Raw genomic sequence first — 54,748 nt, forward strand, 5'->3', positions numbered from 1 at the left:
CCGCCTCCGTCAGGTCGGTCGCCTCACCGGGCTCGATCCGGCGCAGGCCGACCATCTCCCCCGACTGGTCGCGGCGCTGGCGGCGTACGACGCAAGCTGACGTTCACCTGACCGTCGTAGCGTGGAAGTCCTCAGCCCTCATCCGGGAGGTGGCATGACGCCGACACCGCTGCTCGGTGCCCGCACGCTCGATCGCCAGACCGCCCGCACGCTGCCGCCCGGCCCGAAGCTGCCGACGCTGGTGCAGACGGTGCTGTTCGCCGGCCATCGCAAGACGTTCTTCCCGCGGATGCGGGCCAAGTACGGCGACGTCTTCACGATCCGGCTCGTGCCGTCGAGTCGCGTCTGCGTCGTACTGAGCCGGCCGGAGGACATCCGGGACATGTTCACCACGCCGCCGACCGTGATGCACGCGGGCGAGGGCAACCAGGTGCTCGCGCCGATCATGGGCGCCCACTCGCTGCTGCTGATCGACGACGAGGACCACGCGCGGATGCGGCGGCAGCTGATGCCGGCGTTCCTCGGCAACGCGCTGCGCGGGTACGCCGGGATGATCGGCGAGCTGGCCCGGGCGGACGTCGAGTCGTGGCCGGTGGGGACGCCGTTCACGCTGCACGACCGGATGCGGGAGCTGACGCTGGAGGTGATCCTGCAGGTCGTGTTCGGGGTCACCGACTCGACGCGGCTGGCCGAGCTGCGGCCGCTGGTGGAGAAGATCGTCGCGGTCCGGCCGATCACGATGCTCGCCGGGTTCTACCCGCGGCTGCTGAAGTACTCGCCGTGGCGGACCTACCTGGAGACGCAGAAGCGCGTCGACGAGATCCTGTACGACGAGATCGCGCGCCGTCGTACGGACAACGCCGGGCGCAACGACGTGCTCAGCCGCTTGCTGGCGGCCGGCGAGTGGTCGGACGTCGAGCTTCGGGACCAGCTGGTGACGTTGCTGCTGGCCGGGCACGAGACGACCGCCACGGCGTTGGCCTGGGCCTTCCACGAGCTGGCGCGGAACCCTTCCCAACTGACCGCCGCCCAGCAGGCCGCCGACGCGGGCGACGACGTGCGCCTGGAGGCGATCACCAAGGAGGCAATGCGGCTGCACCCGGTCGTCTACCAGGTCGGCCGCCGGGTCACCGAGACCGTCGACGTGGCCGGCTACCGGCTTCCCCGCGGTACGACGATCATGGCCGCCATCGGGCTGGTCCACGCCGATCCCGAGAACTACCCGGCCGCCGGCGAGTTCCGCCCAGAGCGCTTCCTGTCCGAGGACCCACCCGCGGCCGGCACCTGGATCCCCTTCGGCGGCGGCGCCCGCCGCTGCATCGGCGCCGGCTTCACGCTCCTGGAAGCCACCGAGATCCTCCGCGCGGTCCTCACCCGGTACGACGTACACCCGGTCGACCCGGCCCCGGAAACAGCAAAACCCCGCAACGTCACCCTGGTCCCGTCGAGGGGTTGCGAGGTAATAGCCACCACCCGCTGACCGCGCCAGAGCTCACGCAAGCCCCAGCAGACGCTGCGAAGCAGTCGTCATCCGGGCGGCCGGGCCCCACCCCCAAACACCGCTGCCCCACGCCGAAGGCGTGGGGCAGCGGTGGAAGTACAGGTGACTGGGCTCAGTCCTCCAGGTCGCCGACGTCGCCCAGGTCCACGTCGCGGACGGAGTCGAGGTCGGACTCGTCGTCGTCGTCGAGCTCGAAGGGCTCGTCGTCGTCGACCACGTGGACGGCGGCTTCTTCCGCGCTCGCCGCGGCGCCGTCGTAACCGACGTCGGAGGCGGTCAGCTCGGACTCCTCGTCGGAGTGGGCGCCCTCGTCGGGCGCGACCAGGCGGCCGGAGCGCTCGCTGCCGACCTCGGGGCCGCCGACGTTCTCACCGTCCTCGGCGTACGGGTCGACGTCGGGCTCCTCCTGCGCGATCCGCTGGTCGAGCGTCTCGCCCTCCAGCGCCTCGTCGGCCGTCGTCCCGAACCCCTCGCCGGCCGACCACTTCTCGGGCGGCGAGTACCCCTCGTCGAGCAGGTCGTCGACGCCGCGGTCGTTCAGCGTGTCCTCCGGCTGCAACTGGTCCTCGTCGTCGACGCTGTAGCTGCCGTAGTCCTCACGGTTGTTCTCGGTCATGGCCCCACCCTGACCGTCCGGCCCGTGCGAATCAAGGCAGAGCGCGGTCGTGTCGGAGATGATGGGCCCATGGACCCGGTCCGACTGACGCTGGATCAGCTGCGCGAGCTCCGCGACGACATCGCCCCGCACGCCGCCCAGCGCTCCCGCGCCTCGGTCCGCCGCCGGATCGAGCGCTGGCAGGACCGCAGCTTCTTCATCGTCCAGTGCGCCCTGGCCGCCGCCGTCGCCTGGACGATCGCCCGGTACGTCGTGGGCCACCAGCAACCGTTCTTCGCTCCGGTCGCCGCGATGGTCTGCCTCGGGTTCAGCTTCGGCCAGCGGCTGCGCCGGGTCGCCGAGGTGATGGTCGGTGTGGCCGTCGGGGTCGGCGTCGGTGACCTGTTCGTCCGCTTCTTCGGCACCGGTGTGGTCCAGATCGTGTTCGTCATCGCGCTCGCGATGAGCGTGGCCGTCCTGCTCGGCGCGGGCACCCTGATGACCACCCAGGCCGGCGTCCAGGCGGCGATCGTCACCACCTTGATGCCCAACGCGGGCGCCGGCTTCAACCGCTGGCTCGACGCCGTGCTCGGCGGCCTGGTCGCCCTGGCCGCGGCCACCGTCGCCCCGGCCGCGGCGATCCGTCGCCCACGGCAACAAGCGGCCGGCGTACTCAACGAACTGGCCGCGATCCTGATCGAGACCGCCGAAGGCCTGCGCGACAGCGACGAGGACGCCGTCACCGACGCGCTCCGCCGCGCCCGGGCGAGCGAGAGCCTGCTCGACGACCTCCGCAGTGCCGCCGCCGAAGGTGTCGCGGTCGTCCGCCTCTCGCCGTTCCGGCGCCGGCACCGCGGCCGCGTGAAGGAGATCGCCGACCTGGTGATCCCGCTCGACCGCGCGATCCGCAACATCCGCGTCCTGGTCCGCCGCTGCGCCGTCTCGGTCTGGCGGGACGAGAAGATGCCGGCCGAGTACCCGATGCTGCTCGAACGCCTCGCCGACGGCACCCGCCTGATCGCCGAGTCGCTGTTCGAGCCGCAGGCCGACGTGGCCGCGCACCGCGTCCTCGGTGAGCTCGGCCGCCGTACGGCGGTGATGCCGATCCCCGGCTCCCTGTCCGGCGTGGTCGTCCTGGGCCAGATCCGCTCCACGGTCGTCGACCTGCTCGAGCTGACCGGTACGACGTACGACGAGGCCCGCGAGCTCGTCCCGCTGCGCGCGGACGGGCTGGACGAGAAGTAGTGCGCTAGGTCACATCCAAAAGATCTGCCGAATCTCCGTCATACCCCGGCGGTCGGTGCGTCTCACAGGCATGACGATCCACCGACTGATGGCAGCCATCGCGACCGAGCAGGTCGAATTGCGCGACGGCGCGCCGAACGAGATCCCCGACGACCGGAGCGACGCCGCCGCTGAGCACCACTAGGCGCGAACCGGACGGACGGAGCCCAGGCGGCGCGCCCGGACGGTCTTCCCCACCGAGGTAGACCGCACGGATGTCGCACACCAACGCAGAGGCGCCCATGCGAGGCGCCGCCGGCTCCGTCGGGTGCACCGCCACAGCGGTGCACGCAGAACCACCCGGCCACTGTCCTGACGCCGCTTGCGCGAGGCTCAGGCCAGCCGGCCGGGTGGTTCTCTGCTGTTCAGGCGACGATGATCTCGGTCGTCACCGAGTTCGCGATGAAGCACTCCTCGTGCGAGAGGTGGTGGATCTTCGCGAGGGTCTCCGCGTCCGGCTGCTCGCCGGCGAACACGATCTTCGGGTGCAGCGTCACCTGGGTGATCGCCAGCTTGCCGCGCTCGTTCTTGGCCATCACGCCGACCGCGTGGTCGTCGTACGCGTCGACGACCAGCCGCTTCTTCGCCGCGATCGACAGGAACGTGAGCATGTGGCACGACGACAGCGCCGCCACGAACGCCTCCTCCGGGTCGACCGGCCCCGGATTGCCCAGGTACGCCGGGTTGGCGGACCCGGGCACGGTCACCCCGCCGTCGAAGCGCCACTCGTGGTCGCGGTTGTAGGTCTGGTAGGTGAACTCGTGCTCACCACGGCTCCAGCTGACATCGACCACGTGCTCCGACACAGAACTCACCTTTCCGAGACGTTCCCCCTGCACCACGCCGGGGAGGACACCGGGTTGCAGCGTACTGCGACCCCACCCGGCAGCTGAGCGACGAAGTCGCTGTCGTACCGCGCCGCCATCCCGGCGACCGGGAAGTCGGTGGTCACCCACTGCGCGCCGCTCTCCAGCGCGATCCCGACCCGGCTGGTCTCGTTGGCCAGGACCGTCGCCATCGGCTCGTCGGACCGGGTCCGGACCAGGTAGCCCTTGCGGACCAGCCGCTGGATCTCGGCCTGGTTCGCGCCGCGCGGGTCGTTCACCATCGTCACCGCGGCGTCCGGCTGCCCCTCGGGACCGCGGGTGAAGACCGCCCGGCCCTCCAGGTTCGGCTTGCCGGTCCGGTAGAGGTCGCGGATCTGGCCCTCGCCGCCGTTGTCGAAGAAGAACATCACCTTGCCGCGGGCCTGCTCCAGCGTCGGCCAGCCCTTCGTCAGCACCGACTGCTCCAGTGTCAGCCCGGGCTTGCGGACGTCGTCCGGCGACAGCAGCTGACGCTCACCGAAGACGGACCGGATCTCGGTGTCGACGCCGTTCAGGTTGGCCAGGTCCCACGGCGGGGACTGGACGCCGCCGGCCGCGACTATCCGCGGGTCGGACTGCTTCAGCTCCAGCTGGATCACGATCGGCGCGTGGTCCGGGTGCTGGTCCGACCAGCCCTTCACCTGCTTCAGGCACACCACGAAGGACCGGCAGGTGGTGTTGTAGTCGAAGTCGGCGATGTGCATGACCTTGTGGCCCGGCTTGGCCAGCTCCGGGTCGGTGAGCGGGCCCTGCCCGGTCAGCTTCCGGATCAGTGGGTACGTGTAGAGGCCGCCGGCCGGGTCCGGGAACAGGTCGAGCTCCAGGGCGCGGATGTTCTGGTTCTGCAGCTGCTGCGGGATCGAGGCGTGCGAGTACCAGATGTTCGCCGCGCCCGGGTCCTGCGCCTGCTGCACCTGCTTCTCGGCCGGGCTGAGCTCGCGGTGGTAGGCGTTGTGCGCGCCGAGGGTCTGGATCTGGTTCATCCTGAGCGCGGACCGGGTCTGCTTGGCGTCGGCCGAGGCCGGTACGTCGTTCGCGCCGCTGCTGCCGAGCGACGCACCCGCGAGTCCGGCGGCCGCGACCGCCGCGGACGCGACGCCGGCGGTGAGTTTGCTGCTGATCCGCATGCTGGAGTTCCCCTCCGTCGATCTGGGCGGTACTGCTGGTGACGATTCTGTCCCGCCACGGGTCACGAGTGGGCAGCCACAAGCTGTCATCGAACTGAACGACGGTGATGGCAACGTTGTCCCCCTTCGCGGGGCACAATGACCTCATGGTCTCCACTACCGCTGGTGAGGAGCCGGGTGCCTATCCGTTGCGGCGGATGCCGACCCAGGACCGGGCCAGCCGTCAGGTCGAACGCATCCTCGACGCGGCCTGCGCCGAGGTGGTCGAGCGCGGGTACGACGCCGCCTCGACCAGCAGCATCGCCAAGCGCGCCGAGATCGCGGTCGGCAGCGTGTACCGGTACTTCCCCGACAAGCGCACGCTGATCCAGGCGATCGAGCGGCGCAACCAGCACCGCTACACCGAGGCGGTGCGCGAGCGGCTCGCCGTGGTCGCGGACTGGCGCGAGGCCGTCGACGTCACGCTGGACACGTTCCGGGAGATGCACCGGACCGACCCGGGCTTCCGCGCCGTCGTACTGAGTGGACTGGGTGATCCGGAGCTGGAGGCGACGCCCGGTGAGTTCGACGACCAGCACTCGGGTGAGTTCGCCGAGCTGCTGACCCAGCGCTTCGGCGCGCGGGACAGCCGCGAGTTCCGGCTCACCGTGACGCTGACCATCACCATGGGCGAGGCGCTGTCGCACCTGTCCGAGCGGCTGGATCCCGAGGACGCGGAGGTCGTGCTGGCGCAGGGGCGTCCGACGCTGCACCGTTTGCTGGAGCCGCACCTGCCGTAGCTCGAGCCCCGGGATGGGCTCGAGCGGAAACTGGAAGACCCCCGCCGGCAGGGCGAGGGTTTACGGCTGTGGGACCGGGTCCGACGATCTCGGTCCGAGCTGCGGCCAGTGGCTGACCCGGCCCTCGATCCGGCCCCGGCGCGGCGTCCGGACGTCGTAGCTCACGATCACCCGGTCCTCCGCGGCGTACAGGTTCCTGCTCCCCATCGGCAGCCGGCGGTGGACCTCGTACGGGCCTTCGCCGCGCCGCGTGTAGTACTCGACGACGACCTCGACGTACTCCGTCGGGACACCGCCCTCGACCTGTCCACGGATCGGTCCGCGGACCCGGACCACCCGGCCGGCGGTCCTCTCCTCACCGAGCTCGCGGCGCTGCTTGCGACCGCCCGCGAACACGTCCGACATGATGCACGCGCTGACCAGCAGCACCAGGCCGAATCCGCCCAACACAATGATCGTCAACATGGCACTCACCCCCGACGGGCCGGTCCCTGCGACCTGTGCAGTTCCGCGACCGTCGTTCTCGTCACTTCCTGCGGCGGCCCTCGCCGCACGTCCGTGAGACGCCGCCACGGGGTGCTTGGTTCCAGGTCCTGACAAACTCGCCGACGGTGAGCGCCGGGTCGCCGTCAGTCGCCGGCCATGCCGAACTCGTACCGCGCCGGGACGGGCCTTGTTGTTCCAAGCAAGGCCTGTGCGCGCTGCCAGTACTCCGCCAGCGGGTTCTCGCCTTCCCGTACGCCGGAAGGCTCGACGCCTTCGTCGAGCAAGGCCTCGGCCTCGGCTGCCGCGCCGATCTCCAGCAGGTACCGCACCCGCAGCAACCGGATCCGCTGATCGTCACCCGGCGCCCTTTCGAGCATCCGTCCCGCCTGCGCCGCATCGACGTCCAGTGCCGCCGTTGCCGCTTCGACCACCAGCGGAACCAGGTCAGGTCGTAGCTCGGTCGCTCGCTCGTACGCCGCCAGGTCGCCGGTCGCCAGGGCCAGATTCCTGAGCGCCCACGGGTTGTCGCCGGACTCGCGCCAAGCCGCGACCGCGCCCGCCTCGTCGCCCGCGAGCCACCGGGCGACGCCGCGGTGGTACCAGGTCAGCCAGCTGTCCTCGGTCTGCTCCAGCAGGTCCTTCCAGGCGACCAACGTCCCATCCACCGCCTCAGGCGCACCTCCTTCGAGTACCGGCAACCAAGCCCGTTCCCGCTCCCCGATCGTGTCCTCGCCGAAGGGCGTCCCCGCCGACACCGTCCACCCCGTCCGCAGCAACTCCAAAGCACCCCACCCGGACCCAACCGCCAACCGCTCCCCCGGCTCCGCATCAGCGATCGCCAGCCAACTCTGCTCGCGCTCCGCCAGGTGCAACCGATCACCAAGTACGCCGTCCGCCGCACGCCACGCGGCCGACCATTCTCCGTGCGCCACCACCGGATCCACCGACACCCGCCCGTACGCCTCCAGCCACGACCAACTGGTTGCGCCAGGCAACTTAAGGTGCTCGAGCTGCGTCCGCGCCAGCCCCGCCTGGATCTCGCAGTACCCCGGCCCTTCGAGCCCCGGCGACAGCCACTCCTGCCAGCGCCTTCCACCGCGACCCTCACCCCACACGAACAGCTTCCGCCCGCGCAGCCGCTCCGTCGACGCCTGCACCAACCCGTTGCCCTCGGCATCCACCGCGGCGATCCACGGCCGCTGCCCCGGCAACGGCTCGAAGAAGAAGTCCACCGCTCTGCGGTGCCGCATCGGGTAGGTCAGATCGATCCCGTCGTACTCCGGCACCCCGACGAGATCGAGATTGTTGCCGTACCCGAACCGCCACGCCTGCTCCGCCGGCACCAGCACCCGCGTCTCAGGCGACTGCTCCACGGCGATGTTCGACCACCAGTACGCCGGGACGACGTCCGGCGACGGGTTCTGGATCCGCGCGCCGACGTACAGGAGGTCCGAGTCCGCCGGCAGCCAGAAGTCGAGCTGGACCACGAGGTTGCGGCTGCGCTCCCACTCCCACAGGCGCAGGACCGGCGTACCGTCCGGCCCTTCGACGCGGGCCGCGTGCATCGGCGAGCAGGTGCCGGTCCAGTGGCCGGTGCTGCCGAGGTTCCACTCGACGCCGCCGGCGAACCAGGCGTTGCGCAGGGCAAGGTTCGCGGGCTGGATCACCGGGTTGCGGTAGAGCAACTCCTGGCCCGAGGGCTTGTGGACGAGCGAGTAGAGCCGGCCGCCGAGGCTCGGGAGGACGGTCGCGCGGAGGTGGTCGTTCTCGAGGACGAGCGTGGGCAGCGGCTGCTCGGTCAGGGTGCGGCCGTAGCCGTCCTGGTCGAGACAGGGCAGGACGCTGCGCAGTCCGCCGTACCGGATGTTCTCGGCGAGCTCCTCCGGGAGGGCGTCGAGGTTCTCGACGCGATGCAGGTCCCGGTGACCGCGCAGCGGCGGCAACGGGTTCTCCTCGCCGAGTGCGGCGACGGGCAGGGTCAGCGTCTGCGCAGAAAGGATCGTCACATCGACAATTCTTGCAAGAGTGCGCAGCTGCGGTCTACAGCCGCCGTTGTCTGGTATCCATGGACGACCGACGCGAGGGGATGGGCCGATGGATGCAGATGTGATCGTCGTGGGAGCGGGGCTGGCCGGGCTGGCGGCGACCGCTGAGCTGGCCGACGCCGGACGCAAGGTGCTGCTGCTCGACCAGGAACCGGAGGCCTCGCTCGGCGGGCAGGCGTACTGGTCCTTCGGCGGTCTGATGTTCGTCGACTCGCCCGAGCAGCGGCGGATGGGCATCAAGGACTCCCACGACCTCGCGCTGCAGGACTGGCTCGGCTCGGCCGGGTTCGACCGGCTCGACGACGAGGACCACTGGGCCAAGCAGTGGGCCGAGGCGTACGTCGACTTCGCGGCCGGCGAGAAGCGGCCGTGGCTGCACGCGCAGGGTGTTCGCTGGTTCCCGGTCGTCGGGTGGGCCGAGCGCGGCGGGTACAACGCCGACGGGCACGGGAACTCGGTGCCGCGCTTCCACATCACGTGGGGAACCGGGCCGGGGCTGGTCGCGCCGTTCGAGCGGCGGGTGCGGGAGGCCGTGGCGAAGGGGTTGGTGGAGTTCCGGTTCCGGCATCGCGTGGACGAACTGACCGTCACCGGCGGCGTCGTCGACGGGGTGTCCGGGAAGGTGCTGGAGCCGAGCACCGTCGATCGCGCGGTGGAGAGCTCGCGGGTCGAGGTCGAGGACTTCGCGCTCACCGCGCAGGCCGTGATCGTCACGTCCGGCGGCATCGGCGGCAACCACGACCTGGTCCGCTCGCAGTGGCCGGCCCGGATGGGCAAGCCGCCGGAGAACATGATCAGCGGCGTACCGGCGCACGTCGACGGCCGGATGCTCGCGATCACCGAGGCGGCCGGCGGCCGGTACGTGAACCGCGACCGGATGTGGCACTACGTCGAGGGCATCCGCAACTGGGACCCGATCTGGCCGATGCACGGCATCCGGATCCTGCCCGGCCCGTCGTCGCTGTGGTTCGACGCGACCGGCAAGCGGCTGCCCGTCCCGCTGTTCCCGGGCTTCGACACGCTGGGAACGCTCGAGCACATCATGACCACCGGGTACGACTACAGCTGGTTCGTGCTGACCCAGAAGATCATCGAGAAGGAGTTCGCGCTGTCCGGCCAGGAGCAGAACCCTGACCTGACCGGCAAGGACATCCGCGGCGTCCTCGGCCGCGCCCGCGGCGGCGCCACCGTCCCCGTCCGCGCCTTCATGGACCAGGGCGCCGACTTCGTCGTCAAGGACAACCTCGCCGACCTCGTCCGCGGCATGAACGCGATCACCGGCACGGACCTGATCAACCTGCCCGACCTGGAACGACAGATCGTCGCCCGCGACCGCGAACTCGACAACACCTTCACCAAGGACCTCCAGATCACCGCGCTCCGCGGCGCCCGCAACTACCGCGGCGACAAACTCATCCGCGTCGCCACCCCGCACCGCATCCTCGACCCCAAAGCCGGCCCCCTCATCGCCGTCAAACTCAACATCCTCACCCGCAAGTCGCTCGGCGGCCTCCAAACAGACCTCTCCTCCCGAGTCCTCCGCGCCGACGGCACCCCCCTCCCCGGCGTTTACGCAGCCGGCGAAGTAGCCGGCTTCGGCGGCGGCGGAGTCCACGGCTACCGCTCTTTGGAGGGCACCTTCCTAGGCGGCTGCCTCTTCTCCGGCCGTACGGCGGGGCGCGCGGCGGCACGGGCAGTCAGCTGATTTCATCCCACGCAGTTCCCTCCGGTCGCTAGCGCTCCCTCCGAGACCTGCTCCCACCCACCCATTTCAACCGCGTGCGGCTAGCGCCGCCAGCCTGCGGGCTGGCGCCCGCCCGTGCGCGTGCTGTCGCCCGCTCCAGCGCGCGGCTGACGCCGCGATGTGCGGCTACCGCCGCCTGCGTGCGGGCTAGCGCCCGCAGTGCGCGTGCTTCGCCCGCAGGTGCGCGCTAGCGCGCTCAAGCGAAGCACCCAGTCGCCACCGGCCCGGCCAGATCCTGCATCTTGCGCGCACCAATGCCCGTCAACCATGCGCCGCGATACCCAGCCGCCGGCTGGACCTGAGCGCCCGCAGTACGGGCACCGCTGACCCCAGCACGAACACCCCGAACAGCGTGATCGGCAGCAAGCCGTACGGGCGAAGCAACCTGGTCGGGTCGTCCTGGAGCTCCGCCCAGTTGGTGATCCAGTTCGCCGTCACGTCCAACGCCATCACCGCGCAGGCCAGCCGGACGCCCCACGGGCGGACGAGTGCCACCAGCACGACGACCAACGGATCGAGCACCACCAAGCAGACGAAGAACACCTGCAGCGGCACCGGAGCGAACGACGCGTAGCCATGGATGCCGCCACGCACCAGGTCCAGGAGGTGAGCGATGGACCCCTCGAGGAAGCCGAGGACGTACACCGCGAGCACCCAGCGCGTCCAACTCGGCAAGGCCCTCCAACGTTCGCTCACCGGAGCAATCCAGTGGGTCCTGAGCGAAGGAACGGGAGACCGATCGGCGTGACGACGCCCCACGGACCCGGCGCCTGATGCGCCAGGTCGTGGCTTGCCCGGGTGTACGGGAGCGGTACGGGCAGCATGACGGCAGGGTCAGTCCTTAGCGTTGCCGAGACTCGACCGGTCGGTCGAAAGCCTGCGAAGAAGGAAAGTGCCATGACCACCAAGCGGAAGCGGCTCGCACGCTTCGTATCCGTTCTCGGTGCTTTGGCTGCCGTCGTGGTCGGTGGTTCCGGACCGGCGATGGCCATACCTCCCGACGTCGCGGTGGTCCGGATCCAGAACTACGCCGAGATCGGGGCCAGTACCGGATTCTACGAAAGCTTCAACACCTATGCGTACCGGCACCCGGCCGTCGTGCGGGTGGTGGGCTACTTCAGGAGCCACACTGCAACAAGGGTGACGCTGACCAAGATCAAGGTGTGCTATTCGAATGCCGTCAACAGGAACGTGCTGATTGCCCCGGCCATCACGAACAGCAGCGGATCGATCGCCAAGGAGTGGATCACCAACAGCTACGTGCCTGGGCAGTGTCGCGAGTACCCCTACACCCGGACGCTGACCAAGCAGTCTGACGGGAACATGATGCAGGTCCTCTTGCGGATCGTCTGCAGGGACAACTCGCGGGCGTCGACGTGGACCGGATTCAACCGCTAGCCCGGCCGGACATGTAGCACCACCCCACTCGATCCGATCGGCTTGTGGTCCCCGACCACCTGCCCTGGCTCCCACCAGGCCTCGTACCTTGGCGCACACCGACTCCCTCAGGAGGGCACATGCGCCGTCTGGCCGTCTCACTCGTCGTCCTGGTACTGGGGGCGCCTTTCCAGACACCAGCAGAAGCCCACGGCTGCAAACCCGTCCGGGTTCAAGGAGCCGAGTACAGCGAGACCACCTGCCTGCGGGACCTCACGACGCTCGGCGGGCGCACCAACCCGGCCGACTACGCCGGCCTCACGCATGCCGCGCTTCCGCAGCCGGAGCCGGTTAGAGGGACACAGGTCGACGGCTACTTCCCCGACACCTCGCACACCAACGCCAACAACGGCTGGAATCACGACGCGCAGTTCGTACTCCGGCTGCCCGACAAGTGGAACGGCGGGCTGGTCGTCGCCGGATCTCCAGGGGTCAGGGCGCAGTACGCGAACGACCGGGCGATCTCGGACGCCGTGCTGGCCAAGGGATACGCGTACGCGGCGACCGACAAGGGGAACACCGGAGCCGAGTTCTACCGGGACGGCGTCAATCCGGGGGACGCGATGGTCGAGTGGAATCGGCGGATGACCGAGCTGACCAGGGCGGCGCGCGCAGCGACGACGCAGTACTACAAGAGGAAGCCCCGTGAAGTCGTCGCGGCGGGGATCTCCAACGGTGGTTACCTCGTCCGCTGGCAGCTCGAGAATCATCCTGAGCTCTACACCCGAGGCGTCGATCTCGAAGGGACGCTCTGGACGGCGAAAGGCCCGAACCTCTTCACGTTCCTCCCGCCGGCGATCAGGGGCTATGAGCAACAAAACCCGGCGATGATCACCGCAGCGGGTTTCGACAGCAGGTCGAGCTTTCTCTGGGACTACCACTACGCCGTCTACTGGAAGCTGACCCAACGCATCTACGCCGCCGAGCTCGACCCGACCTACACAGGCACCGAGGGCGACTACGACTACACGACCAGATCCCAAGCACAGAACGCAGTACGACGGATCGCGCTGACCGGCAACATCCAGCGGCCGCTGACCACGATCCACGGCACCTACGACAGCCTGCTTCCGATCACCCAGGACTCCGACGTCTACGCCGCCATGGTGCGCAAAGCCGGCCAAGGAAGACTCCACAGGTACCAGCGGGTCGAGGCAGGCAATCATGTCGACGGGCTCGTCGACGCCTACCCCGACCGGCTGACACCACTCGTCCCCTTGCTGCGGCGAGCGATCAGCAAGAGCTAGAACACCATCGACAGCAGGTCGGCGAACAGCTCCTGCTCGTCGACCTCCAGTCCGCGGTTGGTGAACCAGGTCGCCATGTTGTGGCAGTCCCGGAGGAGGAACTCCATCCCCTTCGGGTTGCCGACGATGTCGAGGACCTGCGGCAGGTCGATCATCACGATGCGCTCGGGCTGGGCGAGCACGTTGTACGGCGACAGGTCGCCGTGCGCGAGCCCGGCCCGGGCCAGCTCCCGCATCCCGCATCGGATCTGCTCGAAGTACAGCTCGAGCACGTCCTTCGACGGGCGGACCTGGGCGAGCCGTGGCGCGGCGCCGCCTTCGCCGTCGTCGATGAACTCCATCAGCAGCTCGGTGCCGTCGACCTGCACCGGGTACGGGACCGGGACGCCGGCCGTCCACAGCCGGTTGAGGGCGTCCCACTCGGCGTAGGCCCACTGCCCGGCGGCGACGCTGCGGCCGTGCGACGACTTCTTCGCCATCGCGCGGCTGTCCCGGCTGTTGCGGGTCCGGCGGCCTTCGACGTACGCCGTACTGCGGTGGAAGGACCGGTGCTCCTCGGTCCGGTACCGCTTCGCCGCGAGCAGCGACGAGCGGGCCGGGCTGTCGCCGATGGCGTCGACGGCACGTTCGAGCAGGAAGACGTCGGCTTCCTTGCCGGTCTTGAGGATGCCGAACTCGGTGTCGATCGCGGCCTGCTCGGTCACGACCCAGTCGGGACGTGGTTCCGGGCCACGGCAGCCGCGTTCGACGTCGAGCCAGGTGGTCCAGCGCTGGTCAGGCCCCAGGCGTTCGTCGACCTCGGCGAACTGGAAGACGAAGGTCTCGTCCAGGGGCTCGGCGGACCGCTGCTCGGGCAGGTCGGTCCAGGGAAGATCAGAGAGTTCGTGCTCGGTACGGAAAACGTCGGAAGACAACGGATGTGCTCCTGGAGTGAGAAGTGAGGCTGACGCGGGCATGCCGCAGCACAGTGATGGCCATTCGTCAGCCCTCCTCAGGTCCAGGCAGCGTGTCTCGCCGCACAAGCACGATCAGGATGCCGAGCGTTTCCCGGCAGCGCAACTGATTTATCGACGGTGCTGTCTAGGAGAGCTGCGATCGCGAGGTCGGCCGCAGCCGCAGTTCCTGGGCCGGAGCGACGCAGCGACGGTCCAGTTCCGCGCTGAGCCGCTGCCAGCCCGCGGACCCGGCCAACTGCCGGCGAAACATCTCGTACGCCGCGTCGTCGTCGAACCGCGCCAACCACACGAGTACCGTCTCGTCGCGCAACGGCAACGCGGGGAAGTTGTTCTCGGCCGGCAGGGTCTCGAGCACCGCGGCCGGCGGAGGCAGCAAAGGAACAACCTTCGAGGTGAAGAACTCCACGAAGCCGTCGTCGTCCGGGCGCCGGTGGTAGACCGCACCGGCCACCACCGCACTGGATTCACCAGTCCCACGAGCAGCATCGAGAGCCGGCCAATCACGACCGAGAGCGACCGGCCGCAGCAGCAACGCGTTGTCCGAGTCCTGCATCGTCGCGTTCGCCGCCGCCGCGTGGGCCTTCCAGACCGGCCCGTAGTAGAACCCGTTCAGCGCCTCCGCCCGTGCTTCCAGGCTCGCGAACCCCCGCAACCACACGAACCGGTCCTCGTCGTCCAGGTCGCGGAACTGTCCGGCCAGGTGCATCCCGTACGCCTCCTGCCCCTCGACGAACTCCCGGTCGAACAGCTCGATCAGTTCGTCGCGGCGCCCCGGGAACAACGTGTACTGGCGCAGGTCCAGCACGGCACAACACTCCATCAGGTCTCCTTCGGTCGGGTCCCCAGTCAACCGCCGAAACCTGCCACCGGCTGTCAGCGATTCGGCCCGGGCAGAATGGGTACCCGTCGAGCGACCAGGACGACGCAGGGACGAGCCAGGAGACCCGATGATCGATCAGGCACGGCTGGCGACCTACCTGCAGGACCACTACGCCGGATCGTCGGCCGGGATCGAGCTGTTCCGTCGCGCGGCCGACCAGCAGACGGACGCCGTCGTCCGCACGGCGCTCACCGCGATGGCGGAGAAGGTCGAGCACGAGCGGACCGTCCTCGCCAAGTACCTGGCCTTCGTCGACGCGAAGCCCGACCCGGTGAAGAACGCCGGCGCCTGGGTCGCGGAGAAGCTCGGCCGCTTCAAGCCGAACGGTGAGCTGGTACGACGGTCGCCGCTGAGCGACGTGATGGAGCTGGAGATGCTCCGGATCGCCGTCGAGGGCAAAGGCGCCGGCTGGCGGGTGCTGCGCGCGCTGGCCGACGAACAGCCGCTGTTCGACGTCGCCGAGCTGGACACGCTGATCGCGGACGCCGGCCGGCAGATCGAGGAGCTCGAGGCACTCCGGATGGACGCCGCCCGCCGGGTCTTCCGGCGCCCGGCCTGATCCCAAGCCCACACAGCGCGCCGACCGCACACCGCAGGCCCAGCACACAGCGGGAGGGCCGCACCCGGTCGGCTGCGGCCCTCCCGACGCCTTCTACCTCAAGGCGTTCCCCAAGATCAGGTGAAGATGCTGACACCGCCCGGGCCGACCAGGAGACCCACGACGATCAGTGCGGCGCCCATCAGGAGCTGGCCGCGAACAAGCGAGACGATTCCGGAGATGACGAGGATCGCCGCGATGATCCAGAGCACCAAGCCCATGGTCGTTCCTTTCTCGACGGCCGGGCGATCTGCCCGGCGGCTGTACCCCGTGCTTTCGTGCAGCGGTTGCCCGCCACACATCTTGTGCCCGCCGCCGAGGGGGGCAAACGGTCACCACCGTGCCGACTTCTCCGGCAACCGGTTACCGGATCGCGGGAACCACCGTGCGCGAGCGCATGGCAACTCGCGGGTCGGGAACCGGGCGATCAGACCCTGACATCACCGCGAGCTGAGGAGAACCCCGTGAAGATCGGCTACTTCCTGTCCAGCGAGGAGTACACGCCCGCTCAACTGATCGAGCAGGCCCGGCTGGCCGAAGAGGCCGGCTTCGACGGGCTGTGGATCAGCGACCACTTCCATCCGTGGAACGACGAGCAGGGCCAGAGCGCGTTCGTCTGGTCGACGATCGGCGCGATCTCCCAGGTCTGCGAACTGCCGGTGACGACGGCGGTCACCTGCCCGACGGTGCGGATCCACCCGGCCGTCATCGCGCAGGCCGCCGCGACCAGCGCCGTCCTGCTGAACGGCCGCTTCCGGCTCGGTATCGGCACCGGCGAAGCCCTGAACGAGCACGTGCTCGGCGACGTCTGGCCGACCGTCGACGTCCGGCTGGAGATGCTCGAGGAAGCCGTCGAGATCATGCGCCGGCTGTGGACCGAGGACGGGTTCGTCTCGCACCACGGCAAGCACTACACGGTCGACACCGCGCGCATCTACACCCGGCCGGACAGCCCGCTCCCGATCTACATGTCCGGCTTCGGCCCCGAGGCAACGGATGTTGCCGCGCGCATCGCCGACGGCTACATCACCACGTCGCCGGACAAGGAACTGCTCGAGCGCTTCCGGAACAACGGCGGCGGCGACAAGCCGACCCAGGCGGGGTACAAGGTCAGCTACGCCCCGACCGAGGACGAGGGCGTCGAGCAGGCGCACCGGATCTGGGGCAACTCGGGTCTGCCCGGCGAGCTAGCCCAGGTGCTCCCGTCGCCGCGCCACTTCGAGCAGGCCAGCCAGCTCGTCACCAAGGAGGCCACGGCCAAGTCCGTTGCCGCAGGCCCCAAGGCCGACGCGCACGTCGAGGCGTTCAAGCCGTACGCCGAAGCGGGCTTCGACGAAATCTACGTCGCCAACATGGGCCCGCACACGGTCGACATGATGAAGCTGTACCGCGAGGAAGTGCTCCCTGAGCTACGCCGCATCGGCTAACGCGGCGGCCGCGCGCAGGTCGTCGACGAACAGCCCGAAGTCGCGGCGGTACTCCTGCGACCGCACCACCGACGAAGGATGCACGGTGGCGGTCGCCGGCGTACCGTCCGGCAGCTCGATCGGCTCACCGCGGTGCTGGGTGACCTTGAAGCCGGACCCGATCACGGCCCGCGCCGCTACCGATCCCAGGACGACGACGAACGCCGGTTTCACGAGCTTCCGCTCCGCCACCAACCAGGGGTTGCAGGCAACGATGTGCCCGACGGCGGGCGTCTTGTGGATCCGGCGTTTGCCGCGGCGTTCGTACCGGAAGTGCTTGACCGCGTTGGTCAGGTAGACGGTGTCGCGCTCGATGCCCGCGGCCTCCAGTGCCTTGTCCAGCAAGCGCCCGGCCGGGCCGACGAAGACGTGCCCTTCCTTGTCCTCGACGTCCCCGGGCTGCTCGCCGATCAGCATCATCCGGGCCCGCGCCGGACCTTCCCCCGGTACGACGTGCTCGGCGCCCTCCCACAGGTCGCAACCGCGGCAGCTGGGCAGGGCGGCGCGCAGACCGCGCAGGCCGCCGGTGGACGGGACGAACTCTTCGGCGCCAGTGAAGTCGTTCACAGTGGATCCGGTTCCCTCCCGGCGGCAAGCCCATTCCACCCACATTTCAAACACCTGTAACAACCGCGGGGTTGCGTGCGGCGCGCGGGTTTGGTCTGGTGGAAGGGAAGTGGCTCAGCCCATGACGCCACCTCTCCCGCAGGACGACACGACGAGGTCCCTCCCGTGACGATCGCACCTGTACACGCCCAGCAACCAGCCAGCAAGCAGCAGATCGCCGATCAGACCCAGGAACTGCTCGAGCAGGCCGCCGGTCGGCCCGAGGGCGAGCGCCAGGCCCTGCTCGACCAAGTGGTCCTGCTGAACGCCCCGATCGCCCGGTCGATCGCCTCCCGGTACCGCCGCAAGGGCGTCGACGACGACGATCTCGAGCAGGTCGCGTGCCTCGGTCTGGTCAAGGCCGCCAACGGCTACCGCGTCGACGAGGCCAGCAACTTCCTCGCGTACGCCGTACCGACGATTCGCGGGGAGCTGAAGCGCTACTTCCGCGACTGCGCCTGGACCGTCCGGCCGCCGCGCCGGGTCCAGGAGATGCAGGGCACGATCGCGGCCGCCGAGCCGGAGCTCACCCAGAAGCTCGGTCACCTGCCGTCGGACCGGGAGACCGCCGAGGCGCTCGGCACCGCACCCGACGAGGTCGCCGAGGCGACGTCGGTGCGCGGCTGCTTCAGCACGCTGTCCCTCGACGCGCCCGGGCCCGCCGACGGCGGCGCGACGCTGATGGAGACCGTCGCCGACGCCGAGGACGGCTACGAGCTGGTCGAGAACGTGCACACCCTCACGCCGGCCGTCGCCGACCTCGACGACCGCGACCGCCGCATCCTGGAGCTCCGCTTCTGCAACGGCCTCACCCAGGAGGAGATCGGCAACGAGCTCGGCGTCAGCCAGATGCAGGTCTCCCGCCTGCTCCGCGGCATCCTGGAACGCCTCCGCTCCCAGCTCAGCACTCCCCAGCCGCAGGGCTGAGACCGCTCAGCGGCGCCAGCGCCAGTCGCGGACCTCCGGCAGATCCTCGCCGTACGTCGTGGTGTGCGCGCGGTGCCGCACGCGCTGGTCGACGAAGTACTGCCGCGCCTTCACCGCCCGGGTCCGCAATGACGGAACACGGTCGATCACGTCCATTGCCAGGTGGTAGCGGTCGAGGTTGTTCAGCACGACCATGTCGAACGGCGTCGTCGTGGTGCCCTCCTCGACGTACCCGCGGACGTGCAGGTTGTCGTGCCCGGTGCGCCGGTAGGTCAGCCGGTGAATCAGCCACGGGTACCCGTGGTACGCGAAGATCACCGGCTTGTCGGTGGTGAACAGCGCGTCGAACTCCGGCCCGGTCAGCCCGTGCGGGTGCTCGCTCGCGTCCTGCAGCCGCATCAGGTCCACCACGTTGACGACGCGGATCTTCAGCTCCGGCAGGTGCTCGCGCAGCAGGTCGACCGCCGCGAGCGTCTCCAGCGTCGGGACGTCGCCCGCGCAGGCCATCACCACGTCCGGATCGCCGTCGTCGTTGGAGGCGAAGTCCCAGACCCCGATCCCGCGCGCGCAGTGCAGCGCGGCCTCCTCCCAGTCCAGCCAGTTCGGCTGCGGTTGCTTGCCGGCGACCACGACGTTGATGTAGTTCCGGGTCCGCAGGCAGTGGTCCATCGTGGACAGCAGCGTGTTCGTGTCCGGCGGGAGGTAGACCCGGACGACCTCGGCCTTCTTGTTCATCACGTGGTCGATGAAGCCGGGGTCCTGGTGCGAGAACCCGTTGTGGTCCTGGCGCCAGACGTGCGAGGTGAGCAGGTAGTTCAGCGACGGGATCTTGCGCCGCCACTCCAGCCGGTTGATCGTCTTCAGCCACTTCGCGTGCTGGTTCACCATCGAGTCGACGATGTGCACGAACGCCTCGTACGACGAGAACAGCCCGTGCCGGCCGGTCAGCAGGTACCCCTCGAGCCAGCCCTGCAAGGTGTGCTCGCTCAGCATCTCCAGCACCCGGCCGTCCGCCGCGAGGTGCTGGTCGGTGTCCCGCTTCTCGCCCAGCCACGCCTTGTCGGTCACCTCGTACACGGCGTTCAACCGGTTCGACTCGGTCTCGTCCGGGCCGAACAGCCGGAGGTTGTGGTGCTCCTCGTTCAGCGTGAACGCGTCGCGCAGGTACTTGCCGAAAACCTTCGTCGGCTCGCCGTCCTCTTCGCCGGGAGCCTTCACCGGTACGGCGTACTCCGCGGGATCCGGCAGCTCGAGGTCGCGGGTGAGCAGCCCGCCGTTCGCGTGCGGGCTCGATCCCATCCGCAGCGACGGCTTCGGCGCCAGCTCCAGCACCGACGCGACCGGCCGGCCGTCGGCGTCGAACAGCTCGTCCGGCCGGTAGCTCTTCAGCCAGTCCTCCAACTGGCGCAGGTGATCCTCGTTCGTCCGTACGCCGGACAGCGGCACCTGGTGGGACCGCCAGGTGTCCTCGACCGGCTCCCCGTCGACCGTGTGGGGACCGGTCCAGCCCTTCGGCGTCTTCAGCACGATCATCGGCCACGCGGCGCGGCTCGGCACCGAGTCCGCGGTCCGGGCCTCCAGCTGGATCTCGTCGATCCGGTCGAGGCAACGATCCAGTGTCGCGGCGAGCGCCTGGTGCACGGTCGCCGGGTCCGAACCCTCAACCAGGTACGGCTCGTGCCCGTATCCGCGCAGCAGCGCGCTCAGCTCCTCGTCGCCGATCCGAGCCAGCACCGAGGGGTTGGCGATCTTGTAGCCGTTGAGATGCAGGATCGGCAGCACCGCGCCGTCGCGCCGCGGGTCGAGGAACTTGTTCGAGTGCCAGGAAGTTGCCAACGGCCCCGTTTCGGCCTCGCCGTCACCGATGACACAGGCAACGACCAGGTCCGGGTTGTCCGCGGCCGCGCCGTACGCGTGACTGAGCGAGTATCCGAGCTCGCCGCCCTCGTTGATCGACCCGGGCACCTCGGGCGCGACGTGGCTCGGAATGCCACCGGGGAACGAGAACTGCTTGAACAGCCGGGCCATCCCGGCCGCGTCCTGCTCGGTGTTCGGGTACGTCGCGCTCCAGCTGCCCTCGAGCCAGGCGTTCGCGACGATCGCCGGCCCACCGTGCCCGGGGCCGATCACGTACATCAGCTCGCCCTCACGCTGCCGGATCACCCGGTTCAGGTGGGTGTAGACCAGGTTGAGCCCGGGCGTCGTCCCCCAGTGACCGAGCAGCCGCGGCTTGATGTGCTCCGGCTGCAAAGGCTCGGTCAGCAAGGGGTTGTCGAGCAGGTAGATCTGCCCGACCGACAGGTAGTTCGCAGCTCGCCAGTACGCGTCGAGGCCCTGCAACTCCTCGTCGCTCAACGGGGTGGCGTCGATTTGTTGCACTGAGTCTCCTAAGGCTTGAGCAGTACCTTGACAGCACCGTCCTGCTTCTTCTGGAACATCTCGTACGCCGCGGGGCCGTCGCTGAGGTCGAGGTGGTGGGTCGCGAAACTCTCCACCCCGAGGATGTCCTTGTCGTCGAGCAACGGCAAGATCTGGTCCGACCACCGGTGCACGTTCGCCTGGCCCATCCGGAGCTGGATCTGCTTGTCGAAGATGGTCAGCATCGGCAGCGGATCGGCCGCACCGCCGTACACCCCGGACAGCGAGATCGTGCCGCCGCGGCGGACGACGTCGACCGCCAGGTAGAGCGCGGCGAGCCGGTCGACGCCGGCCGTCTCCATGAACTTCTGCGCCAGCGCGTCCGGCATCAACCCGACCAGTTGCTGGCCGACCTTCGCCTTCGGCGAACCGTGCGCCTCCATGCCGACGGCGTCGATCACGGAGTCGGGGCCGCGACCGTCGGTCAGCGTCCGGATCGCCTCGGCGACGTCGTCGGAGTACTCGAGCGTCTCCACGCCGTTGCGCCGGGCCCGCTCGAGGCGCTCGGCGACCAGGTCGACCCCGATCACCCGCAGCCCGCGGTGCATCGCGATCCGCGTCGCCATGTCGCCGATCGGCCCGAGACCCAGGACGACGAGCGTGCCGCCGTCCGGGACAGCGGCGTACTCGACTGCCTGCCAGGCCGTCGGCAGTACGTCGGACAAGTACACGAACCGGTCGTCCGACGGCCCGTCCGGCACCTTGATCGGCCCGTACTGCGCCTGCGGGACGCGGAGGTACTCGGCCTGGCCGCCCGGGACCTGGCCGTAGAGCTTCGTGTAGCCGAACAGAGCAGCGCCCATGCCCTGCTCGCGGACCTGCGTGGTCTCGCACTGGGTCTGCAGGTCCTGGTCGCACATGTAGCAGCTGCCGCACGCGATCTGGAAGGGCACCACCACGCGGTCGCCCGGCTTCAGGTTCGTCACCGCGGAACCGACCTCCGCGACGACGCCCATCGACTCGTGCCCGAGGATGTCACCGGCGTCCAGGTACGGCGCCATCACCTCGTACAGGTGCAGGTCCGACCCGCAGATCCCGGTCGAGGTGACCTTGATGATCGCGTCGGTCGGCTGCTCGATCTTCGGGTCCGGAACGTCGCCGTACTCGATCTTGCGCTTGCCCTGCCAGGTCAGTGCCTTCACGTGCGCTCTCCTCTAGCGGCCGACAGCCTTCTCCAGCTCGGCCTTGCTCATCGTCGAACGACCCTTGATGTTCTTCTGCTTGGCCTCGTTGTAGAGCTGGTCCTTGGTCCGGCCCTGGGACCCGCTGTGCGACCGCAGCCCACCCCGCCGGCTGGACGAGATGTCGTGCGTCGACGAGCGGCTCTTCTGCTTGGCCTCGCCGGAACGGGCCCGCTCCTTGTTGACCGTGCGGGCGGCGATCTCCTCGGCGGTGTCCTCACTGCGGCCGCGCTTCTTCAGCCCGGCCTTGATGTGCTCGTACTGCCGTTCACGCTTCTTGCTCGATCCTGCGGGCATGGCTGGCTCCTTTCGTACTGACCGCCCGGTACCCGACCCCTCCGGAGGTAATCAGTCCGGTGGCGCCGGCACCGGCGACGCCTGGAGCGCCTTTGCGACGGCCACCAGGTTGCTCGCCATCGCCCGCCCGGTCTTGGCCGACCAGTCGTGCCCGTAGCCGGTCTCGTCGTAGCTCGGACCGGGCCCGGGGCCCTTGTTCCAGTACGTCCACGCCTGCCCGGGAATCGTGTAGCCGATGTCGCCGAGCCCGCCGGCGAGCTCGGAGATCACGTGGTGCGCGCCGTCCTCGTTCCCGGTGACGACCACCCCGGCGACCTTGTTGTACGCCACCGGCCGGTCCTGGTCGTCGGTCTCGCTGATCATCGCGTCCATCCGCTCCAGCATCCGCTGCGCGATCGACGACGGCCGCCCGACCCAGGTCGGCGTCGCCACCACCAGGATGTCGCTGGCGAGCAGCTGCTCGTGCACGCCGGGCCACTCGTCTCCGGTGCCCTCGTCGCTGGTCACGCCGGGCTTGATGTCCAGATCGGCCAGCCGGATCCGGCTGACCTGAACGTCCTGCTTCTCCAGCGCGTCCACGACCACGTCGGCCAGCGAGTCCGTGTTCGATCTGGCCGGTGACGCCTTCAACGTGCAGTTCAGCACCAACGCCCGCATGTCCGCTCCTTGGTCTCGGTGTCCCCCGTACGATCCGGCCGGTTCCCCGCCGGAAACCCCTTACTCGCGGGCGTCCTGGTCCAGCAGCTTGTTCACCGACCGTTCGACCTTCGCCCGTACTTCGGGGTCGTCCAGGTCGTCGACGTCCTCGACCGCGCTGTCCGGGATCGTCCGGCCGCGCTCGTACTGCTGCACCACCCGCGGGTCGACGTACGACGCCCGGGCCACCGTCGGCGTGTTGCCGAGGTGCTCGGAGACCTCCTCGAGCATCTCCTTCACCGCCGCGTTCAGGGCCTTCTTCGTGCTCGGCGGGTCGGCCTGGGCCAGGTCCACCGCCGCGTGCACCGTGGCGGTCCAGGTCCGCAGGTCCTTGACCGTGTAGTCGTCACCGACCAGCTCGTGGAACCGCTGGTTGATCATCGACGCGTCGATCTCCTTGTACGCCGAGCCTTCGCGGTAGACCAGCAACCGCGGATTGTCGTGCTTGCCGCGCTTCAGCGATCGGACCGCGGCCGTCAGGCGGTCGTCGTCCAGCTCCAGCTTCCGCTCGATCCCGCCCTTCGCGACGAAGTCGAAGACCAGCTTGCCGCGCTGGACCTTGACGTCGTCGCGCAGCAGCGTCGCGGCGCCCCGGCTGCCGTACTCCTCGGCGTACCGGGTGTTGCCGGTCCGGAAGACCCCGTAGTCGAGCATCCGCAACGCGACCGCGAGTACCTTGTCCCGACCGAGGCCCTGGGCGCACAGGTCCTTGTCGACGGCTTCCCGGAACGCCGGGAGCTTGCGCGCCAGCCGGCGTACGCGGTCGTGCTTGTCGGCGTCCTGGGAGGTGCGCCAGTCGTCGTGGTACAGGTACTGCCGCCGCCCGGCGTCGTCGGTCCCGGTGGCCTGGATGTGGCCGTTCGGGTACGGGCAGATCCACACGTCCTGCCAGGCCGGCGGGATCGCCAGGGTCCGGATCCGCTCGAGCAGGTCCGGGTCGTCGATCTTCTTCCCGTGCTCGTCGTGGTAGCTGAAACCACGACCACGCCGCTTCCGGGTCAGACCTGGTTTGTCGGGATTCGCACGCCGCAGCCGCATACCGGTCGGTACCCCGCTCACATGCATGATCCCCGTGGGTCAGGGCACCGGTGCGCTGTTCGACCACGCAACGCCATCGGCAGAGGAGCAGTCATGGGTATCGGAGACAAGATGAAGAACGCCGCCGAGAGCGCCAAGGGCAAGGTCAAGGAGCGCACGGGCGACGCGACGGACAACGAGGACCTGCAGGCCGAGGGGCAGGCCGACAAGACCAAGGCCGATCTCAAGCAGGCCGGCGAGAAGGCCAAGGACGCCTTCCGCGAGTGACACCGCACTGAGCCACGCGGATCCCCATCGCCTTCGGGGCGGTGGGGATCCGCTCTGTCCGCGTCACCGTGTCGCTGGGCACCTGTCGGTGCTAGCGTCGGCCGGGTGGACTTCGAGGAGGCGGCCGACGCGCTGTACGCCGCACCGGCGGCCGACTTCATTGCTCGCCGCAACGAGCTGGCCAAGCAGCTCAAGGCCGACGGTGACCAGCTGGGCTCGACCCGGCTGAAGGCGCTGCGCAAACCGACCGTCGCCGCCTGGCTGGCGAACCTGGTCAGCCGCGAGCAGCCGGACGAGATCGACGACCTGCTGGCGCTCGGCGACGAGTTCCGGGAGGCCACGGCCGACCTGGACGGTGAGCGGCTCCGCGAGCTGACGCCGAAGCGGCACAAGGCGATCGACGGGCTGGTGAAGGCCGCGGGCGAGCTGGCCGATCAGCACGGTCAGAAGATCAGCGCGGACGTCGGGCAGAAGCTTCGCGAGACCCTCGACGCCGCCCTGGTCGACCCGGCGGCGGGCGACGCCGTCCGGGAGGCTCGGCTGAGCAGCGCGCTGCGGCACGTCGGGTTCGGCGTGGTCGACGAGAACGGCGAGCCGTCGAACGTGACGGCGTTGACCGACGAGCGTCGGCAGGCGGCGAAGGACCGGCGGGCCAAGGCCCGTGAGGTCGAGGTCGAGGAGGCCGAGCAGGAGTCCGCGGCCGAGCGGAAGGCCCGGGAGCAGGCCGAGCGCGAGGAAGCGGAACGCAAGGCCGAGGCCCAGGCCGAGTTCGAGGCGGCGGTGAAGGCCGCCGAGAGCGCCGAGGCAACGGTCGAGGAGCTCGACGGACAGCTGACCGACGCGCAGGAGGCACTCGAGAACGCCCGCGACGAGGTCCGCCGGCTGACCGCGGAGCTCGACGAGGCCAAGAAGGTGGCCCGGGACGCCCAGAAGGAGTCGCGCGAGGCGCGGAAGCGCTACAACCGGCTGTAGTTGGGTACCTGCGGGTCGAGAGGAGCTGGTGATGGCGAGATCGATCTGGAGCGGGTACATCAACTTCGGGCTGGTGTCGGTGCCGGTCGGGCTGTACAGCGCGACCCAGGAACACAACCTCGACTTCCACCAGTTCCAGCGGGGAACGTCGGACCGGATCCGCAACAAGCGGGTGAACGAGCGGACCGGGCGCGAGGTCGACTACGACAAGATCGTCAAGGGCCACGACGTCGGCGGCGGCGAGTACGTCGTGGTCGAGCAGGAGGAGCTGGCCGACGTCGCCCCGGGCAAGTCGCGCTCGCTGGAGATCTCCACGTTCGTCGACCTGGACGAGATCGACCCGATCCACTTCCAGAAGAGCTACTACCTGGCGCCGTCGGACGCCGAGAACGCGTCGTCGTACGCGCTGCTGCGGGACGCCCTGGCCAAGACCAACCGGGCCGGGATCGCGAACTTCGTGATGCGTGGCAAGGAGTACCTGGCCACGATCCGGGCCGACGGCAAGGTGCTCGTGCTGGAGACGATGTTCTTCGCCGACGAGATCCGCGACCCGGCCAAGGAGGTCGGCGACCTGCCGGCCAAGACGTCGGGCAAGCAGCTGAAGATGGCCACCGACCTGATCGAGGCGATGGCCGGCGAGTGGCGCCCGAAGGACTACAAGGACAGCTACACCGAGCGCGTGAAGAAATTGGTCGACACCAAGCGCAAGGGCAAGGAAGTCGTCTTCACCGAGGAGGAGCCGGAAGCGACCTCCAGCACCGACCTGGTCGCCGCACTGCGCGCGAGCGTCGAGGCGGCGCGGGCCCGGCGTGCGGGTGGTGGCGGCGCGGCCAAGAAGACGACTGCCAAGAAGTCCACGCCGAAGAAGGCTACGGCGAAGAAGAGCACCGCCAAGAAGGCGACGGCCAAGAAGGCGACCGCAAAGAAGTCCACCGCCCGGAAGAGCACCGCGAAGAAGACGGCGCGGAAGGCTGCCTGACCGCGACCGTCCGGGCGGATCACCTCCGCCCGGTAGATCGCGGAGCCGGGGATTCCTGAGTTGTCAGGAACCTGGGGAGCGGGTTGTTCGTTCTGGTGTTGTCGGCGGTCCGGGTGGAGATTGGGTGGGAGCCGGCCGGGGGATTCAGCAGGGTCCTCCGCGGTGCGAGTCGAGTGAGTTCGGCGATGAAGCTTTCCCCGAGGGCGCGGCGGGCGGCCGTGGCGGCGGGTGCCGGGATCGGCACGGCCGGGGCACTGGTCGCCGTCCTGATGCTGGGCGCGGCGGCCGCGCTGGCGCTGATCGGGATCGTGTTCGTGCTGGTCTGGCCGTTGGCGGCCGTGATCAAGCATCTCGCGGACGAGCCGATCAACCACGCGTCGGCAAGCATCGCGGCGTACGCCGCGGGCGTGGTGCTGTGCCTGCCCGGCGTGGCCCGGCTGTTCACCTGGGGTGCAGCCGGCCTGGCCGTCATCGTGGTCGCGGGGGCCGCGTTCGCGGCGCTCGATCTGCTGCTCTCGGCGGGTACGACGCGCGCCGGCGACCGGCGTACGGACGAACCTGTGGTCAGCGCCGAGCAGGCGCTGGAGGACGAGAAGCTGATTGCCAGGCTGCAGTGCCCGCTCAGTATCGAGGAGCTGTGCGGGGTGTGGCGCGAGACCACCCAGACCCTCGCGTCCGGCGCCGGGGTGCGCGATCGGCAGGCGGTGGCCGAGGTGCGGCGGATCTGCCTGGACGAGTTCGAGCGGCGCAACCCCGAGGGCTTCCTGCAGTGGATCGAAGCGGGAGCACCGAGCAACCCGGGCGTCTACCTGCTCCCCGACCGCGGCCCCGGGGCGCCGTGATCTGATGGCCCGGTGGCGATCATCAGACCCCGGACCGAGGCCGACTTCGTCAGCTGCGTCGTACTGCTGCGAGACGTGCACGAGGCGGCCGGCTATCCGATCAACTGGCCCGACGACCCGAAGGCCTGGCTGACCCCGCCGGACGCGCTCGGCAGCTGGGTCGTGACCGTCGACGGCGAGGTCGCCGGGCACGTCGCGGTGACCAAGGCCGAAGGCGGGGCGCTGGTCGAGCGGCTCTTCGTGGACCCGAAGCAGACCGGCCAAGGCCTCGGGCGACAGCTCCTCGACCACGCGGGCAAGGTCGCCGCCGACCACCAGCTCGACCTGACCCTCGAGGTCGCCGACAACTGCACCGCCGCGATCGCGCTCTACAACCGGGCCGGCTGGCGCGAGACCGGCCGGACGCCGATCGACTGGGGCGGCGATCAGGCCTCGGCCGCGATCAGCTTCTCCGCGCCCTCGTCCTGATCGAGCGGGTGCGCGATCTCGTCCGACCGCATCCGCCCGAACCAGATCACCGCGAACGACACCAGCGCCGGCCCGACCCCGGCCACGATGAACACCGCGGTCACCCCGAACAGCGCGCCCGCCGGACCGGCCAGCGCCATCGACACTGGCATCAGCAGCAGCGAGACGAAGAAGTCCAGGCTGGAGATCCGCCCGCGCAGGTGGTCCGGGACGCGGCGCTGCAGCAGCGTCCCCCAGATCACCATCGCCGCCGACCCGGTCGCGCCGACCACAGCGGCCGCGATCATCATCAGCCAGAGCTCCCGCGCGAACCCGAGCACCAGGAACGGCACCGAGCCCACGCCCCACATCAGCGTCATCACGGTCAGGTACCGCCGCGGCAGCGCGCGCGACGAGATCAGCAGCGCGCCGACCGCCCCGCCGATCCCGAACGCCGCCATCACCAGCCCGAACTCCCGCGCGTCCCCACCCAGCTGGTCGCGGATCGCGAACGGCAGCAGCACCTCCAGCGGACCGAGGATCAGCAGCACGAACACCGTCCCGAACAGCAACGACGCCAGCAGCCAGCGCGTACGCCGTACGTAGCTCCAGCCCTCCCGCAGATCCGCCACCATCGCCCGTACGCCGGTCGGCGCCGCCTCGTCAGCCGACCCCTCCGAGTCGGCCGTCGCCTCAGCCCTTACCGGCTCGTGCCGCAGGTTCATCGCCAGCACGCAGCCCGCCGAGAACAGGTACGTCAGCCCGGCGACCAGGATCGCGACGCCCGGCGAGATCGCGGCGATCACCAGCCCGCCGATCACCGGACCGGTCGCCTGCTGCGCGAGCGGCCGCAGCGTGCCCTCCAGCCCGTTCGCCGCGAGCAACTCCTCCGGCGGCAGCAACCGCGGCACCAGCGCCGTGTACGCCGGAATCAGGAACGCCTCGCCGGCCCCGACGAGCACCGCGGCGGTCGCCAGGTGCCAGATCTCCAGCAGCCCGAGCAGCGCCAGTGCGGCGAGGCCGAGCAGCACCACCCCTCGTACGGAGTCAGCGGCGACGATCACCGAGCGCTGCGACAGCCGGTCGGCCGCGATGCCGCCGAACAGCACGCACACCAGCAGGCCAATGCTGTACGCCGTGGTGACGACCGACAGCTGGACGGGGCCGCCGCCCAGCTCGATCACCTGCCAGGCCAGCGCGACCAGCCACAACCCGCTGCCGAGCAGCGCGACCGCGAGGCCGGTCCACAGCAGGCGGTAGTCGCGGTGCCGCAGCGGCCGTACCGCCTTCCAACGCACCTTGCTCACGATGCACACCTCAAGAGTTGACAGCGAAACCGTTCGTCCAGCACCTTACGTGGATCAACAGTTCACATGTCAACCGTTTATACTCGAACCCATGGCAGCTCAGCGGACGAGCACGGAACAGCTGGACGCGTGGCGGGCGCTCTACCGCGCCGACACCCTGCTGTACACGCATCTGGACAACACGCTTCGCAGCGTCGCCAAGATGACGTACTTCGAGCACGAGGTGCTGCGAGCCCTCGACGAGGCCGGCGGGAAGCTGCGGATGGCGCCGCTGGCGGAGAAGCTGATGATCTCGCGCAGCGGCGGGACGCGGCTGGTGACCAAGCTCGAGGACAAGGACGGCTGGGTCGTCCGGACCACGTCGCCGGCCGACCGCCGGGCCACCTGGGCCGAGCTCACTCCCGCCGGTCGGGAGGCGCTGAAGACCGCCCAACCCGTGGTCGATGCTGTGGTGGCGACGTTCTTCGCGGATCATGTTCCGGGTGAGGAGCTTCGACGGGCATCACGGATCCTGGACCGACTGGCCGACGCGAACCCCAACGACGACGGCTTCGACTGCGGCCTCTGAGCCGCCGGAGGTGGCGCGGTGAGTCAGGTCGACGAGCTGTTCCCCACCCGCGTCCGCGCCCTGAAACCCGCGCCGACCGCCCACCCCGTCGACCTGGTCAGCCGCCTGTACGACGCCCAGCTCGGCAGCCGCCACGCCGACCTGGCCGCCCGCTGGCTCCAGTCCCAGGGCCACGGCTTCTACACGATCGGCTCGTCGGGCCACGAGGGCAACGCCGCGGTCGCAGCCGCCCTACGCCCCACAGACCCAGCCCTGCTGCACTACCGCTCAGGCGCTTTCTACTTGGCCAGAGCCGCACAAGCCGGCGAGATCGTCGCCGCGCGAAGCGCAGGCGGGGCGACCGGCCCCCTCCCCCTCCCGTCCCCCGCCGCGCGCAGCGCGGCGGGGGACGCTATGCGGGACATCCTCCTGGGAGTTGCTGCCGCGACCAGCGAGCCCATCTCCGGGGGGCGGCACAAGGTGTTCGGGCGGCATGATCTGGCGGTGATTCCGCAGACCTCGACGATCGCGTCGCACCTGCCGCGGGCGATGGGGGTGGCGTTCTCGATCGCCCGGGCGAGCAAGCTCGGGGTGGAGTCGCCGTGGCCGGCGGACGCCGTGGTGGTGACGAGCTTCGGGGACGCCTCGGCGAACCACTCGACCGCGACCGGCGCGATCAACGCTGCCCTGCACGCGTCGTACCAGGGCATCCCGATGCCGTTGCTGCTGGTCTGCGAGGACAACGGGATCGGCATCAGCGTGCGGACGCCGGACGGCTGGATCAAGCAGGCCTACGGGCAGCGCCCCGGACTGCGGTACTTCGATGCCGACGGCACCGATCTCGACGCCACCCTGACGATGGCGACCGAGGCCGCGACGTTCGTACGACGCAACCGCCGCCCCGCGTTCCTCCGGCTCCGCACGGTCCGCCTGCTCGGCCACGCGGGCTCCGACGTCGAGGCGGCGTACCGGACACCCGCCGAGATCATCGCCGACGAGGAGCTCGACCCGTTGCTCGGCACCGCCAGGATCCTGCTCGGCGCCGGCTGCTCACCCACCGAGATCATCGACCGGTACGAGGCCAAGCGCACCGAGGTGATGGACCTCGCCCGCGAGGTGATCGGACTCCCCCAGCTCGCCTCCGCCGAAGCAGTCGCCGCTCCACTGAAGCTCACCACGGTTCCAGAGCATGCACTGCCCACCAAGAGCAGTGACGAAGAACCTCTCACCCTCAGCCAGTCCATCAACCGCGCGCTGGCTGACGTGCTCACGGCGTACCCGGAGTCGATCGCGTTCGGTGAGGACGTCGGCCGCAAAGGCGGCGTGTACGGCGTAACCCGCGGCCTCCAGAAGACCTTCGGCGCGGCCCGGGTCTTCGACACGCTGCTCGACGAGCAGTCGATCCTCGGCCTCGCGCTCGGCGCCGGCGTCTCCGGCCTGCTCCCGCTGCCGGAGATCCAGTACCTCGCCTACCTGCACAACGCCGAGGACCAGCTCCGCGGCGAGGCGGCGTCGCTCAAGTTCTTCTCCCAGGGCCAGTACCGCAACCCGATGGTCCTGCGGATCGCCGGCTACGGCTACCAGAAGGGCTTCGGCGGCCACTTCCACAACGACGACGCGATCGGCGTCCTGCGCGACATCCCGGGGATCGTGATCGCCTCACCGTCCCGCCCGGACGACGCCGCGGCGATGCTGCACACCTGTACGGCGGCCGCCCGCCACGACGGCGCGGTCTGCGTCTACCTCGAACCGATCGCGCTCTACCACCGCCGCGACCTGCACGAGGACGGCGACGCGGCCTGGCTCGCGCCGTACCCGACCGAGCACGTCCCGCTCGGCAAGGCCCGCACGTACGGCGACGGCGAGGACCTCACCCTGGTCACCTTCGGCAACGGCGTCCCGATGAGCCTGCGCGTCGCCGAGCGCCTCCCCGGCGTACGGGTCCTGGACCTCCGCTGGCTCGCGCCGCTCCCGCTCGACGACCTGCTCCGCGAGGCCCAGGCGACCGGCCGGGTCCTCGTCGTCGACGAAACCCGCCGCTCCGGCGGCGTCTCCGAAGGCGTCCTCGCCGCCCTCGTCGACGCCGGCTTCACCGGCCGAATGTCCCGAGTCACCAGCGAAGACACCTTCGTCCCCCTCGGCGCCGCAGCCCAACACGTCCTACTCAGCGAAGAAACGATAGAGAAGGCAGCCCGCGACCTGCTCGGTCAGTGATTCAAGTGAACAGGCGCTGCCAGACCGACCTACGCCGGCGTACAGGCCGATCGCCGTGGTCCGCACGGTCCCGTGGTGCAGCCGGCGGGTGGTCTTCCAACCACCGCTCGACAACCGGCTCAACCTCCACGAACCCCACCGGGATCACCACACCGGTAGCGTCACGGATCTGGATCCGGATGCGCTCGTTCAGGTCGGCCAGGTAGTCGCGGACCTCGGTCTCGGTGCGCATCGTCGCGACCTTCTCGGCGACCTGCGCCTTCTCCTTGCGCAGTTGGACCGACGGCGGCAGCAGGACGTCGGCCTCGATCTTCTCCCGGCGCATGAAGTCCTTGACCCACCAGTCCGGGTCGTGCGGCTCGGCGAGCTTCGGGATCGGCTTGCCCTCGCCCGCCAGGTTGTCGAACTCGCCCCGCTCCTGGGCCTGCCGGATCTGCAGCTCGACCCAGTCCTGGGTACTCATCCCTGGCGGCTTGCGCTCGGTCATCGACGCCTCCCGGTGCTCTCGGGGTCGCTGTACACCCGGGTCCTTGCCCGGGCTGTTTCCTAGCCAATCATATTGTGAATGCCTTCACAAGCCCGATTTCTTCTCCGTCGAGGGCCACAGCTCCGGCAGTGGGATCGGCATCCGCCAGATCCGCAGCCCCGGATCCACCAGCCCGTTCCGGATCGCGACGTACCGCAGCAACCGCAGCGGCCCGGCGATCAGCACGAACGCCAGCGGCAGCTCGATCACCGCCGCGCTCAGCAGCGCCTGCAGCCGATCCGACCCGGGATGGCTCGTCAGTACGTCGAACCACGCGTCGCACAGCAGCAGCACGCCCGACGCGAACGCCGTCGGGAACAGCAACTGCCGCCGCCGGTACCCGAAGATCGCCGTCAGGAACAGCATGATCGTCAGCACGATGTCGAAGCCGACCCAGGTCGCCACCCAGTTGCGCGCCTCGTACCGGTTCGGCAGCGTCACCGACAGGTACACCGTCCACGGAATCAGCGCGGCCACGCACAGCAGGATCAGCACCAGCCGCCAGCGCCGGATCCGTTCCATCACCCGCCGGGCCGGCAGCACCCCGGCCGGGACCGGCGCCAGCCGCAGGATCAGCTCGCGCCGCTCCTGCGTGGTCATCGCCGCGATCTGTTCATCGGTCACCCGCACGCCACTCACAGTGCATGCTCACATGGGATGCTGGCCGATACCGAGACCGCCGTCGAGAGGACCCACCTGTGTCGTCCGTCATCCTGTCCGTCGTCGCCGGAGAGCGCGTCCCGGACCCGCTGCGCACCACCCGTTCGACCAACCCGGCGAACACCGCCGACCTGGTCGGTGAGATCGGCCTGGCCGGTCCGGAGGTGTTCGTCGCGGCGGCGAAGGCCGCCCGGGAGGCGCAGACCGGATGGGCGGCCCTGCCCGCGCCGCAGCGCGGCCAGGTGATCGCGAACGTCGGCCGCCTGATGACAGCGAACAAGTCCCGCCTGGCCGCCCTGGTCACCCGCGAGATCGGCAAGCCGCTCGCGGAGGCGCTCGGCGAGGTGCAGGAGATCATCGACACCTGCGACTTCTTCCTCGGCGAGGGCCGCCGGCTGTACGGCCAGACCGTGCCGTCGGAGATGCCGGACAAGCAGCTGTTCACGTTCCGCCGCCCGGTCGGCGCGGTCGCGGTGATCTCGGCCGGCAACTTCCCGGTCGCGGTCCCGTCCTGGTACATCGTCCCGGCGCTGCTCTGCGGCAACACCGTGGTCTGGAAGCCGGCCGAGTACTCCGCGGTCGTCTCCGACGCCTTCTACGAGATCTTCGCGCACTCCGGCGTACCGGCCGGGGTCTTCAACGTCGTGCACGCCGACGGCCCGGACACCTTCGCCGGGCTCGAGCAGAGCCTGGTCGCCGGACTGATCGACAAGGTCGGGTTCACCGGGTCGAGCGAGGTCGGCAGCCGGATCGGCGAGCTGTGCGGCCGGCACCTGCAGACCCCGTGCCTGGAGCTCGGCGGCAAGAACCCGATGGTGATCACCGAGAACGCCGATCTCGACCTGGCCGTCGAGGGCGCGCTGTTCTCCGGATTCGGTACGGCGGGCCAGCGGTGCACCTCGCTCGGCACGGTGATCGTCCAGGAGGCCGTGCACGCCGACTTCGTCGAGCTGTTCGCCGCGGCGGTGTCGGCGGCCAAGATGGGTGACCCGACCCAGGACGTGCTGTTCGGCCCGCTGCTGGATGAGAAGTTCGCGGCCGGCTTCGAGAAGTCGCTCGGCTGGATCGGCGACCACCACCGGGTGCTCGGACGGACCGGCCGGGTCACTCCGGACAACCCGCGTGACGGTTTCGTCGGCGATCCGGCCGCCGGCCTGTTCTACCACCCGACCATCGTCGACGGCGTGCTGCCGGACGACGAGCTGTTCCTGAACGAGACGTTCGGCCCGGTCGTCGGAGTCACGACGTACGGCGACCTGCCGGAGGCGATTGCTCTGGGCAACAAGTCCGGCTACGGCCTGTCCAGCTCGATCTACACCACCGATCCGCAGCAGGCGTTCCAGTTCGCCCAGGGCATCTCGGCCGGGATGGTCAGCGTGAACAACTCGACGTCGGGCGCCGAGGCGCACCTGCCGTTCGGCGGCAACGGCAAGTCCGGCAACGGGTCGCGGCAGAGCGGCATCTGGGTGCTGGACCAGTTCACCCGCTGGCAGTCGCTGAACTGGGACTACTCGGGCAAGCTGCAGAAGGCGCAGATGGACACCGTCACGGTCGAGGCCGACTTCGGGTTCCTGCTGCCTTGAGCCCGACGACGCTGCCCGAGTCCGCCGACGTCGTGATCGTCGGCGGCGGTGTGATGGGGACCAGCATCGCGTTCCACCTGGCCGAGGCCGGCGTACGACGGGTGCTGCTGATCGAGCAGGACAGCCTCGGCTCCGGCTCGACCTGCAAGGCGGCCGGCGGCGTCCGGGCGAACTTCTCCGACGAGGTGAACGTCGCCCTCGGCGCGCGCAGCCTGCGGGCGTTCGCGGACTTCGCCGTACGGCCTGGGCAGGAGATCGATCTGCACCAAGTGGGGTATCTGTTCCTGCTGTCGACGGACGAGCAGGTCTCGTCGTTCGAGCAGAGCACCCGCCTGCAGAACGCGTCGGGTGGTCCGACCCGGATGATCTCCCTCGACGAGGCGGTCGCGCTGGCGCCGCTGATCTCGCCCGACGGGCTGGTCGGCGCGTGCTTCTCCCCCGACGCCGGGCACTGCTCGCCGGAGTCGGTCGTGCTCGGCTACGCGACGGCGGCCCGGCGACTCGGCGCGCACCTTGTCACGGGCTGCGCATTGACCGGTATCGATGTCGTGGGCAACAGCATTCACGGCGTACGGACGACGCTCGGGCCGGTCCGGACGTCGACGGTGATCTGCGCTGCCGGCGCCTGGTCCGCCGAGGTCGGCCAGTACGCCGGAGTCGAACTGCCGGTGACTCCGTTGCGCCGCCAGATCGTCGTCACGGAGGCTGTTGCCGGCCTGCCGGACGACCTGCCGATGACGATCGACTTCGACGGCACCTTCTACTTCCACCGCGAAGGTCCCAGGCTGCTCGTCGGCATGTCGGACCCGTCCGAGGAGCCGGGCTTCCACCTCGACCGGTCCGACGCGTGGCTGCCCGGCCTGACCGAGGCGATGGAACGCCGCGCGCCGAGCCTGCTCGACGTCGGCCTGACCGGCGGCTGGGCCGGTCTGTACGAGAACACGCCCGACCACAACGCGCTGATCGGTGAGGCGGACGACGTGAGCCGATTCCTTTACGCCACAGGGTTTTCCGGGCACGGGTTCCTGCAAGGCCCGGCTGTCGGCGAGGTGATCCGGGACCTCTGGCTGGAACGCACGCCGTTCGTCGACGTGTCCCCACTGCATGCCCGTCGCTTCCGCGACGCGGCGGCTCGCGCGGAATTCAACGTGGTCTGATGACGCTCCTGCTGACCCGCTCCGACGTTCTCGGGCTGCTCGACATCCCCGCCGTCCTACGCACGCTGCGGGCCGGGTTCACCGCTGCCGTGGAGATCGAGCCGCAGCGGATCCGGACCGAGCTGCCCGGACCCGGTACGGCGACAACGCTGCTGCCGGGGACGATCCCGGGCATTCCGGCGTACACGGTGAAGGTCAACGCGAAGTTCCCGCAGGCCTCGCCGGCGTTGCGCGGCGTGGTCTGCCTGCACGATGCGCGCGACGGGTCGTTGCTGGCTCTCCTCGACTCGGCGACGATCACCGCGTGGCGGACCGGACTCGCGGCGGCGCTGGCGACCGACGTACTGGCAGCGAAGACGGCGCGCACGGTCGGAGTCGTCGGGACCGGCGCGCAAGCCGCGATGGTCGTCCGGGGTCTGCTCGCGTTGCGCCAGGTCGAGCATCTCGTCGGGTACGACGTCGACCGCGTGCGCGCCGAGGAGTTCGTGGCACAAGCGGGCATCCCGGCGGCGGTGGTCGACAGCGCGACCGGGGTCGCGGCGCGCGCGGAGATCGTCGTCCTGGCGACCTGGTCGCGACAGCCCTTGCTGACCGCGGCGGACGTTCGGCCCGGGCGACACTTCACGACGCTCGGCGCGGACGAGCCCGGCAAGGTTGAGGTCGGCGCGGACCTGCTCGCCGGGGCTCGTGTGGTGGTCGACGACGTGCGGCTCGCGGCCGCGATGGGGGCCGTGGGCAACGTTGGACTGGACGAGACCGCGATCTGTGCGACGCTGGGCGAAGTGTTGTCGAATGCCAAGCCCGGCAGGGAATCCGCCGCGCAGGTGACGGTCTACGCGCCGGTCGGGCTGCCCTGGCAGGACCTCGCGATCGCGTGGCCGGTCTACCAAGCAGCTCAGGCGACGGGCATCGGGCGGACGATCGACTTCCTTGGTTGACGCAGCCTCAGTTGACCTTGTACTCCAGCGACACCAGGCGGTCGTCGATCACCTCGGTGCCGAGCAGGGTCAGCTGCTTGTACGGCAACTTCGTGAACAACGGCCCTTCGCCTTCGCGCCCGTGCATGGTCGGGAACACCATCACCCGCAGCCGATCCACCAGCCCCGCGTCGAACAGGCTGTGCACGAGCGACGGGCTGCCGAGCGTGATCATCGGCAGGTCGTCGAGCTGCTTCAGGGCCGGCACCGCCTTCTCCACCGGCTCGTCGACGATCGTCGTGTTCGCCCAGCTCAACGGCTGCGTCAGCGTCTTCGAGAAGACCAGCTTCGGCAGCTCGGCCATCCGCGCGAACGACGGGTCGTCGCCTTCCTGGACGACCTCCGCCATCATCCGGTACGACGTCGCGCCCATCACGACGACGTGGTCCTCGGCAAGCTTGCGCGCCACCCACTCCTGCAGCCCGGGCCCGTCGTACCCCCAGTAGGCCGCCGACTGCGGCCCACCGTCCCCGAACCCGTCCAGCGTGCTGAACATGTCCACGATCAACTCACGCACGACTACTCCTTCTCCAGTTGGGCGACGAGCGCGTCGAGCCGGTCCATGGAGGCGCGGATCCCGGTCTCCATACCGCCCTCGACGTACACGTCGCGGTCCTCGACGGTCGGGAACACCGTGCTCTGCCGCAGGGTGGTGACGCCGTCGGTCTCGTCGAAGGTGATCGTGTTCAGGTACACGACCCCCGGGTACTGCTCGAACTCGTAGGTCTGCACGATCCGCTCCGGGCTCGGCGTCCCGTGGTACAGGCCGTGGAACACGAACCCCTTGCCGTCGCTGTCGTAGTGCGTCCAGCGCCAGCGACCGCCGTGCCGCGGGTCGAGCTGGTTGACCGTGAGCGTGAGGCCGGCCGGGCCCAGCCAGCGGGCCACGAGGTCGGGCTCGGTGTGCGCACGGAAGAGCAGGTCACGCGGGGCGTTGAACCGCCGGGTGATCAGCACCAGCGGGACGCCCGGCTCGGCGACGATCTCCATCAGGGCTGCTCCTTCAGCTCGTCGAGCAGGTCGTCGAGACGGTCGAAACTCTCGCCCCAGTAGGCGCGGTAGTCGATCAGCCACTCGGTCGCTGTTTTCAGAGGCGCAGCTTGGAGGCGGCTCAGGCGGGCGGTGCCACGACGACTACGGGTGATCAGCCCGGCCTGCTCGAGCACTTTCAGGTGCTTGGAAACGGCTGGCTGCGAGACGGAGAACGGCGCGGCGAGCTCGGCGACCGTCGCCTCGCCGCGGCGGAGCGCCCAGAGGATCTCGCGCCGCGTCGGATCGGCGAGCGCGCTGAAGATCCCACTCAGCTGATCCATGGATAACCATCCGGTTTCAGAACCATATGGTTAAGGATGAGCCCGGACGCAAGCGGTGTCAACCGCTCGGAAGTCCAGCGTCCGGTGGGCTGCCGGCGGCGGGATGGGGCCGGCGGCCAGGTGCGGCCGGGGGGTGCGGGCGGTGCCGACCGTCCGGTGTGGTTCAGCGGCCGGTGGAGTTCGGGCCTTGGGGGTCGTTCGGGTCTTGCCAGTTGTCCGGGTCGCACCACTCCAAGGGCCAGCCGCGCTGGCGGCAGTACTCGGCCAGTAGCTCTTCGCGGGTCATCGTGCGAGTCGGCGTGGTCCGCGTCGGGCGTGGCGTCCGCGTGGTGGTGGTCGTCCGCGTCGGCGTCGGGTCGCTCTCCTGGGTGTGCTCCGGGACCCTGGTGGTGCGCGTCTTCGTGGGAGCGGTCGTCGGCCTGGCCGTCCGCTTCGACGGCGGCGGAGTGCTCGGACGAACGGTCGTCGGTGGCGGAGCGGACGGAGTAGGTGTCAGCGAGGGCGTCGGGCTGCGGTCGTCGAGGATCGGCGCGGCCTGCGACTGCGGCGGATCACCGTCGAGCGTCGACAGTCCCCACACGGCCAGCACCAGAACAGCCGCGATCCCGCCGGCTCCGGCGATCACCGTACGCCGCGGCGGACCGCCATACAGGCCAACCGGGCCGCGGACCGCGTTGCCCTTGCCGTCGACCCAGAAGTCCCAGTCCTCCGGCGCCGGCGGCCACGCCGGATCCGGCCGCCACGTCTTCGGCGGCACCCAGCTGCGACGAGGCGGCGTGGGCCAGTTCGGCGGTACCACGAACCGCTTCACACAACCTCCACCTCGCCGACGAAACCCGACCCAGGCTAATGGATCCACCAACCCCGACACACCACGCCCAGGGTCAGCTGTCCGTTAGGACCGCACACACCCAACGACCCACCACCCGGGAAAGCTACTTCCCCTCTCAGGAATCCTTCGAGTGATAGAAGATGCGACCACCTGCCATCAGTTCCGCGGCGATGGGCCGCTGGTGTCGCGGACCTGAAGCTTCATCGGCACGTACGTCGGCTCCGCGTCGTCTCCGTTCACCAGCAACTGTTCCAACAGCTCACCAGCCCGTCGGCCGAGCTCGTCGCGCGGCACCGACACCGTGGTCAGGTTGGAGTGCGCGACGCGCTCCAGCGAGATGTCGTCGAAGCCCACCACCGAGTACGCCGCAGGCACCGCGATGCCGAGCTCCCGCATCCGCGCCAGCGCGCCCAAAGCGACCAGGTCGTTGTAACCGAGGATTGCCGTGACATCCAACGAAAGCGCAGCGCCGACCGCGTCGTACCCGGCCTCGCTCGTCGCACCGCACTCGACGACCTCCACCTCCAGCCCGAACGCACGCGCCGCCTCGAAGGCCCGCAATCGTTCGGCGTTGGCCCACGACGCCGACGGCCCGCTCAAATAGGCAGCGCGTCGATGGCCAAGCTGCGCCAGGTGTCCGCACACCTGCGTCATCCCGCCGTGGAAGTCGACCGAGATCGACGGCACCGCGAGCCCGGGCACGATCCGATTGAACAAGACCATCGGATGCTTCCGCCCGGCCAGTTCCGCCAGCTCCGAGCGCGGCATTCGTGGGGAGCACAGCAGGACACCGTCGCAGCAACGCATCAGATCCTCGACCAAATCGTGCTCGACGGCTGGATCCTCGTCGGACTCCATCACCATCATCCGGCGCCCGTGCGAGCGTGCCACCGCGGAGACCGCCTTCAGGACGTCCGGAAAATAAGGGTTCGCCAGGTCCGGCACCAGGACGCCGATCGTCCCCCACTCACCCCGCGCGAGACCCTGCGCCGCCGCGTTCGGGCGGTAGCCGAGCGACGCGACCGCCTGGTGCACGCGATCCGTCAGCGCCGCGTCCACCCGGGCGGTTCCGTTGAGCACCCGCGACACGGTCGCCGCGGAGACGCCGGCGGCGCGGCTCACGTCGCTGATCGTGACGCGGGGCGCCCGGCCGGGTCGATTCGGCACGGCGGTCCTCCCTCGCTGAGAAAGCGCTTGCACGCAAGGCCACAGGCTAACCGCGCAGACCGCTCAGCGGAACGCCACGACAGATCTGAAATCGCTTTCAGACCAGCTCTTGCCAGTACGACGGCCGACGACTACCGTCGATCGGCAAGCGCTTACCGAAGCACGCGAAGGGTGATTCCATGCAGCTGGACCGTCTCTCGTCCTTCCCGGTGACGGCGTTCGACGCCGCCGGCGAGCTGGCCCTCGGGCCGTACCGCGAGCACCTGCGGCACCAGATCGACGCCGGCCCGGCCGCGATCTTCGCCTGCTGCGGGACCGGCGAGTTCTTCTCGCTCACCCTCGAGGAGTACGCCGCCGCCGTCCGCGCCGCGGTCGAGGAGACGGCGGGCGCGCTCCCCGTCTTCGCCGGCACCGGCTACGGCACCGCGATGGCCAAGCAGTACGCCGCCGCCGCGCGCGACGCCGGCGCCGACGGCCTGCTGGTTCTCCCGCCGTACCTGATCAAGCCTTCGCAGCAAGGCCTGCTCGACCACTTCCGCGCGCTCGCCGCGTCGACCGACCTGCCGCTGATCGCGTACCAGCGCGACAACGCCGTTTTCACCCCCGACTCCGTCGCCGAACTCGCCGGGATCCCCAGCGTCCAGGGCTTCAAGGACGGCATCGGCGACCTCGACCTGCTGCAGCGGATGATGGCCGTCGCGCCGGATCTGACGTACTTCAATGGACTCCCGACCGCCGAGGTGACCGCGCGCTCGTACGCCGCGGTCGGCGTGAAGGCGTACTCCTCGGCCGTGCACTGCTTCGCTCCCGAGATCGCGCACGCCTACGAGGCCGGGCTCGACGAGCTGCTCACCGAGTTCTACCTGCCGCTCGTGAAGCTCCGCGACAAGGGCGCCGGGTACGCCGTCTCACTGGTCAAGGCGGCCGTACGCCGTCGCGGCGTCGACGTCGGATCGGTGCGCTCGCCGTTGACCGACCCGCTGCCGGAGCACCTGGAAGAGCTCGACCAGATCCTCGAGCAGGGACTGACCGTCGTCCGGAAGGCCGCCGCATGAAGATCACCGACGTCAACATCACGCCGATCGCGATGAAGGACCCGCCGCTGCGCAACATCCACGGCGTGCACCAGCCGTACGCGCTGCGCTCGATCCTGCAGGTGCACACCGACGAGGGCCTGACCGGGCTCGGCGAGACGTACGGCGACCTGGCGATCCTCACCGCCCTCCGCAAGGTCGCTCCCCGGCTGACCGGCCTCGACGTGCTCGACCTCAACGGGCTCGAGCGGATCATCCGCGAGACGCTCGGGGCGAGCGCCGGACTGGCCACGCACGGGCTGGTCGGCGAGGCGAGCGACGAGAAGTCCGTGTCGACCGTGCTGTCGGCGTTCGAGATCCCCTGCTGGGACCTGCAGGGCAAGGCGCTCGGCCGGCCGGTCGTCGACCTGCTCGGCGGCAAGGTGCGCGACGCCGTTCCGTACAGCGGGTACCTGTTCTTCAAACCGGCCGCGCACACACCGTTGCCGGACTACGCGACCGACACGTGGGGCGAGGCGATGGATGCCGAGGGCATCGTCGCGCAGGCCCGCAAGATGGTGGACGGCTGGGGCTTCAAGTCGCTCAAGCTCAAGGGTGGCGTGCTGCCGCCGCAGGACGAGGCCGACGCGATCCTCGCTCTGCGCGACGAGTTCCCGGACCATCCGCTGCGGCTGGACCCGAACGCCGGCTGGACGGTCGAGAGCAGCATCGCCGTCGGCCGGAAGCTGGACGGCGTGCTGGAGTACCTCGAGGACCCGACCGGCGGGATCGACGGCATGGCCGCGGTCGCCCGCGAAGTCTCGATGCCCTTGGCCACCAACATGTGCGTCACCGAGTTCGCGCACGTGAAGCCCGCGGTGCTGGTCGACGCGGTCCAGGTGATCCTGTCCGACCACCACTTCTGGGGCGGGCTGCGGCGGTCCCGCGAGCTGGCCGGGATCTGCCGGACGTTCGGGATCGGCCTGTCGATGCACTCGAACTCGCACCTCGGGATCAGCTTGGCCGCGATGACGCACCTGGCCGGCGCGGCGCCCGAGCTGACCTACGACTGCGACACGCACTACCCGTACCTGGTCGAGGACGTGGTGGTCCAAGGCGTCCTGAGCTTCAAGGACGGTTCCGTGACGGTGCCGGACGGCCCGGGACTCGGGGTCGAGCTCGACCTGGACTCGCTCGCCCGGCTGGCCGAGCAGTACGAGAAGTGCGGGTTCGACACCCGCGACGACATCACGCCGATGCGCGCCGTCCAGCCGGACTGGGACCCGGTGATCCCGCGGTGGTGAGGCACGGCACGTTCGCCTACACGTGGGACCTGGTCGGCGATCCGGCCGCCGCGTCGCGGATTGCCTCACTCGGTGTCGACACGGTGACGTTGCAGGCGGCGTACCACTCGGTCCGGGCGACGACCGCCTGGCATCCGCGGCACCGGGTCGTGCACGCCGAGCACGCTGCGGCGTACTTCCGGATCCGCCCGGAGCGTTGGAGCGGAAGGCTTCGTCCGCCGGCGCCGGGCTGGGCGGTCGAGGACGAGGACCGCTTCGGTACGGCGTACGCCGCGCTGACCGCCGCCGGACTGCGGACCGAGGCGTGGATGGTGCTCACCCACTCGTCGATCCTCGGCCGGTCCGCGCCGGAGCTCACCGTGCGCAACGCGTACGGCGAACGGTTCGCGCACGCGCTCTGCCCGGCACAGCCCGACGTCCGCGAGTACGCGCTGACGCTGGTCCGCGAGGTCTGCGACCAGTACGACGTACCGGCGCTGATGCTGGAGGCGTGCGGCTGGCTCGGGTTCGACCATTTGAGCGCCCACGAGAAGACGAGCGGCGCGGACCTGTCGCCATGTGCGCGGGATCTGCTGTCGATCTGCGTCTGTGCTGCCTGCTCGGAGGCCCTGGACACCGACGAGCTGTCCACACGCATCCGAGAGCTGCTCGACCGCGAACTGCAGGACGGCGTACCGGCTGGTGAAGACCTGGTCGATGCTCTGGGCCCTTCCGAGGCCAAGGCCCTCTACGAGCATCGCACCACGGTGATCAGCGGACTCGTCCACGACATCACCGAGTTGGCAGGCGATCGTGAGGTCCTGCTGATGGCGACCGACGATCCGCAGGTCACCGGCCCGGACGTCGGGCTCGACCTGGCCTCCGCTTCCCCCACCGCGTACACGCTGAAGTGCTGGGACGAGGCCGAGCTTGCCATCGCGCGACTCGAGGCGGCTCGCACCGACGTACAGTTGGTTGCCAACGTCAACGCTCTCGGCGATCGTCCGCACGAGCTTCCGTCACTCGTGAGCCGACTCGTCGCGGCCGGTGCGGACGAACTGCGCTACTACCACGCCGGTCTCGCCTCACCGGCCCGCCAACAGGCCATCCGCGCCGCTGTCCTGGAGGTCAACTGATGCTCAACGGTCTCTACGTGATGGACCTGGCTCGCTTCCCCGACGTGTACGGCGACGAGGAACGGGCCGCCCTGGAGAAGCTGGTGACGATCACCGCACCACCGCTGACCCCGGCCGATCTGACTCCTTCGCTGCTCGCTGACGTCGACGTCCTCGTCACCTCCTGGGGCGGTCCGCAGCTCACCGCCGAACTGCTGGCCGCGGCGCCTCGACTGAAGCTCGTCCTGTACGGCGCCGGCTCGGTGCGCTCGATCGTGACCCCGGGGTCGTGGGCCAGAGGCATCCGCGTGACGACCGCCAACGAGGTGATCGCCGCGTCAGTCGCCGAGTTCACGCTCGCGCAGGTGCTGTACGCACTGAAGCACGGCTGGCGCTACGTGCTCGGCAGCCGCGCCTTGGGCGAATCGTTGCCCCGGGCTACGAATGAGCCCGGCGCCAACGGCTCGATCGTCGGCCTCATGTCGTTCGGAGCGACCGGCCGCGCGACCGCCCGTCTACTGTCCCGGCACGAGCTGGTGCTGCAGACCTACGACCCGTACGTCGACCCGGCGGTCGCCACGTCGCTGGGTGTCCGTCAGGTCTCCCTCGAGGAGCTGTTCGCCACCTCGGACGTGGTGAGCCTTCACGCCCCGGTCCTGGCCGCCACCCGCAAGGTCGTCGGCGCCGAGCTCCTGCGCTCGATGAAGCCGGACGCGACGCTGATCAACACGGCCCGGGGCGCGCTGATCGACGAGGACGCGTTGACCGCCGTACTGCGGGAACGCACGGACCTCTTCGCCGTACTGGACGTCACCGACCCCGAACCGCCCCTCCCGGGCTCCCCGCTCTTCACGCTCCCCAACGTGGTGGTCACACCACACCTGGCCGGCACTCTGAACACCGAACGCCGCCGGCACGGGCGACTGATGGCCGAAGAGCTGGCCCGCTACGTGGCCGGAGAGGCCTTGCAGCACGAGGTTTTCGAGGCCGGCCAGGCGAGGTCGGCATGAAGCTCGTTCTGGTCCCACCTCAACGCGAGAGCGAAGCCGGCTGGGCGGACCGCCTGATGGCGGACGTCCCTGGCCTGACCGTCCTGAGCCCAGATCCCTCACAAGCAGCGGACGCCCTGCGCACCGCCGACGCTGCCTACGGTGTCCTCCCGGCCGAGCTTCTCGCCGTGACCACCCGACTGCGTTGGCTCCAAGCCCAGCAGGCCGGCCCGCCACCCGGTTTCTACTACCCCGAACTGGTGGCCCACCCGCTCGTCGTCACCAACATGCGGGCGACCTACACCGACCACGTCGCCGAGCACACGCTCGCTCTCGTCCTCTCCCTCACCCGCGGTCTCCCGCGCTACGTTCAGGACCAGACCCGCGCCGCGTGGAAGCCCGACTGGGATCCGGCCGCGGTCGTTCCGTTGTCCGAGGCAACCGCTCTGGTGATCGGTGTCGGCGCGGTCGGCGCCGAGATCGGCCGGTTGCTGGCCGCCTTCGGCACTACGGTGATCGGTGTCGACGCCCGTCGGACAGAGGCGCCCGGCTTCGCTGCGCTGCACCCGGTCGAGGCCCTGGACGCGCAGTTGGCAGGCGCCGACCTGGTGATCCTCACGGTGCCGCACACCCCGGCCACCGAGGGCATGGTCGATGCGCGTTTCCTCCAGCAGTGCAAGCGATCCGCGTTCTTCGTCAACGTCGGCCGCGGCCCGACCGTCCGGCTCGACGATCTCGACGCCGCCCTCGCGGCGGGAGCGCTGCGCGGCGCGGCCCTCGACGTCTACGAGGTCGAGCCGCTGCCCGCTGACCACCCGCTCTGGCGCCGACCGAACGCCCTGCTCACCCCGCACGTCGCCGGCGCCGGGCCGCACGCGGCCGAGCGACGGTACGCCGTACTGGTGGAGAACTGCCGGCGGTTCGTCGCCGGTCAAGAGCTGATCAACGTCGTGGACAAGACCCAGCGGTTCTGACCCTGGAGGTTCTGCAAGGCCTCATAATCCGCCCCGAAGAAGGAGTTCGACCATGCGTGGTAGCCGCCCCCTTGCCCTTCTTGCCGCCCTCGTCGCCAGCGCAACCGCCCTGACCAGTGCCGGTACGGCGACCGCCGTACCCACCTGCACCTACCCGGCCGAGGTGCTCAACCTCAGCCGGTGGAAGCTCCAGCTCCCGCTGGACGACCCGAACCAGTCCGGCACCCAGGTCCTGCAGATCACCCGGCCGCGACTGAGCACCTACGTCGTCAACCCGTGGTTCAAGCCGAACTCGTCGTGCACCGGCGTCCAGTTCCGCAACGCCGTCAACGGCGTGACCACGCCGAACACCAGCTACGCCCGCTCCGAGCTGCGCGAGATGGAGAGCAACGGCACCACCGAGATCAAGTGGTCCTCGAACTCCGGCACCCACACGATGGTGATCGACCAGTCGATCGACCACCTGCCGAACACCAAGCGCCAGCTGATCGCGGGCCAGATCCACGACGGCAACGACCGCTCGACGTTCCGGATCGACGGGTCCAGCCTCTACATCACGCGCGACAACGACACCAGGTACAAGCTCGTCACCAGCAACTACGTGCTCGGCACCCGCTTCCAGGCCAAGTTCGTCGTCAGCAACGGCTCGATCAAGGCCTACTACAACGGCGTCCTGCAGACCACGATCCCGGTCAGCTTCACCACCGGCTACTTCAAAGCCGGCGTCTACACCCAGGCCAACTGCACCAACTCGTCCCCCTGCGACACCACCAACTACGGCCAAACCACCCTGTACGGCGTAACAGTCAGCCACAGCTGACAAGGAGCGGGGCCGACGATGCCTGTCCAAGCATCCTCGGCCCCGCGCTCTTCCAGCCCCGCTCGCCGGGCGCTGCTCACGCCCCGCGCTTGTCCGGCCCGCTCGCGGGGCGCTGCGCGTGCTCCGGCTTCCCGAGCCCCGCACACTCTCCGGCTCCGCATCCCTCTGTTTCCGGCCGGTGCGACCTCAGCCACAGGCAACCCCTTCGGCCGCATGGTCACCGACGGAAGCGAAGCCAGGTTCAGCTTCTGCGGTGCTTGGGGTCGGCGTCGTCGACCACCTCGACCTGCTCCTTGCGGACCTTCTCGCGGACCTGCTGCTCCTCGCGGACGGTCTCGGTGTCCAACCCGACCCGCTCGACGGCGACAGTCTCCTTGGCGACGACCGGCCGCTCCTCGTGCAGCGTGACCTCGACGTCCTCCTCACCGATCGTGCCGCCCGCGCGGCCGTTCTCGATCGGCTCGCGGACCACGTGCACCTCTTCGTGGCTGACCGGGACCGTGACCTGCTGCTCCTCGGTCACCACCCGCTTGTGCAGCCGGACCTTGCCGGTCTCCACCGTCTCGGTGCCCGCGTGCAGCCGCTCCTCGGAGCGGATCATCTCCTCGCGGCCCTTCATGTCCTTGTTCTTCCCGGACATGTTCTTGCCCCGCTCCTGACCAGGCTGCGCCATGCCGCGGTCCATCCCGCCGGCCTGCATGCTGTAGTGCCGGTACAGCTCCGCGGCCTCGGCCTCCGACAGGTGCCCCTGGTCGTCGATCCGCGGCGCGTCCTTGATCAGGTCCTTGCGCTGCCCGACGTGCAACCCGTCCTGCTCGGCGTGGGCGCCGGCCAGCGGGACGAACGACTCCTTGCTGCCGAACAGGCCGGTCTTCACCGTCACCCACTCCGGCTCACCGGACAGGTCGGAGGCGTACAGGTTCGCGGCGGTGCCGACCTTCTGGCCCTCCACGTCGTAGACGTCCTGCCCGATGGTGCGTTCCAGTTCCTGCGCGGTGCTCATCTGGACTCATCCCCGTTCTGCTTGTCGACGGCAACTTCCGTACGACGGCCGGGTACCCGGCGTCACCGTGAGCAAACAACCCGTTGCCGTGAGCACTCACAGCACGTGGTCGAGAATCGCCTGCAGATCAAGCCCGAACGGACGGTCCGCCTCGATGGGCGGCACCACCGCCTGCACGGCAGCGTGCAGTTCTCGCAGTCCAGCAGGCACTTCACGCTCGGACAACGCGAACGCCTGGTGGACGGTCAGCAACTCAGCCGCAACAATTTCGCGCGTCAACCGTACGGCGGTTGTGAGGTTTCCGGCCGCCTCCCAGGTGAAGGTCTGGACATCTTCCTGCCCGTTGGACGTCTCCATCGCGCCGATTGCCGCAGGCAACGAGAGGCGCCGCAGCGCGTGCGTGGTCGCGACGGCGCGCTTGTGCACCGACACCAGACCGGCCTGCGGCCCGGGCGCCCGCGCCAACTGCGCCGGCAGGCCCGTCACCGCAGGATCGAGCAACCGATGAATCCGAGCCGTCGACACCTCCGCCGCATGCGTCAGCGCGGCTACCACGTGATCGCAGTGCGCCGCCAGGTCGATCCCGTGAAACCCCGCCGTACCCAGGAACTCGCCGTCCAGGAACGCCGGAGAATCCGTGACCCCGTCCAGCCCACGGTCGACCGCTTCCGCCAGCCGCACAACCGTCCGCCTGACATGCGAGACCACCTGTCCCGCGACCCGAAACGACACCGGAGCCTGCAGCGCACCAGGCGCCAGCTCATCTCCCGCAAGCTGAAGAATCCTCGCCTGCTCAGCAGCCAGCAGCTCATCACCCCGCCCCACCCGCCGGTCATACGGATTCCGGCTGGCCCCAACCACAGCCACCGCCCCCGCCGCCACCTCCCCCATCCGCCCCACCAGCCGATTCAAGAGGGCAACCTGCAACCAAGCCCGCCCAGTAGCCCCAGGAATCCCCGCCAACAAGGCGATCCCTTCTTTGGGTCCCAACTCAAAAGTACTTTCAGTTGCTGGGTACAGGTTGCCTTCGGCATTCAGTACGGTGCCGATTCCCACCAGCGGGCCGAAAGCGTGCGCCAGCGGAATGATCTCGCCGGCCGATCCAGCTCCCTCCAGCGGGATGGCCGGTACGTAGCCGCTGTTGAGCAAGGCAACCAGCTGGAGACACAGCTCGGCTGACACGCCCGCGTCCCCGGTGAGGAACGTGCGAAGCCGGGCCAGCACGACAGCGCGGGCTTCGGCGTACGGGAGCCAGGGGGCACCACCGACGGCGCGCCCCAGGAGCAGGTTGCGTTGGTGGACGCGTTGTTCGGCCTCGTCCAGGCGACGCTTGCTCATGGCACCCATGCCGGTGTTCACGCCGTACACGGGCGCGCCCAGGGCGAGTGCCTCGAGCAGGCGTTCGCGGTTGGCGCGGAGCGAATCCAACAGCGAAGGCGAAAGCTCCAGCGGGCCGGGTGAGGAGAGGGTGAGGTCCTGAGCGGACTCGATCAGCATCAGTGGAACCTGAGCATCGTGCCGACCTCGGACTCCTCGGCGCGGCGCAGGATCAGGTGCGCGATCGCCACGTCGAGCAGCGACAGGCCGCGATGCCACAGCAGCGTGCGTTCGGCATCGGTCTCCCGCCCGGGCTTCTGACCGGCCACGATCTGACCCAGCTCGGCGTGCAAGCTCGAGGGCGACAACCGTCCCGTGTCGACATGCCGACGCAACGACCCGAACCGCCCGGACTGTGCCTCGCGCCAGTCGTCGACCACCACCTTGTCGATCACGTCCAGCAGATCCAGCTCCACCGCACTCACCGTCCCGTACGGAACGACAAACGCGCCCGGCTTCACCGCCGCCGTCCGCAGCAGCACCTCCGGCTCGGTCAGCCGCGTCGCCTCGACGATCACGTCGGCGCCGTCGAACGCCTCCTCGGCCGTCGCCACCACGCGCACCGGCGTCGACAGCTCCGCCGACAGCTCCTCGGCGAACTTCTCCCGCGACTCCGGCCGCCGCGACGTCACCCGGATCTCGTCCAGCTCGAACAGGTCGTCCAGCATCGTCACGTTCCACCACGCCGTACCGCGGGACCCCGCGTGCCCGAGGATCTTGCTGTCCCGCCGCGCGAGGTGCCGCGCCCCGACCGTCGTCATCGCTCCGGTCCGGGCGGCGGTGATCATCGTCGCGTCCAGGATCGCCAGCGGTACGCCGGTGGTCGGGTCGAACAGCGTCGCCACGGCCAGCTCGCTCGGCAGCCCGACCTGGTAGTTCGGGACGAAGTCGCCGACCACCTTGACCCCGCTGACGCCGTGCTCACCGAGCCGGTTGAGATGGCCGCGGAGCACGTTGAAGTGCCCGATCCCGCCGTTGTCCGGGACCAGGTGCACCCGCGGCTCGAAGCTGGTCTGCCCCTCGCCGTGGTCGCGGACCGCCTCCTCGACGGCGTCCACGATCTCCGTCCGGGTGAGACCGAGCGACGCGATCTCGGGCCCGGACAGGAAGCGCAACCAGATTCCCTCGGCCATGCGGAGCTCCCTCTCGTCCTGCGACTTTGGTCTCGACCAGGTTCGCAGGCGCCGACTTCGGTATCGCGAACCGTCTCAACGGCTGACCCGGAGCGTGGCGCGCTGTTAGCGTCGATCGCCGGTGACGATCCGCGACCAAGGGAGCACGACCATGCCAACGGACACCAGGACCGTGGTCGGGCACTCGGCGACCGACAAGGTGCTGCTGTACGGCGGCCTGCCGCTGCTTGGCGGCGCGCTCGGCTTCTTTCTCCCGCGGATCGCCGACTGGGCGGCCGGCCTGCGCTGGGTCCCTTGGCAGGGCCTGTTCGAGGCGCTCGCGGGCTGGGACGCCTGGTGGGTGCAGCTGATCACCGTCGCCGTCGGCCTGGTCGCCGGTCTCGTCCTGGGCGCGATCGCGATGGACGACACCCTGCGCATCACCGTCACGAACCACGACGTCGAACTGCTGAAGCACGAGAAGACCACGGTCATCCCGCGCGACCGGGTCGCCGCGGTCTTCCTGGACGGCAAGGAGCTCGTCCTCCAGGACCGCGACTCGGCCGAGCTGGCCCGCGAGAAGCACGACCAGCTCAAGGGCGACACCCCGAAGATCGGCGCCGCGTTCCGGGCTCACGGCTACCCGTGGTCCGACGGCGGCGACCCGTACGGCGACCGGTTCCGTCGCTGGGTCGAGGACGACCCGGAGCTGCCGCCCGCGGTCAACGCCGTCCTGCGCGCCCGGGCGAAGTCCATCGACTCCAAGGCGGACCTGCGCGAGCTCCGCGACGAGATCGCCAAGCTCGGTTACGTCGTACGGGACCGGGACAACAAGCAGTACTGGCGTCCGGCGGCCCGCTGACTCACTCCAGCAGCTCGAGCACCGCGTCGGCGTACGCCTGCTCGGCGTCCGGGCCGGTCGTCGACCCGTGCTGGGTGCGGACCGTGTAGCCGTCGTCCGTGGCCTCCAGGCTGACGAACTGCCCGCCGAGCAGCGTGCGCAGCTGCTCCTCGCGCGGCAGCCAGATCACCTCGCGCTGCTCGATGCTGTCCAGCGCCCACTCGGTGGTCCCGTTGAACCCGATCACCTTGCCGCCGGGGTAGTCGTGCACCTCGACGGTCATGTCGCTGACCACGAACACGTCGTCGTCCATCTCCCGGTCCGGGACGACGAACCGGTCACCCGCGCCCGGCACCCAGAGCGCGCCGGCCTTCTTCAACCGCTTCGCCTGCTCGAGTGTGATCACGTCTCCATCTTCCTCGCCGGTTCAAATCCGCACACCTTCGCGCGCGTCCGGACAAGGCAGGCAGCAGCAACAGCTCAGCGGGCGAGCGCCTTGCGCAGCTCGTTCGCGCGCAGCCGCATCCGGTCGCGGGTCCCGGTGGTGAAGCGGTGCAGCGGCAGGTCCACGACCGCGGTCGCCTGCCCCTGACTCACGGCGAGCAGAGCGCGCACCCGCCGTACGGCGGTGTGCCGGTCCGGCGCCGCGGCGATCACGTCCAGCACCTCGTCGCGCCGGTCGAAGGCGGCCAGCACCGCGTCGTAGATCTCCAGCTGCGTGTACGCCGACCGGTCGGGCTCGGGCTGCACGGCGTGCTCCTCCTCTCGGGCCCCACCGCGGACGACCTGGCGCCACAGCGCGGGAACGACCGGTCGGGTGCGGCGGCGGGTCGAGAGCCGGGTGCTGGTCACGGGCAGTGTCATGGTCATATCGGGCGCTCCTGGTTCACTTGGCGAGTGCGTAGGGTTCGCGGGCCGGGCACTTGCGGCCCGGCGTGGTGAGGGCTTCGAAGTGCCACGGCTCGTTGTCGTAGCGGCGGCAGATCCCGTAGCGGTAGCCGTTCAGCTCCAGCCACTTCGCGCCGGCCGCGGGCGTGATGTCGACCGCGCGGCCCTTCACGTGCTCGGAGAACTCCGGCGGCAGCACCCAGCGGATCGCCGCCTTGTACGACCCGTACTTGACGATCGCCTCGTCCAGCAGCCGCCGTTGCTTGGCGGCACTGCGGCGGCCGGAGTTGATCCGGAGGGTGACGCCGTCGGCCTTCGCGGCTGCCATGGCCTTCAGCAACCGGGACCGCAGCTTGGGCGACATCCCCTCGGTCGACTCCTCGTCGTACGGGCCGTTCTGGCTCGTGGTCGGGCTCTTGGTCGGCTTCGGCTTCTTCTTCGGCGGCTTGGTCGGCTTGGGCCTCGGCGTGGGCGTGCTCGTCGGCTCACTGACCGGTACGTCGCCCTCGGTGGGCAGCGCGGTCGTGTCGGGCGCTCCCGCGCCGGCAACCACCGGCGCCTTGTCCCCCGGTGAGCCGAAGCCGAGGAAGTCGGCCAGCTGGCCGTGCCAGACCAGCAACGACGCGAGGACTGCGATCCCGGTCACGGACAGCAACCGGCCTCGGACCGACAGGCTCCGCCGCGGTGGCTCCTCGTTGTTCATGGGGTACAGCCTCTCGGTTCACGGCGCCGGTCACATCCCTCCCAGGGACCGTCCTGCGCGACCGGAAGTCGGACCTGGGTAGCAGGTCCGACGCGGGGCCTCGTCCTAAAGTTGGAGCTTTTGCCCGTTCGGGCGAAGGAACCGGTAAATATGTCCCGCGACTACGCTGAGCTAGGTGTGGAGCCTTTGGCGGGGGATGTCGCAGCTGCAGCGTGATCTGCTGCTCGCTGCGCTGATCGGCGTCGGCTGGTTCCTCGCGCTGGCGGTGGTCAGCGACAGCTCGTTGCGCCCGGCCAACCCAAGCGTCTCGGTGGTGACCGGCCTGTTCCTGGTGATCACGGTCGCGTGCGGACGCAGCCTGCCGCGGACCACGCTCGTCTTCGTCGCCCTGCTGTACCCCTTCGTGTACGCCGCCGCCGGCACCGGGCTGGCCTCGCAGGCGGGCATCCACGTCTTCGGCCAGCCGGTGATCAGCAACGCCGCGCTGCAGTCCGAGATCCATCTCGTCCCGCTGCTCGTCGTCGGGTACGTCGCGGCCGCCAGCGGCGTCCGGCGGTTCACCTGTCTGTTCTTCACCATGGGCAGCCTGGCCGGGCTGATGATCGGGCTGCCGACCGTCGTCGCGCTCGTCCTGGCCAACTCCGACGTCGTGATCAGCCGGCGCTACCGCAACCTGCCGACCGATCTCTACAGCCTGTACGGCTACATCGACGTCTCGCTGTTCGTCTTCGCCGAGGCGCTGATCGCCGGCATGGTCCTGCTCGGCGCGAACGCCCTGCGCCGCCGCAAGTCCGTCGTCGTGCTGGAGAACCGGAACGCCGAGCTGGTCCGGCTGCGCAAGATCGAGGCCGAGCGGGTCGCGGCCGCCGAGCGGACCAGGATCGCGCGGGACCTGCACGACGTGGTCTCGCACCACATGAGCGCGGTGGTGATCCGGGCCCAGGCCGCCGACCGGGTGGCCGACCAGAACCCGGCCGCCCTGCGCGAGGCGGTCCGCTGGATCATCACCAGCGGCAAGGAAGCGCTGACCGCGATGCGGGAGACCGTTCGGGTGCTCAACACGGCGTCGCCGGGCGGTGGCGCCGAGACCGCTCCGGTGCCGGACCTGGCCGACGTGGCCCGGATGGGCGACCGGCTGAAGGCGGTCGGGGTGGACGTCACGATGAACCTGCCGACCCGCAGCCGCGAGCTGACCAGCGCCACCGACCTGACCGCCGTACGGATCATCCAGGAGGCGCTGACCAACGTGATGGTGCACGCGAAGGCCTCGGCGGCTCAGGTGAGCTGGCAGAGTGGGCCGCAGGGCGAGTTGCTGACCATCGACGACAACGGCAGCGGTGGGCCGCCACCGGTGAACGTGCTGGAGAGCGCCCGGCGGAGCGAGAGCGGCCGCGGCAACGGACTGATCGGAATGCGCGAACGCGCGCTGGCTGTCGGCGGCACACTGGCCGTGGCCGCCGGACCCCTTGGTGGATGGAGAGTGCAGGCATGGTTGCCGCCGCAGAGATGAGTGAGCAGATCCGGGTGCTGGTCGCCGACGACCAGGGCGTGATCCGGACCGGGCTCGCGATGATCCTCGACCACGAGCCGGACCTGACCACGGTCGCGCAGGCCGGCGACGGCGAGGAGGCGCTGCGGCTGATCGACCAGTTCGACCCGGACGTCGTGCTGATGGACATCCGGATGCCAGTGATGGACGGGCTGGTCGCGACCGAGCGGATCACGCGCGCGAACCAGGCCGCGGGGAAGAGCAAGCCCGCCGTCCTGGTGCTGACGACGTTCGACGACGAGGCGTACGTGCTGAGCGCCGTCCGGGCCGGGGCTTCGGGGTTCCTGCTGAAGGACACGGATCCGGATCTGCTGGTGTCCGCCGTACGGGCTGTGCATCGCGGGGACTCGCTGGTGGACCCGGCGTCGACGCGGGTGCTGCTCGAGCGGTGTGTCGAGCTGGAGCGGAAGGTCGGGAACGGCGGCGAGGCCGCGCCGGCGCCGCAGGACGCCGGCCGGTGGACCGGGGTGCTGTCGCACCTGAGCGAGCGCGAGCGCGACGTCCTGGTGTGGATGGCACGCGGACTGTCGAACCGTGATCTCGCGGCGAAGCTGTTCGTCAGCGAGACGACGGTGAAGACGCACGTGAGCAGCGTGCTGTCGAAGCTCGGGCTGTCGAGCCGGGTGCAGGCCGTGGTGGTCGCGTACGAGGCCGGAGTCGTCAGGCCGGGCGAGGCCGAGGTGCGCTGGGAGTCCTAAAGCAGCCAGAAGGCACCCGCGACGACGGCGAGCACGAGCAGGACGGTCAGGATCTGGCTGAGCACCGACGCCTGGCGGCGGCGGGGTAGGAAGTCTCCGGTCATACCCCCAAGCCTGCAAGGATTCCGGCGCCGATCCATCGGCCGCGGGGACGATCCCGCTGTGACGGAAGTCGCCCCCAGGTCGCAGCGGCCTCATCCTCCAGGAGGAGATAGTTGCCCAGGGCCACTGACGGTTACCGGAGGACCTCGGCCCGTACTTTCTTCGGCACACACATCGCCCAGGCCTCCAGCACCAGCTCGCGCAACTCGTCGGCGTCGATCGCGTCCAGCCGGACCTCGATCCAGCGGAACCGCTCGTCCGACGGGCGCGGCCGGAAGAACTTGTGCGGCTCGGCGGCGATCGCGGCGTCGCGTTCC

Annotated in this window: 59 protein-coding genes (2 of these 59 running past the window's edge); 29 read left to right on the forward strand and 30 right to left on the reverse strand. The window is 69.7% G+C overall.

What is annotated here, in order from left to right; translation table 11 throughout:
- Together ABD235_RS19180 and ABD235_RS19185 are read left to right on the forward strand one after the other, a co-directional pair.
- Positions 1 to 100, forward strand: the end of a protein-coding gene (locus ABD235_RS19180) for a PucR family transcriptional regulator (RefSeq protein ID WP_344175833.1). It extends 1,097 nt beyond the left edge of the window; the window shows 100 of its 1,197 coding nt (coding positions 1,098-1,197); its start codon lies off the left edge, out of view; it ends in the stop codon at positions 98 to 100.
- Positions 101 to 154: 54 nt separating this feature from the next.
- Positions 155 to 1,480, forward strand: a complete 1,326-nt coding sequence (locus ABD235_RS19185) for a cytochrome P450 (protein WP_344175835.1) — start codon at positions 155 to 157, stop codon at positions 1,478 to 1,480.
- A 133-nt stretch (positions 1,481 to 1,613) separates the two neighbouring features.
- Here the strand turns inward: ABD235_RS19185 and ABD235_RS19190 are convergent, their stop codons facing one another.
- Entirely contained in the window at positions 1,614 to 2,117 is a 504-nt protein-coding gene (locus ABD235_RS19190; RefSeq protein ID WP_344175837.1) for a DUF5709 domain-containing protein, read from the reverse strand.
- A 69-nt stretch (positions 2,118 to 2,186) separates the two neighbouring features.
- Here ABD235_RS19190 and ABD235_RS19195 point away from each other — a divergent pair, with 69 nt between their 5' ends.
- Positions 2,187 to 3,341 carry an FUSC family protein gene (locus ABD235_RS19195; RefSeq protein ID WP_344175839.1) on the forward strand — a complete coding sequence of 385 codons (1,155 nt, stop codon included), beginning with the start codon at positions 2,187 to 2,189 and terminating at the stop codon, positions 3,339 to 3,341.
- A 404-nt stretch (positions 3,342 to 3,745) separates the two neighbouring features.
- On the opposite strand, the gene ABD235_RS19200 is transcribed toward ABD235_RS19195, so the two are convergent.
- Both ABD235_RS19200 and ABD235_RS19205 read right to left on the reverse strand, forming a co-directional pair.
- The gene (locus ABD235_RS19200; protein ID WP_344175841.1) at positions 3,746 to 4,186 is read right to left on the reverse strand and encodes an OsmC family protein; all 441 of its coding nucleotides are present in this window, start codon (positions 4,184 to 4,186) and stop codon (positions 3,746 to 3,748) included.
- Positions 4,187 to 4,191: 5 nt separating this feature from the next.
- Positions 4,192 to 5,373 (reverse strand): phosphatidylinositol-specific phospholipase C1-like protein, encoded by a 1,182-nt coding sequence (locus ABD235_RS19205; RefSeq protein WP_344175843.1) that lies wholly within the window; start codon positions 5,371 to 5,373, stop codon positions 4,192 to 4,194.
- A 146-nt stretch (positions 5,374 to 5,519) separates the two neighbouring features.
- Here ABD235_RS19205 and ABD235_RS19210 point away from each other — a divergent pair, with 146 nt between their 5' ends.
- On the forward strand, positions 5,520 to 6,152 hold the full coding sequence (locus ABD235_RS19210; protein WP_344175846.1) for a TetR/AcrR family transcriptional regulator: 633 nt from the start codon (positions 5,520 to 5,522) through the stop codon (positions 6,150 to 6,152).
- A gap of 60 nt (positions 6,153 to 6,212) precedes the next feature.
- Here ABD235_RS19210 and ABD235_RS19215 read toward each other — a convergent pair whose 3' ends face one another.
- Positions 6,213 to 6,617, reverse strand: coding sequence for a DUF3592 domain-containing protein (locus ABD235_RS19215; protein ID WP_344175848.1), 405 nt, complete (start codon positions 6,615 to 6,617; stop codon positions 6,213 to 6,215).
- A gap of 164 nt (positions 6,618 to 6,781) precedes the next feature.
- Positions 6,782 to 8,644: a DUF5107 domain-containing protein gene (locus ABD235_RS19220; RefSeq protein ID WP_344175849.1), complete on the reverse strand. Its 1,863-nt coding sequence runs from the start codon at positions 8,642 to 8,644 to the stop codon at positions 6,782 to 6,784.
- An 88-nt stretch (positions 8,645 to 8,732) separates the two neighbouring features.
- Between ABD235_RS19220 and ABD235_RS19225 the strand changes: the two genes are divergently transcribed.
- The gene (locus tag ABD235_RS19225; RefSeq protein ID WP_344175851.1) at positions 8,733 to 10,388 is read left to right on the forward strand and encodes an FAD-binding dehydrogenase; all 1,656 of its coding nucleotides are present in this window, start codon (positions 8,733 to 8,735) and stop codon (positions 10,386 to 10,388) included.
- Positions 10,389 to 10,688: 300 nt separating this feature from the next.
- Here ABD235_RS19225 and ABD235_RS19230 read toward each other — a convergent pair whose 3' ends face one another.
- Complete coding sequence (locus ABD235_RS19230; protein ID WP_344175852.1) at positions 10,689 to 11,102, reverse strand: hypothetical protein; 414 nt, start codon at positions 11,100 to 11,102, stop codon at positions 10,689 to 10,691.
- A 222-nt stretch (positions 11,103 to 11,324) separates the two neighbouring features.
- Between ABD235_RS19230 and ABD235_RS19235 the strand changes: the two genes are divergently transcribed.
- On the forward strand, positions 11,325 to 11,825 hold the full coding sequence (locus ABD235_RS19235) for a hypothetical protein (RefSeq protein WP_344175854.1): 501 nt from the start codon (positions 11,325 to 11,327) through the stop codon (positions 11,823 to 11,825).
- A gap of 119 nt (positions 11,826 to 11,944) precedes the next feature.
- Positions 11,945 to 13,111: a prolyl oligopeptidase family serine peptidase gene (locus ABD235_RS19240; RefSeq protein WP_344175856.1), complete on the forward strand. Its 1,167-nt coding sequence runs from the start codon at positions 11,945 to 11,947 to the stop codon at positions 13,109 to 13,111.
- On the opposite strand, the gene ABD235_RS19245 is transcribed toward ABD235_RS19240, so the two are convergent.
- Together ABD235_RS19245 and ABD235_RS19250 are read right to left on the reverse strand one after the other, a co-directional pair.
- Positions 13,108 to 14,025 (reverse strand): serine protein kinase RIO, encoded by a 918-nt coding sequence (locus tag ABD235_RS19245; RefSeq protein ID WP_344175858.1) that lies wholly within the window; start codon positions 14,023 to 14,025, stop codon positions 13,108 to 13,110. The genes ABD235_RS19240 and ABD235_RS19245 overlap by 4 nt on opposite strands.
- Before the next feature lie 166 nt (positions 14,026 to 14,191).
- A complete protein-coding gene (locus ABD235_RS19250) occupies positions 14,192 to 14,887 on the reverse strand; it encodes an NIPSNAP family protein (RefSeq protein WP_344175860.1) in 696 nt (231 codons plus the stop codon).
- Between the two features lie 127 nt (positions 14,888 to 15,014).
- Here ABD235_RS19250 and ABD235_RS19255 point away from each other — a divergent pair, with 127 nt between their 5' ends.
- Complete coding sequence (locus ABD235_RS19255) at positions 15,015 to 15,506, forward strand: hypothetical protein (RefSeq protein ID WP_344175862.1); 492 nt, start codon at positions 15,015 to 15,017, stop codon at positions 15,504 to 15,506.
- Positions 15,507 to 15,622: 116 nt separating this feature from the next.
- Here the strand turns inward: ABD235_RS19255 and ABD235_RS19260 are convergent, their stop codons facing one another.
- Entirely contained in the window at positions 15,623 to 15,766 is a 144-nt protein-coding gene (locus tag ABD235_RS19260; RefSeq protein ID WP_012918574.1) for a GPGG-motif small membrane protein, read from the reverse strand.
- 243 nt (positions 15,767 to 16,009) lie between these two features.
- On the opposite strand from ABD235_RS19260, the gene ABD235_RS19265 reads away from it, so the two are divergent.
- The gene (locus ABD235_RS19265) at positions 16,010 to 16,972 is read left to right on the forward strand and encodes a TIGR03557 family F420-dependent LLM class oxidoreductase (protein ID WP_344175867.1); all 963 of its coding nucleotides are present in this window, start codon (positions 16,010 to 16,012) and stop codon (positions 16,970 to 16,972) included.
- Here ABD235_RS19265 and ABD235_RS19270 read toward each other — a convergent pair.
- Positions 16,955 to 17,578, reverse strand: coding sequence for a UdgX family uracil-DNA binding protein (locus tag ABD235_RS19270; RefSeq protein ID WP_344175869.1), 624 nt, complete (start codon positions 17,576 to 17,578; stop codon positions 16,955 to 16,957). The two genes, ABD235_RS19265 and ABD235_RS19270, sit on opposite strands and share 18 nt — an antisense overlap.
- Positions 17,579 to 17,743: 165 nt before the next feature.
- Between ABD235_RS19270 and ABD235_RS19275 the strand changes: the two genes are divergently transcribed.
- Positions 17,744 to 18,544, forward strand: coding sequence for a sigma-70 family RNA polymerase sigma factor (locus ABD235_RS19275; RefSeq protein ID WP_344175872.1), 801 nt, complete (start codon positions 17,744 to 17,746; stop codon positions 18,542 to 18,544).
- Positions 18,545 to 18,550: 6 nt separating this feature from the next.
- On the opposite strand, the gene ABD235_RS19280 is transcribed toward ABD235_RS19275, so the two are convergent.
- Genes ABD235_RS19280 through ABD235_RS19300 form a run of 5 tightly spaced genes read right to left on the reverse strand, consistent with a single transcriptional unit; the run spans position 18,551 to position 24,195 of the window.
- On the reverse strand, positions 18,551 to 20,923 hold the full coding sequence (locus ABD235_RS19280) for a phosphoketolase family protein (RefSeq protein WP_344175874.1): 2,373 nt from the start codon (positions 20,921 to 20,923) through the stop codon (positions 18,551 to 18,553).
- An 8-nt stretch (positions 20,924 to 20,931) separates the two neighbouring features.
- The gene (locus tag ABD235_RS19285) at positions 20,932 to 22,104 is read right to left on the reverse strand and encodes a zinc-dependent alcohol dehydrogenase (RefSeq protein WP_344175876.1); all 1,173 of its coding nucleotides are present in this window, start codon (positions 22,102 to 22,104) and stop codon (positions 20,932 to 20,934) included.
- Positions 22,105 to 22,116: 12 nt separating this feature from the next.
- Entirely contained in the window at positions 22,117 to 22,440 is a 324-nt protein-coding gene (locus ABD235_RS19290) for a plasmid stabilization protein (protein WP_344175878.1), read from the reverse strand.
- 51 nt (positions 22,441 to 22,491) lie between these two features.
- On the reverse strand, positions 22,492 to 23,097 hold the full coding sequence (locus ABD235_RS19295; protein WP_344175880.1) for a flavodoxin family protein: 606 nt from the start codon (positions 23,095 to 23,097) through the stop codon (positions 22,492 to 22,494).
- Positions 23,098 to 23,157: 60 nt separating this feature from the next.
- Positions 23,158 to 24,195: a DNA topoisomerase IB gene (locus ABD235_RS19300; RefSeq protein WP_344175883.1), complete on the reverse strand. Its 1,038-nt coding sequence runs from the start codon at positions 24,193 to 24,195 to the stop codon at positions 23,158 to 23,160.
- Positions 24,196 to 24,267: 72 nt separating this feature from the next.
- On the opposite strand from ABD235_RS19300, the gene ABD235_RS19305 reads away from it, so the two are divergent.
- From ABD235_RS19305 to ABD235_RS19325, 5 genes are all read left to right on the forward strand, one after another.
- Complete coding sequence (locus tag ABD235_RS19305) at positions 24,268 to 24,441, forward strand: CsbD family protein (protein ID WP_344175885.1); 174 nt, start codon at positions 24,268 to 24,270, stop codon at positions 24,439 to 24,441.
- A 105-nt stretch (positions 24,442 to 24,546) separates the two neighbouring features.
- Positions 24,547 to 25,413 (forward strand): hypothetical protein, encoded by an 867-nt coding sequence (locus tag ABD235_RS19310; protein ID WP_344175887.1) that lies wholly within the window; start codon positions 24,547 to 24,549, stop codon positions 25,411 to 25,413.
- A gap of 31 nt (positions 25,414 to 25,444) precedes the next feature.
- Positions 25,445 to 26,392 carry a non-homologous end joining protein Ku gene (gene ku / locus ABD235_RS19315; protein WP_344175889.1) on the forward strand — a complete coding sequence of 316 codons (948 nt, stop codon included), beginning with the start codon at positions 25,445 to 25,447 and terminating at the stop codon, positions 26,390 to 26,392.
- Positions 26,393 to 26,577: 185 nt separating this feature from the next.
- Positions 26,578 to 27,234 carry a hypothetical protein gene (locus ABD235_RS19320; RefSeq protein WP_344175892.1) on the forward strand — a complete coding sequence of 219 codons (657 nt, stop codon included), beginning with the start codon at positions 26,578 to 26,580 and terminating at the stop codon, positions 27,232 to 27,234.
- Positions 27,235 to 27,246: 12 nt separating this feature from the next.
- Positions 27,247 to 27,702 carry a GNAT family N-acetyltransferase gene (locus tag ABD235_RS19325; protein WP_344175894.1) on the forward strand — a complete coding sequence of 152 codons (456 nt, stop codon included), beginning with the start codon at positions 27,247 to 27,249 and terminating at the stop codon, positions 27,700 to 27,702.
- On the opposite strand, the gene ABD235_RS19330 is transcribed toward ABD235_RS19325, so the two are convergent.
- Entirely contained in the window at positions 27,660 to 28,988 is a 1,329-nt protein-coding gene (locus ABD235_RS19330) for an MFS transporter (protein WP_344175896.1), read from the reverse strand. The genes ABD235_RS19325 and ABD235_RS19330 overlap by 43 nt on opposite strands.
- A 91-nt stretch (positions 28,989 to 29,079) precedes the next feature.
- Here ABD235_RS19330 and ABD235_RS19335 point away from each other — a divergent pair, with 91 nt between their 5' ends.
- Entirely contained in the window at positions 29,080 to 29,556 is a 477-nt protein-coding gene (locus ABD235_RS19335; RefSeq protein WP_344175897.1) for a MarR family winged helix-turn-helix transcriptional regulator, read from the forward strand.
- A gap of 18 nt (positions 29,557 to 29,574) precedes the next feature.
- The gene (locus ABD235_RS19340; protein WP_344175899.1) at positions 29,575 to 31,749 is read left to right on the forward strand and encodes a thiamine pyrophosphate-dependent enzyme; all 2,175 of its coding nucleotides are present in this window, start codon (positions 29,575 to 29,577) and stop codon (positions 31,747 to 31,749) included.
- A 1-nt stretch (position 31,750) separates the two neighbouring features.
- On the opposite strand, the gene ABD235_RS19345 is transcribed toward ABD235_RS19340, so the two are convergent.
- Both ABD235_RS19345 and ABD235_RS19350 read right to left on the reverse strand, forming a co-directional pair.
- The gene (locus ABD235_RS19345) at positions 31,751 to 32,236 is read right to left on the reverse strand and encodes a DnaJ family domain-containing protein (RefSeq protein WP_344175902.1); all 486 of its coding nucleotides are present in this window, start codon (positions 32,234 to 32,236) and stop codon (positions 31,751 to 31,753) included.
- A gap of 84 nt (positions 32,237 to 32,320) precedes the next feature.
- Complete coding sequence (locus ABD235_RS19350) at positions 32,321 to 32,905, reverse strand: hypothetical protein (protein ID WP_344175904.1); 585 nt, start codon at positions 32,903 to 32,905, stop codon at positions 32,321 to 32,323.
- A 68-nt stretch (positions 32,906 to 32,973) separates the two neighbouring features.
- Between ABD235_RS19350 and ABD235_RS19355 the strand changes: the two genes are divergently transcribed.
- The 3 genes from ABD235_RS19355 to ABD235_RS19365 are packed head-to-tail and all read left to right on the forward strand — an operon-like array spanning position 32,974 to position 36,613.
- Positions 32,974 to 34,518 (forward strand): aldehyde dehydrogenase family protein, encoded by a 1,545-nt coding sequence (locus tag ABD235_RS19355; RefSeq protein WP_344175906.1) that lies wholly within the window; start codon positions 32,974 to 32,976, stop codon positions 34,516 to 34,518.
- On the forward strand, positions 34,515 to 35,675 hold the full coding sequence (locus ABD235_RS19360; protein ID WP_344175908.1) for an NAD(P)/FAD-dependent oxidoreductase: 1,161 nt from the start codon (positions 34,515 to 34,517) through the stop codon (positions 35,673 to 35,675). Before ABD235_RS19355 ends, ABD235_RS19360 begins: the two co-directional genes overlap by 4 nt.
- The gene (locus ABD235_RS19365) at positions 35,675 to 36,613 is read left to right on the forward strand and encodes an ornithine cyclodeaminase family protein (protein ID WP_344175910.1); all 939 of its coding nucleotides are present in this window, start codon (positions 35,675 to 35,677) and stop codon (positions 36,611 to 36,613) included. Before ABD235_RS19360 ends, ABD235_RS19365 begins: the two co-directional genes overlap by 1 nt.
- A 7-nt stretch (positions 36,614 to 36,620) precedes the next feature.
- Here the strand turns inward: ABD235_RS19365 and ABD235_RS19370 are convergent, their stop codons facing one another.
- The 5 genes from ABD235_RS19370 to ABD235_RS19390 all read right to left on the reverse strand — a co-directional run bounded on the left by ABD235_RS19370 (position 36,621) and on the right by ABD235_RS19390 (position 39,964).
- Positions 36,621 to 37,169 (reverse strand): dihydrofolate reductase family protein, encoded by a 549-nt coding sequence (locus tag ABD235_RS19370; protein WP_344175912.1) that lies wholly within the window; start codon positions 37,167 to 37,169, stop codon positions 36,621 to 36,623.
- A gap of 2 nt (positions 37,170 to 37,171) precedes the next feature.
- Entirely contained in the window at positions 37,172 to 37,642 is a 471-nt protein-coding gene (locus ABD235_RS19375; protein ID WP_344175914.1) for an SRPBCC family protein, read from the reverse strand.
- Positions 37,642 to 37,965, reverse strand: a complete 324-nt coding sequence (locus ABD235_RS19380; RefSeq protein ID WP_344175916.1) for an ArsR/SmtB family transcription factor — start codon at positions 37,963 to 37,965, stop codon at positions 37,642 to 37,644. The genes ABD235_RS19375 and ABD235_RS19380 overlap by 1 nt, the downstream gene beginning before the upstream one ends.
- A gap of 163 nt (positions 37,966 to 38,128) precedes the next feature.
- Positions 38,129 to 38,776, reverse strand: coding sequence for a hypothetical protein (locus tag ABD235_RS19385; protein WP_344175918.1), 648 nt, complete (start codon positions 38,774 to 38,776; stop codon positions 38,129 to 38,131).
- Between the two features lie 177 nt (positions 38,777 to 38,953).
- On the reverse strand, positions 38,954 to 39,964 hold the full coding sequence (locus tag ABD235_RS19390; RefSeq protein WP_344175921.1) for a LacI family DNA-binding transcriptional regulator: 1,011 nt from the start codon (positions 39,962 to 39,964) through the stop codon (positions 38,954 to 38,956).
- Between the two features lie 179 nt (positions 39,965 to 40,143).
- Here ABD235_RS19390 and ABD235_RS19395 point away from each other — a divergent pair, with 179 nt between their 5' ends.
- Genes ABD235_RS19395 through ABD235_RS19420 form a run of 6 tightly spaced genes read left to right on the forward strand, consistent with a single transcriptional unit; the run spans position 40,144 to position 46,158 of the window.
- Positions 40,144 to 41,019 carry a 5-dehydro-4-deoxyglucarate dehydratase gene (locus ABD235_RS19395; RefSeq protein ID WP_344175923.1) on the forward strand — a complete coding sequence of 292 codons (876 nt, stop codon included), beginning with the start codon at positions 40,144 to 40,146 and terminating at the stop codon, positions 41,017 to 41,019.
- Positions 41,016 to 42,281, forward strand: a complete 1,266-nt coding sequence (locus tag ABD235_RS19400) for a glucarate dehydratase family protein (protein WP_344175925.1) — start codon at positions 41,016 to 41,018, stop codon at positions 42,279 to 42,281. The genes ABD235_RS19395 and ABD235_RS19400 overlap by 4 nt, the downstream gene beginning before the upstream one ends.
- Positions 42,275 to 43,396, forward strand: a complete 1,122-nt coding sequence (locus ABD235_RS19405) for a hypothetical protein (RefSeq protein WP_344175927.1) — start codon at positions 42,275 to 42,277, stop codon at positions 43,394 to 43,396. The genes ABD235_RS19400 and ABD235_RS19405 overlap by 7 nt, the downstream gene beginning before the upstream one ends.
- A complete protein-coding gene (locus ABD235_RS19410; protein ID WP_344175928.1) occupies positions 43,396 to 44,385 on the forward strand; it encodes a hydroxyacid dehydrogenase in 990 nt (329 codons plus the stop codon). The genes ABD235_RS19405 and ABD235_RS19410 overlap by 1 nt, the downstream gene beginning before the upstream one ends.
- Positions 44,382 to 45,338, forward strand: a complete 957-nt coding sequence (locus tag ABD235_RS19415; RefSeq protein WP_344175930.1) for a D-2-hydroxyacid dehydrogenase — start codon at positions 44,382 to 44,384, stop codon at positions 45,336 to 45,338. Before ABD235_RS19410 ends, ABD235_RS19415 begins: the two co-directional genes overlap by 4 nt.
- Positions 45,339 to 45,390: 52 nt before the next feature.
- The gene (locus ABD235_RS19420) at positions 45,391 to 46,158 is read left to right on the forward strand and encodes a polysaccharide lyase family 7 protein (RefSeq protein WP_344175932.1); all 768 of its coding nucleotides are present in this window, start codon (positions 45,391 to 45,393) and stop codon (positions 46,156 to 46,158) included.
- Positions 46,159 to 46,399: 241 nt separating this feature from the next.
- Here ABD235_RS19420 and ABD235_RS19425 read toward each other — a convergent pair whose 3' ends face one another.
- The 3 genes from ABD235_RS19425 to ABD235_RS19435 form a co-directional block, all read right to left on the reverse strand.
- Positions 46,400 to 47,161 (reverse strand): DUF2382 domain-containing protein, encoded by a 762-nt coding sequence (locus ABD235_RS19425; RefSeq protein ID WP_344175933.1) that lies wholly within the window; start codon positions 47,159 to 47,161, stop codon positions 46,400 to 46,402.
- Between the two features lie 96 nt (positions 47,162 to 47,257).
- Positions 47,258 to 48,658, reverse strand: coding sequence for an aromatic amino acid lyase (locus tag ABD235_RS19430; protein ID WP_344175935.1), 1,401 nt, complete (start codon positions 48,656 to 48,658; stop codon positions 47,258 to 47,260).
- The gene (locus tag ABD235_RS19435; protein ID WP_344175937.1) at positions 48,658 to 49,671 is read right to left on the reverse strand and encodes an ornithine cyclodeaminase family protein; all 1,014 of its coding nucleotides are present in this window, start codon (positions 49,669 to 49,671) and stop codon (positions 48,658 to 48,660) included. The genes ABD235_RS19430 and ABD235_RS19435 overlap by 1 nt, the downstream gene beginning before the upstream one ends.
- A gap of 151 nt (positions 49,672 to 49,822) precedes the next feature.
- Between ABD235_RS19435 and ABD235_RS19440 the strand changes: the two genes are divergently transcribed.
- Positions 49,823 to 50,512, forward strand: a complete 690-nt coding sequence (locus tag ABD235_RS19440) for a YqeB family protein (protein ID WP_344175939.1) — start codon at positions 49,823 to 49,825, stop codon at positions 50,510 to 50,512.
- Between the two features lies 1 nt (position 50,513).
- Here ABD235_RS19440 and ABD235_RS19445 read toward each other — a convergent pair whose 3' ends face one another.
- The 3 genes from ABD235_RS19445 to ABD235_RS19455 form a co-directional block, all read right to left on the reverse strand.
- The gene (locus ABD235_RS19445; RefSeq protein ID WP_344175941.1) at positions 50,514 to 50,897 is read right to left on the reverse strand and encodes a pilus assembly protein CpaE; all 384 of its coding nucleotides are present in this window, start codon (positions 50,895 to 50,897) and stop codon (positions 50,514 to 50,516) included.
- A gap of 74 nt (positions 50,898 to 50,971) precedes the next feature.
- Entirely contained in the window at positions 50,972 to 51,361 is a 390-nt protein-coding gene (locus tag ABD235_RS19450) for a hypothetical protein (protein ID WP_344175942.1), read from the reverse strand.
- A gap of 16 nt (positions 51,362 to 51,377) precedes the next feature.
- Positions 51,378 to 52,082, reverse strand: a complete 705-nt coding sequence (locus ABD235_RS19455) for a M15 family metallopeptidase (RefSeq protein ID WP_344175943.1) — start codon at positions 52,080 to 52,082, stop codon at positions 51,378 to 51,380.
- Positions 52,083 to 52,278: 196 nt separating this feature from the next.
- On the opposite strand from ABD235_RS19455, the gene ABD235_RS19460 reads away from it, so the two are divergent.
- Together ABD235_RS19460 and ABD235_RS19465 are read left to right on the forward strand one after the other, a co-directional pair.
- Complete coding sequence (locus tag ABD235_RS19460) at positions 52,279 to 53,592, forward strand: sensor histidine kinase (protein ID WP_344175945.1); 1,314 nt, start codon at positions 52,279 to 52,281, stop codon at positions 53,590 to 53,592.
- Positions 53,589 to 54,329, forward strand: coding sequence for a response regulator (locus ABD235_RS19465; protein ID WP_344178689.1), 741 nt, complete (start codon positions 53,589 to 53,591; stop codon positions 54,327 to 54,329). The genes ABD235_RS19460 and ABD235_RS19465 overlap by 4 nt, the downstream gene beginning before the upstream one ends.
- 235 nt (positions 54,330 to 54,564) lie before the next feature.
- Here ABD235_RS19465 and ABD235_RS19470 read toward each other — a convergent pair whose 3' ends face one another.
- A protein-coding gene (locus ABD235_RS19470) for an MmcQ/YjbR family DNA-binding protein (RefSeq protein WP_344175947.1) crosses the window boundary here: on the reverse strand, positions 54,565 to 54,748 show its 3' portion. The gene runs 155 nt beyond the window's last position; 184 of the gene's 339 nt are visible here — the last part of the coding sequence; its start codon lies off the right edge, out of view; its stop codon occupies positions 54,565 to 54,567.

It is taken from the genome of Kribbella lupini, from assembly GCF_039529595.1.
Lineage (GTDB): Bacteria > Actinomycetota > Actinomycetes > Propionibacteriales > Kribbellaceae > Kribbella > Kribbella lupini.

What these genes read in the sequence shown, in the direction of transcription:
- ABD235_RS19185 (WP_344175835.1), top strand. Translation starts at nt 155, where the DNA reads ATGACGCCGACACCGCTGCTCGGTGCCCGCACGCTCGATCGCCAGACC.
- ABD235_RS19190 (WP_344175837.1), bottom strand. Translation starts at nt 2,117, where the DNA reads ATGACCGAGAACAACCGTGAGGACTACGGCAGCTACAGCGTCGACGAC.
- ABD235_RS19195 (WP_344175839.1), top strand. Translation starts at nt 2,187, where the DNA reads ATGGACCCGGTCCGACTGACGCTGGATCAGCTGCGCGAGCTCCGCGAC.
- ABD235_RS19205 (WP_344175843.1), bottom strand. Translation starts at nt 5,373, where the DNA reads ATGCGGATCAGCAGCAAACTCACCGCCGGCGTCGCGTCCGCGGCGGTC.
- ABD235_RS19210 (WP_344175846.1), top strand. Translation starts at nt 5,520, where the DNA reads ATGGTCTCCACTACCGCTGGTGAGGAGCCGGGTGCCTATCCGTTGCGG.
- ABD235_RS19215 (WP_344175848.1), bottom strand. Translation starts at nt 6,617, where the DNA reads ATGTTGACGATCATTGTGTTGGGCGGATTCGGCCTGGTGCTGCTGGTC.
- ABD235_RS19225 (WP_344175851.1), top strand. Translation starts at nt 8,733, where the DNA reads ATGGATGCAGATGTGATCGTCGTGGGAGCGGGGCTGGCCGGGCTGGCG.
- ABD235_RS19235 (WP_344175854.1), top strand. Translation starts at nt 11,325, where the DNA reads ATGACCACCAAGCGGAAGCGGCTCGCACGCTTCGTATCCGTTCTCGGT.
- ABD235_RS19240 (WP_344175856.1), top strand. Translation starts at nt 11,945, where the DNA reads ATGCGCCGTCTGGCCGTCTCACTCGTCGTCCTGGTACTGGGGGCGCCT.
- ABD235_RS19250 (WP_344175860.1), bottom strand. Translation starts at nt 14,887, where the DNA reads ATGGAGTGTTGTGCCGTGCTGGACCTGCGCCAGTACACGTTGTTCCCG.
- ABD235_RS19255 (WP_344175862.1), top strand. Translation starts at nt 15,015, where the DNA reads ATGATCGATCAGGCACGGCTGGCGACCTACCTGCAGGACCACTACGCC.
- ABD235_RS19260 (WP_012918574.1), bottom strand. Translation starts at nt 15,766, where the DNA reads ATGGGCTTGGTGCTCTGGATCATCGCGGCGATCCTCGTCATCTCCGGA.
- ABD235_RS19290 (WP_344175878.1), bottom strand. Translation starts at nt 22,440, where the DNA reads ATGCCCGCAGGATCGAGCAAGAAGCGTGAACGGCAGTACGAGCACATC.
- ABD235_RS19295 (WP_344175880.1), bottom strand. Translation starts at nt 23,097, where the DNA reads ATGCGGGCGTTGGTGCTGAACTGCACGTTGAAGGCGTCACCGGCCAGA.
- ABD235_RS19305 (WP_344175885.1), top strand. Translation starts at nt 24,268, where the DNA reads ATGGGTATCGGAGACAAGATGAAGAACGCCGCCGAGAGCGCCAAGGGC.
- ku (WP_344175889.1), top strand. Translation starts at nt 25,445, where the DNA reads ATGGCGAGATCGATCTGGAGCGGGTACATCAACTTCGGGCTGGTGTCG.
- ABD235_RS19320 (WP_344175892.1), top strand. Translation starts at nt 26,578, where the DNA reads ATGAAGCTTTCCCCGAGGGCGCGGCGGGCGGCCGTGGCGGCGGGTGCC.
- ABD235_RS19335 (WP_344175897.1), top strand. Translation starts at nt 29,080, where the DNA reads ATGGCAGCTCAGCGGACGAGCACGGAACAGCTGGACGCGTGGCGGGCG.
- ABD235_RS19345 (WP_344175902.1), bottom strand. Translation starts at nt 32,236, where the DNA reads ATGACCGAGCGCAAGCCGCCAGGGATGAGTACCCAGGACTGGGTCGAG.
- ABD235_RS19365 (WP_344175910.1), top strand. Translation starts at nt 35,675, where the DNA reads ATGACGCTCCTGCTGACCCGCTCCGACGTTCTCGGGCTGCTCGACATC.
- ABD235_RS19375 (WP_344175914.1), bottom strand. Translation starts at nt 37,642, where the DNA reads ATGGAGATCGTCGCCGAGCCGGGCGTCCCGCTGGTGCTGATCACCCGG.
- ABD235_RS19380 (WP_344175916.1), bottom strand. Translation starts at nt 37,965, where the DNA reads ATGGATCAGCTGAGTGGGATCTTCAGCGCGCTCGCCGATCCGACGCGG.
- ABD235_RS19395 (WP_344175923.1), top strand. Translation starts at nt 40,144, where the DNA reads ATGCAGCTGGACCGTCTCTCGTCCTTCCCGGTGACGGCGTTCGACGCC.
- ABD235_RS19400 (WP_344175925.1), top strand. Translation starts at nt 41,016, where the DNA reads ATGAAGATCACCGACGTCAACATCACGCCGATCGCGATGAAGGACCCG.
- ABD235_RS19410 (WP_344175928.1), top strand. Translation starts at nt 43,396, where the DNA reads ATGCTCAACGGTCTCTACGTGATGGACCTGGCTCGCTTCCCCGACGTG.
- ABD235_RS19415 (WP_344175930.1), top strand. Translation starts at nt 44,382, where the DNA reads ATGAAGCTCGTTCTGGTCCCACCTCAACGCGAGAGCGAAGCCGGCTGG.
- ABD235_RS19420 (WP_344175932.1), top strand. Translation starts at nt 45,391, where the DNA reads ATGCGTGGTAGCCGCCCCCTTGCCCTTCTTGCCGCCCTCGTCGCCAGC.
- ABD235_RS19425 (WP_344175933.1), bottom strand. Translation starts at nt 47,161, where the DNA reads ATGAGCACCGCGCAGGAACTGGAACGCACCATCGGGCAGGACGTCTAC.
- ABD235_RS19430 (WP_344175935.1), bottom strand. Translation starts at nt 48,658, where the DNA reads ATGCTGATCGAGTCCGCTCAGGACCTCACCCTCTCCTCACCCGGCCCG.
- ABD235_RS19435 (WP_344175937.1), bottom strand. Translation starts at nt 49,671, where the DNA reads ATGGCCGAGGGAATCTGGTTGCGCTTCCTGTCCGGGCCCGAGATCGCG.
- ABD235_RS19440 (WP_344175939.1), top strand. Translation starts at nt 49,823, where the DNA reads ATGCCAACGGACACCAGGACCGTGGTCGGGCACTCGGCGACCGACAAG.
- ABD235_RS19450 (WP_344175942.1), bottom strand. Translation starts at nt 51,361, where the DNA reads ATGACCATGACACTGCCCGTGACCAGCACCCGGCTCTCGACCCGCCGC.
- ABD235_RS19455 (WP_344175943.1), bottom strand. Translation starts at nt 52,082, where the DNA reads ATGAACAACGAGGAGCCACCGCGGCGGAGCCTGTCGGTCCGAGGCCGG.
- ABD235_RS19460 (WP_344175945.1), top strand. Translation starts at nt 52,279, where the DNA reads ATGTCGCAGCTGCAGCGTGATCTGCTGCTCGCTGCGCTGATCGGCGTC.
- ABD235_RS19465 (WP_344178689.1), top strand. Translation starts at nt 53,589, where the DNA reads ATGAGTGAGCAGATCCGGGTGCTGGTCGCCGACGACCAGGGCGTGATC.